Genomic DNA, 48142 nt, shown 5'->3' with positions numbered 1-48142 from the left:
TCCTCCGACCCCCTCCCCGGCTTCCGCCACCCCTCGACGATCGCCTTCCACACCTGGCCCTCTGCCGGGTCCGCCGGCTGCCCCGGCTCCCCCCGTACGCCCAGCACCGCCCGAATCGGCTCAGACTGCCGCGCCACCTGATTCCGCCCCGCCAGGATCACCGTCGGGGTCCCGTGCCCCGGGATGAACGCCCCTGAGGTGTCCAGAACATGGGTGAGTTCCACCCCCGGGTAGTCGCGCCTGCGCCGCGTCTCGGGGTCCTTGTACGGGCCGCCGTGGAAGTACGACTGGATGAGCATCGCCCCGAACTCCCGCTTCATGAAGGAGTTCGCGGTGATCTGCCCGGTGAAGCCGCCGCCCCGATAGTTTTCCCCGTCGCGGATGGCGAGTTCGAAGATGCGTTGCGCGAAAGGCACGGACAGGGCGTACTTGCCGGAGCAGGCCCAGTAGATCTTGCGGTAGTTCTCGTTCTCCTGCTTGTCCTTGACGGTGATGTACGGGGGGTTCGCCACGACCACGTGGTACGAGCCGCGCCCCAGCAGGTCGACTTCCTTGATGTACCCGCCGACGTCTTCCGTCCGGTAGGTGAAGGCCCCGGCCTCTTCCCTCTCGGCGTCGTCCAGCGTCCGGTCGTTCTCCCGGCCCGCGTCCCGCCCATGCAGCAGCGAGTCCGCGACCGCGATGCGGATGGGCATCGAGGGCGCCGCCGACAACCGCGTCACCCTGCACTCCTGCACCATCGCGACCAGCAGCCGGAACCGGGCGATGGAGACGGCGAAGGGGTTCTTGTCCGCGCCGTGCACGGACTCCAGGGCGCGGCGGACCAGCAGCCAGTTCTCCGTGCCGGGTTCCGCCTCGCGCCAGTGCGCGAGGATGCGGCGGAAGAGGCCCAGCAGAAAGTGGCCCGAGCCGCAGGCCGGGTCGATGCAGCGCAGGCCCCGTACCGCCGGAAGGCCGTCGGGGCCGGTCTCGCCGTACGTCTCGCCGACCCAGTTGGGCGGGCGGACCTGCCACACCGGGTCCAGGCCGAACTCCTTCAGCGCCGGGTCCAGGGTCAGGTCGAGGATGAACTCCTCGACGAACTCCGGGGTCTGGAGCAGGGCGTAAGTCTTGCGGGCGTGCTCGGACAGGTCCTGGTAGAGGTCGCCGAGGAAGCGGGTGTCGAGGCCGCGGTCCGTGAAGTCGTAGCGGATCTTCCCGTCCGCGCCGCGCTCGCGCCAGAAGGCGAGGAGGTGGGCGGCCGCCCCGTAGGAGGGGTCGAGTTCCCAGAGCGGGTTGTGCGCCGGGTCGAAGAGGCCGGCGGCGATGGTGTGCTCCGTGCCGAGCCTGCGGAAGGTCTCCTGGAGCCAGTCGCGGTCGTTGTGCGAGGGGTGCAGGCGGAAGTACGCCTCGTGGTGGTCCTGCGCCTCGGGCAGCCGCTCGCCGGGGCCGGACAGCAGGGCGTCGGGGATCAGACCGTTGTCCTCGCTGAAGCGGACGAAGACACAGGCCAGGACCCAGGCGGCGGCGATCTGCACCAGGCGCTCGTCCAGCCAGGTCTCGTACATGACAGAGGTACGGTCCTGGGCTAGCGCCCGGTCGTACTCGGCGCGCAGGGCGGCGGCCTGGGCGTTGTCGTCCTCCTGGGCGCGCTCGCGCAGGTCCGCCTCCAGGAGGCCGACCTGTTTCTGCAGGTCCTTGACGAGCTGCTCGTTGCGGTCTTCGGCAGCGGGAGTCACGTCCGTCGTGTCCGGTGTGGGTGCTTCCTGGGGGGACACGGGCGGCGCCTCTCTTCATTCGGCCGGGGACCGGTCCATCCTGCCAGTTCAGAAGGGGAAACGGGACGGCGCGGGGCCGTCAGCGGCTGCTGCGCGGGATGCCGCCGCGCCGACCCAGGTCGAAGGCGATGCGGTAGATGTCGGGCAGATCGAGCAGGGAGTGCTCGTCGGAGTGGGCGTCGCGGCGGCGCATCACTCCGAGGGCGATCAGCTCCTCCACGAGACGTACCAGGTCGTCCGGGTGGCGGGGGCCGGTGTGGACAAGCTCGGGTCGGTCGGTCTGGGTGTAACGGGCAGAGGTCTCGGCCAGGTCCCGGGGCAGCCCGTTCTCCTCCCAGATCCGTACGACCGTCCCCTGGGCGATCGGCACCTGGCAGCCGGCCAACGGCTCTATGGCCAGCTTCACCCACGGGGTGTCCTCGCTGACCTGCTCCACCCGCACCTTTGACGCCTCCCGGACGCCGCTGCGGATCGCGTCGTAGTGCAGGGCACGGTCATGATCGGGGTAGGCGCGCCGGGTGGTCTCGGCGGCCACGGACAGGGCCTTGAGGAAGCCGCGAGGGCTGACCCGGTCCCTGCTGTCCTTGAGGTGGTTGGGCAGCCAGGTGTAGGTCTTGCCCTTGCGGAAGTTGCTGCCCATGAAGGGGCCGGCGATCTGCTCGAGCAGTTCGGTCTGTGCCCTGGGGTCGTTGCGCAGGGCGATCGGGGGGACATACCGGTCGGCCGGACCGAGCCGGTCCTGGTCCTGGCCCGGCTCCCAGCCACCGGTGATCCGGCGGAAGCGGCGGGAGGAGTCATCGTCCTCGTTGCCCAGATGGTGGAAGAGCAGACCGTAGAGATCAGTGGGGTACCACTCCAGCCGTGCCGCGTTCCCAGACAGCTTCGATGCATCGGGGAAGAGCTGCTTGGCCGCGTCGAACATGTCGGGGCGCAGGAACACCTTGAAACGGATGTTGCGTGTACCGAAGCGCATCCTCAGGGCGACCCGGAGCAGGCCCGCGATGAGGGCGTCCACCGTCGCCCCGTCGTGGTGCAGATGTTCCAGGCCGTCGAAGACCAGCAGATGCACCATGTCCTTGGCAGAGGCGGCCGCGTCCGCGTCCGCCAGCGCGCGTTCGGCAGGACCGGGATTGGCGCGCAGCCAGGCCACGCGCTGCGACCACTCGGCGTGCTCGCTCATCTCCGGAAGGCCCAGAGCGGTGAGCAGGACCGCGTACCAGATCTCCTCGGGCAGGGCCTTCTCCGCCACCAGGCTGTTGAGGGTCAGCGGACCCGGATAGTGGGGTGAGCCGATGTCCATGCCGTGGCCGGGGTGGACGTACAGCCGGTGGAGCCGGGAGATGCGGTACTCCTTCGCGGCGGCCTCACGCAGTACCGGGTCGAGGAGCGAGCGCGCCCAGAAGGTTTTGCCGTCGCCCCGGCCGCCCTGCACCACCGTGCTGTCCACATACAGCGCGGTCCGGTGGAGGTCCGGCATGTACAGGGTGTGCGGGGTCGGCGGACGGGTGTCCGCGTCCACGGTGCCCTCCAGCGCACGCGACAGCAGATCGCGGTACTCGCCGGGGGTCAGCGGCTCGGTCATGGGGCTCCGTACTCTTCGGGGTCCTCCGGTCCGGCCAGGACCAGCTCTACGGCGGTGGCCAGGAATTCAAGGTACGCGGCCCGGACGAAGGGGCGCTCCTGCCAGCGCGGGGAGTTGGGGACGTTCATCCCGACCAGGCCGGGCTCGAAGAGGATCGGGATCGGATCGTGGGGCGCGGAGTCGTCCTCCAGGCCGGGGGAGTACGCGTCGGGGCCTGACTGCTCGCCCGGTGCGATGGTGTCGTAGAGAGCGCTGAAACAGCGGTAGGCACTCGTACGGAAAGACTCCAGGTAGGTGTCCATCGAGTGGTGGACGGAGTCCGGCACCATCGAGGCCACCATGCGGAGCCTCTTGCGGATGCGGGGCGCCTGGCCGGAGGCCGCCCAGGCCTCGAACAGGTCTCCGTAGCCCGCCCAGGTCTGGTCGTTGTCCGCACCGAACAGTAGCGCCAGGTCGCAGAGTTGGGAGATGGTCACGGCGGCGACGTCGTGGATACCGGCCCGGCTGTCGAGCAGCACCACATCGGGCCTGCGTCCGCTCTCGCTCCGCTCCACCGCGTCCTCGCAGGCGCGCAGGGTTGCGGCCAGGCGGTCGGCGAAACGTGCGCCCGCCGTGTCGGCGTAGACCCGGTTGAGCTTGTCCACGTACCCGTTGGGGACACCTTCCTCTCCGGCGCCGCGGGCGGGGGCGATCCACAGTTCGCCCAGGTTGGCCGGCTCATAGCCAGAGCGCGTCACCAGTTCCAGGTCCTCGGTGTTCCCCACCGCGGACTCCACCAGGTGGTCCACCACACCGTGCCGGCACAGCCTGCCGTCGCCCAGGAGCAGCGGGCCGACGCCGGGCGACTCCAGGTCCAGGTCGACCACCAGGACGACCTTGCCGATGTCCGCGAGGTCGCGGGCGAGCAGGGCTGTCGCCGTCGTACGGCCGACCCCGCCCTTGAAGCCGTATACGGCGGTGCGGCGCACGGGAGTTGTGCCGGTCTGGTCCGGGGTGGAGACCCGGGACCAGTCCTCGCCGACGACCGTGTTGTCCAGGAAGCGGACCCGCTCGGTGGGGTCTTCGGGATCAGGGATCGTGCGGGTGGAGGCCAGCAGAGTCCGCGCCACGGGCATGGCCGAGGCCAGGACCAGCGGGCGTTCACCGGCGTACGGGCCGAGCCGGTCCGTGAGCAACGAACGCCAGCTTGTGGCCTGTTCGGAGGTCACCCTGCTGGTGCCGTCCTCGCCGTGGTCGTCGATCACCAGCGAGAAGCGGCCGAGAACATCGCGTACCAGCAGGGACTCGAAACCCTCGCCGGCCACCTCGCGGGCGACGTCGAAGGCGGCAGGGCGGGCGCTGTCGAAGCGGACGGTCCTGCGGGCGGATGAGGTCATGGCAGCATTCCTGTGAGTTCGACATGCGCCTGCAGATCCAGCAGGCATTCGGCGGCCAGGCGGCGTTCCGCGACGAGGGACGGTGCGATGAGCGGGAGCCCGTCCGGACCGACTTCGTCTTCATAGCGGTGGCTGAGATTCCACCCGTCAAAGGCCGAGATCTTGTCTTCGGCCTCCATCAGCTTGGGTCCGGAGCGGCCGTGGGAGAGAAGCGGGAAGGCACCGAGGACGGCCCCGATGTGCCCCAGCATCTGGGGATTCTCGTCATCGGCGGACTTCCGGATCCAAGGCCTATCCGAGGGCTTGTCTTCCTTCTTCTTCATGGTTACTTCGTAGGTGGTGAAGCGGAGCAGCAGGCTCTTGGCCGCACACTCCGCGGCGAACCCGAAGAGATGGTCCGCTGTGTGCCTGCGCTCGTCGTCGTGGAGATACTGGGCGTCCCTGAGATGCCGCGATGCGGCGCAGGCGAAATGTCGTATGGCATCTCTTTCGGCATCCGTCACAGAGCTGATCTTATGCCGAAGTGTTGCTCTGGAAGGGTGAGAGGGCCGTATGCAGGCCGGGCCGAAGCGGCATCAACCCTCAGTTCTCGCCCGGCAGTTCCCGAAAAAGCAGCCCCTCCAGCACCTCCCACTCGCTGACCCGGTCCACCACGTCCACCGTCTGGCCGTCCAGGGCCGGGGTGGCCTGCGGGTCCTCCATGGGGGCGAGCAGCCACAGACCGTGCGGGACGTCGGCCGGGCGGCGGGCCGCCTCCTGCAGGGACACCAGGAGTTCCCGGCCGCCGGCCTCCCAGTAGCGGGCTGTAAGACCGGCCTGGTGCAGAAGCAGGACGGTGCGCGGGCCGGCCTTCCCGGCGAGTTCCGTCACCTGTGCTGTGACGCGTTCGGCGGCGAGGCGCGTGTACGAGCCGAGTGCCGCCCCGACCAGTCCCGAGGACGTGAACGTGGCGTCTGCCTTCAACAGCGCCTTCCAGCGGATCTGTTGCTCCTCGGCCAGCTGGTGCAGTGCGGTGAGGAAGAGTTCGTCCAGGGCGACGGGCAGCACGCCGAAACGGGCAGCAAGCTGTTGCGCCGTGCCGGGCAGCCTTGAGCCCTTGACAGTCAGCGCGAGGAAACCGCCCCGGCGCACGGTGCTCTCCAGCCGCAGTGCCTGGAGACGGCCCGGGTTGTGTCCTTGAGCGAACGCGCTCTGCGCGGCATCGATCAGCTCGCCGGTGTTGGTCAGCACCGAGCCGCTGACCCGGGTCCGTGTCAGGTCCGGATCCCGCTCAGGAGGGTAGAAGCGGCTGAGCGCCCGGTCATGGACGAGCGGGAATCCCGCATCGGCGAGCGCCTCTTCCAGCTCCACATAAGTGGGGTCGGTAAGTACGACAAGGCCGGGGAAACGGGACCGCAGACGGGTCAGGAGTTCGACGTCACCGATCCCGATGCCGGGCCGTACGCCGGCAGCCGCCTGGGAGATCCGCAGCGCAGGCGCAAACCCCAACGTGAGCGGGAACAGCTCGAAGCGCGGTGATACGCCGACACCGCCTGCCATGGAGGCGGCAAGCGCCACCAGGCGGGTGTCGGCCAGCGGAGTCATGCCCTCCGGCGGCTTCTCGGCGCGGAGCTCGCGCAGTACCGTCGCCCGGCCGGGCAGTGGATCGCGTCCAGCCACCCCTTGGGCGATCTGACCGAGGCGCACGGCGTAGTCGGCGAGTGTCGCCGGGGCCGGTTCCTCGCTGCCGGGGACGTCTTCCAGCGCCAGCAGGACGGAGCCGCCCCGCCGGAGCACGCAGAGTCGCGCCGGACCCTCGGTGGCGCCGTCGGCAGGGGCAGCTCCGCGCTTACGGGTCTCGGCTTCTGCCGCGGCCCGCACCACAGCCAACGCCTGGACCTGGAGCGCCGCGGTGTCGCGAGCCGCAAGGTCGCCGGCCTCGTCGGTGTCGTAGGCGGAGTGCCCGGCACGCAGAGCTGCGGCCAGCTCCCACGCCGTCATCACCCTGCCCTGCTCGGACAGTATGGTCACCAGTTCGTCGCGTACCCGGCGGAGCCAGGGCAGTGTGGCCCACTGCTCGATTTCGGCGCTCTGGTAACCCGATACGGTCGTCTGGCTGATGTCCAGAGCCTTGGCGATGGCAGTCTGGGCGGGCCAGGGGGTGGTGAGCGCGGCGCCCGGCAGGCCAAGTGTCGCAAGGACGACATCAGGTCGGCGGGAGCGCTGGTTGTTCTGGACCGGAGTGAGCCGGTCCGCCAGAATCGATACCGACACCAGCTCCGGGGGGCCGGCGAGGGCTCCCGAGAGTGCTTCCTCCACAAGCCCCTGTGGGCCGGTGGCCGGCGCAGGCAGGGGCTGCTTGGGTGCAGGACGGCGGCGCAGCTCCTGGGTCCACTGACGGTGGCGCCGGTTGAGTTCCTTGCGGATCACATTGCCGGAGCCCCGGGCCCGCGAGATCGTGTGCGGCGGAATGTCGAGGAGGGCGCCTACCGTGACCGCCCCCAGACCGGCCGCCACCGAGACAGCCCGGGGCGAGAGCCCGGCCGCCTCCAGCGAAGTCTCCAGGCCTGCGGCGGCCGCCGCCTGGTCGCGGGCGTCCTGCACGTCCTCGGCCTGGGAGTCCACCGTGGCGGGGGTGGTCGCGGGACGAGTCGCGTCCGCCTTCCGGAAGACCTGACGCCAGGCCTCCTGGATCTGGCGCAGGCTGTCGTAGCGCTGCTCGACATCGCGATGCAGAGAACGCTCGAAGAACTCGGTCAGGCCCTCGCTCAGCGCCGACTCGAACAGCTCGCGGGCCACATAGAGCTCAGCTGTCTGGACGGTGAGCGGATCACCCTGGCCGTCCCCCCATACCGGGCGCACACCCGAGGCCATCTCGTGCAGGGTGACCGCCGCGGCGTACCACTCGGCGTGGTCGTCGAAACGCGAACGGCGGCTGCCCCCCAGGAAGGGATCGAGATAGCCGCGGGTGCCTGCACGCAGGTCCTGGTCCGGTGCGTCGGCCAGGGAGAAGTCGAACAGCATCAGCTGCCAGGAGCCGTCGTTGCGCTTGAAGAGCCCCAGATTGTCCGGCTTGATGTCCCGGTGGCGGACCCCGCGGGCGGCGAGGCTGTCGAGAGCGTCGAACAAGTCATTGCCGAATCGCTCCAACTGGCCGTAGCCGAGCCGGCCTTCGCCGCGAAGCCGGGAGCCGAGGCTGACAGGATCCCGGTCGCCGGAGGGCCGGTAGCCACCCGCGTACTCGATCTCCAGAACGGTGTGGCCACCCAACTCGCGTGCGGCTGCGAGCAGTTTGACGATGCGCCCGCCGCCCACTTCGCGCAGAGCTTTCGCCTCCGCGTACAGCCGGGCGTCCTTCTCGCGGTCGAGTGCCACCTTGAACACTCGCAGGGAGGCGGGGACATCGGCCGACTCGTCGTCCTGCGCCCTGGTGACCAGAAGCGCGCGGGCGGTGGCGCCGGTGCCCAGGACGCGCACGACCCGCCAGTCCTCGTCGAGCCGGTCACCGGGCTGTGCGGTCAGCGGATCCGCTGTCACGGCCGGGGCGCGCCCGGCCCGTGCGCGTTCCGCTTCCGCCTCGTCGAGCAGCCGCAGGAAGTCGTCCGCGGACGAAAGCCGGTTCTGTACGTCGGAGGCGGTGGCCCGGAAGATCAGGTCGTCGAGGGCAGCGGAGACGCTGTCCGAGACCGCGTACGGGTGCAGACCGCCGTCGGAGGCCAGCCGGTCCACCAGTGCGCCCCGTACATCGGCCGGCGGCTTTCCCGTCAGCAGAAGGTAGGCGAGGCTGCCGAGGCCGAAGATGTCGAGGTCCACCGGATCGGCGAACTCTCGGTGGGTCTCGGGGGCGAGATACACCTGGGCGATGTCCGCGACCAGGCCGGAGTCCAGGGGCGTATCGCCGAGCGAGAGATGGGCGGTGGTCTCGAAGTCGCGGGCCGCGGTCTGCCAGTCGACGATCCGCAGTACCGGATCGGAACCGTCGTCGCGCGCGGCGACGTACACCGAACGAGCCGACAGGGCCCGGTGGTAGAGCGAACGGTTGTGGGCGTAGCGCACCGCTTCGGCCAGCTGGCGGACCATGTCCAGGCACTGTCCAGGGGTGAGACCTGCGCCGTACGCGTCCAAGTAGGCGTCCAGGCGAAGATCCTGCTCACTGTGCCGGAACAGGATCGCAGGACCGCCCTGGTGCTCGCGGATCTGCACGGCCTGGACGATGCCGCGGTGATTGATGCCCTGCAGCACCTGGTACTCGCGGCGGGCTGCGCGATCGATCCGGCTGCGCTGCTCCGTGGCCGCACCCTGGCCCGCCAAATAGATGCGAACACGACCGCCCTCCTTGACCAGGCCGTCGTCGCGTACCGCGAGCCGGTCCTCCCAGCCCGGGCCCGCATCGAGGGCCCGCGGTTCCAGCTGCCAGTCGTCCCCGAACCGCAGATGGGCGGTCGAGTGGCTGATGCCGATGGACCGCATCAGCTCCTCAAGCCGTCGGCTGTCGCGCGCGGTGATGCGCCAGCTCTCCCGCTCGGGCGGCATCCCCAGCAGACCGTCCCAGATGCCGGGAAGGCCGCTCGTGCCGTCGTTGCGCCCGTAGACGCCGGTGCGCTGGAACTGATCGAGCTCACTCACCAGGCCGGGGTCGTGGAGGAATACCGCCGGCTTGATGAAGGGGACCCTCCAGGAGGGATCCCCCGAGGCACGCGCCGCCCGCTCCAGCTGGGCCTTGAGTTCCTTCGCCTTGAGATCGGTCAGATGCAGCGGGTTGCGCAGGGTGCGGACCCGCTCCTCGTGGAACTGCCAGGTGTCGCCGTGGTTCACCACGCGGCCCGGATGGCCCTTGAGCTCCAGCAGGTAGACGCCGCCGGGTACGGCGATCAGCAGATCGCATTCGTTGACCCGGCCGGTGACGCCGGTGAAACGGAACGTGGCCCAGGCCCGGTAGGGCTCGACCCGCGGCATCAACTCCCTTACATGATCCAGCCCTTCCTGCTCCCAGCGGAAATCGGACCGACGCGGCTGGAACCAGTGCTCCTGGTGGGTGGGAGGGCCCGGCTTCGGAACGGGCCGCGCGGTCGGTGTCACCTGAGGACCTCCGGAAGAAACGGGCACGGAACATGGGTGGAGCGGTCCGTGAACCGGCTCAGGAGCGGTCCGTGGAGCTGCTCGGACGGAGACTGCCCTCGTACCCGCTCGGCATCTTAATAGCTGCACTGCGGGCAGCATCGTCGAGCACGGTTGTCCTGAATATCGGTTTTGCAGGGTCGCTGCCCCCAGGCCCAAGCGTCCGGGCTGACCGGAAGAGAAGGCGTTCCCGGCGGGACATCATCGTGGATTCGGTGCAACCGGGTTCGAGCCCTGCCGATGGATGCGCTCTGGTAGCTCGGGTCCTGATGGGGCGAAGGCGCCGACGGTTGCTGGATCTGTGCTGGATTGAGCCGCACAGCTCAGCGTTTCCGCAGGTGGCAGCCCTGCGCTTAACGTTCCACTTCAGTGGGACCGGCTCCTTCTGCCCTCATGCGACGTTGGTGAGCGTCCGGGTACCCATTGTTACTTTCATTGGGCGCTTGATATGCTGCGCCCAATGAAAGTGTCCCCTAGTCTGCTCCCCATCCTCCGGTCGCGTATGCAGGGTGAGCTTCTTGCTCTCGTACTGCTGCACCCGGAGCGCGAATACAGCATCACTGAGCTCGCCGGCGACGTCGGGGTGACGCCCACAGCTGTCCTGCGTGAGGTTGACCGGTTGACCGGCGGCGGGATCCTGACCGATCGGCGAGTGGGGCGCAGTCGCCTCGTGAAGGCTCGTACGGATACCCCGCTGTACCGTCCGTTGAGCGATCTCATGGCCGTCTCCTTCGGTCCCATGCCATTGCTCACGGACGTGCTGGCGGGACTTGAAGGCGTGCAGCGGGCGTATATCTACGGCTCCTGGGCCGCTAGGTACAACGGCGAGCCGGGGCCGCCGCCGGCTGATGTCGATGTCCTCGTTGTGGGCGATCCCGATGCCGACGCGCTCTTCGACCTTGCCGAGGAGGCGTCCCGACGGCTGGGTCGTGAGGTCAACGTCCATCGGGCTTCCGTTGAGGCGTGGGAGGCCCGCACGGGTGATCCGTTCCTCATCAGTGTGCGTGAACGCCCGCTGGTTCAGCTGAACCTTGACCAGGAGACTCCGTGACACGCTGGAATCAAGGGCGTGCGACGGTCGACGCCCTCATCGACAGTGGTGGGCTTGAACGCGCGCCCGCTTCCCAGCAGGCCGCCGAGGCGGAACTGGTCCGGGCGCGTACGCATGTCGGATCTGCGCGACAGTTGGCAGCGACGGATCCGGAGGGCGCGTACACACTGGCCTATGACGCCGCGCGCAGAGCGCTGGCCGCGGTATTGCAGAACCAGGGGCTGCGCGCGACCAGTCGCGGTGGCCATACCGTCATCTACGAGGCCGTGCGTGCGCAGCTCGACCCGCCGCTCGGGTCCATGCTGCGCCCCTTCAATCGCATGCGAGCCCGGCGCAACGAAGTCGAGTAACGGTCCTCGGCGGCCCCTGCGGTGACGTCGGAGGAGGTTGAGACCGACCTGGTAAAGGTGGAGGCGCTCATCGAGCTCGCGGAGAAGGCGATCCCCAACATGCCGCGCTACTGAGGCTGACGCCCTGAAATCCGCGTTTCCGCAGGTGACATCCCTGTACTCGGCCCGCTTGCCGGTGCCGGATTTTCAGACGTGCCGTTATCTGAGAATCGGCTGGAAGGCGCCGTCCTCATCGCCCGCAACGTACGGGAGAAAGCCGTCGGGGACGGTGCGGGCGGCGGTGGCCAGGAGGCGGTCCAGTACTTCCTGCTCGGTGGCCGGGGGAAGCCGAAGCATGGTGAGGAGGCTGTCGCGGACCACAGGGTGGTCCGGGTGGTCGGCGGGCGTCAGTACTTCACCGTGGGCAGCCTGGAGGACGACCGGACGTACCGGCTCAAGACGAACGAGGACAATCCGGCCGCCAGCGGTTACGACGACCTCGCCACTCTCGTCCGAACCGTCAACGGAGTCCAACTGGCGGGCGGGGATGACCGGTTCGCGTCCGACGCCTTCCGTGATGCGGCCGAGCAGGTCCTGAACGTGCCTGCCTTCCTGCGCTGGGCGGGCGCCAAGGTCCTCCTGGGCAGCTGGGACAACTACTTCGCGACGCGAGGGCCCGCTCAGTCCTCGGTGTGGTGCCAGGGCGGGGTGGTGAATGTGCCGCCCTCGTACATCGGGAGCTTGATCCGGCCCCCGTAGCGGGCCAGTTGGGACCAGGGGCGGTTGATGCCCGCCGTGCCGTAGCGGCGGACCCGGGTCACGGTGTCCAGGTCCAGGACGTCCACCAGGACCTCCTCGCCAGGGCCCGCCTGCTGACGAACTATGCCCTCCGGGTCGACAATCACGCTCGCGCCCACACCGCACGGGTCGGAGGCGTTGACGTTGACCACGTAGACCTGGTTGGTCCAGGCGTTGGCGCGGGCGCAGACCAGTTCCATCTCGCGGTCGCGGGTGGTCGTCAGGGTGGGCTGGATGATGATCTCGGCGCCCAGCCAGGCGAGTTGGCGGATTGTCTCGGGGAAGGAGCCGTCGTAGCAGATGGCCAGGCCGACGCGGCCCGCGCCGGGGATGTCGAAGACGATGAACTCGTCGCCGGGGGCGGCTTGTTCGTACGGCTGCCAGGGGAAGATCTTGCGGTAGCGGGCGGTGATCTCGCCCTCGGGGGAGATCGCGAGCGCGGTGTTGTGGATGCGGCCGTCCTCGGCGCGCTCGAAGACGCTGCCGGGGATCAGCCAGAGGCCTGTCTCGACGGCCAGGGCGCAGAGGCGGTCGGTGAGCGGGCCCGGTATCGGAACGGCCAGCTGGTGCATTTCGTGCGCGGGGAGTTCGAGCAGCGGGCCCTCGGCGGCGAGGAGCAGTTCGGGGACCACGACCAGCTGGACATGGGGGAAGAGGTCTCGTACGGACAGGACCTGGGTCCGGAAGCGGTCGAAGGAGGCGTCGGGATCGCCTGCGACGGGGCGGGTCTGGATCGCGGCGATGGCGAGGGTACGCATGGGGGTCAGTCCTCTGTGACGAGCTGGTCAGTGACGGTGCTGCGGCCGTGCCGGAAGAAGTCGGGGAAGCGGATGCGGATGAGGGCGGTGACGGGGAGGCCCAGGGCCATCGAGCCGATGCCCAGCAGGAAGACGCCGCCGAAGCCGCCGAACGAGGTGGATCCGTAGGACGGTTCGATCATGTCCACGGCGCTGCGGGCGAACGCGGCCAGCATCATCAGGCCGCCCGCCACGGGGAGGATTCCCTTGAAGACCAGCGCCCTGGGGGAGTCGCGCAGTTCATGGCGGAAGTGCCAGGTGCAGGCGAAGGCCGTGGCGCCGTAGTACGCGCAGACCAGCAGGCCGATGGAGAGCACCGCGTCGCCCAGGAACGAGGGCACGGTCGCCGTCAGCGCGGTGAGCAGGAGTATCGCGAGCGCGCCGGTGAAGACGGTGGCGACGGTGGGGGTACGGAAGCGGGGGTGCACGCGGGCGAAGGCGCGGGGCAGCGCTCCGTGCACGGCGACCGAGACGTTGGGGCGGGAGGTGGAGACCACGCAGGTCAGCAGGGCCGCGACCGCCGACAGGGCCACGGCGAGCTGGACCACCTTGGCGAGCGGGCCGCCCAGCGCGGCGGGGGAGAGGGCGGCGAGGACGTCGGTGACGTTGTCCTCGTTGCGCAGGCCGATGCCCGTCGTTCCCGTACCGGCGAAGCTGAGGGCGGCGACCGCGGTGAAGAGGTAGCTGCTGAGGAGGACGAGGGTGGAGATGACGGCCGCCCTGCCCGGCGCCCGGGTGCGGTCGCGGGCCTCCTCGTTGACGGTCAGGGCCGCGTCCCAGCCCCAGTAGATGAACAGGCAGAGCAGGACCGATTCGGCGAACGGTCCGCTGCCGTCGAATCGGAACGGGTTGAACCAGGACAGGGACGGGGCTGTCGCGCCGTGGTGGGCGAGGGCGGCGATACCGAAGCCGAGAAGTGCGACTAGTTGCAGTGTGACCATTGCGGTCTGAACTAGTGCGGAAAGCTGGATGCCACGGTAGGCGACGGCGGTGACGAGGGCGATCAGGGCGACGCCGAGACAGGTCACCGGGAGCGTCCGGTCGGCGTAACGCTGCAGGCCGATCAGCGAGAGGAGGTTGACGGCGCCGACCTGGGCCAGGGCGGTCATGGCGATGGTCGTGGCGATCTGCGGTATCCAGTTGCCGAAGATCCAGCCGGGCCAGGGGCCGAACGCCTTGGTGATCCACACGAAGTTGGTCCCGCAGTCCGGCATGGTGCGGTTGAGCTCACGGAACGCGTAGGCGGTGCACAGGATCGGGACGAAGCCGACCAGCAGCGCGGCCGGTGCGAGATGGCCGACGGCGAGGATCACCAGGCCGAGCGTGACGGTGATGCTGTAGGCCGGTGCGGTGGAGGCCAGGCCCAGGGAGACCATCGAGAGCAGGCCCACGGAGTCGGCGGCGAATCCCTTGCCTGGCGGCGACGGAGGCGCCTGCGTTGCGGTGTGCGGGAGGGTCACCGGGGGCTCCAGGGGTAGGCCGGTATTTGTTAAACGCAGATTTAATGACTGTGAAGCTGGCCCGTCAAGGGATGTTCGGGCATATTTAAAAATGAAGTTAATGAGTGGCTGAGGCGGAGGGGGCAGTTGCGGTGGCACGTGGCAAGGGCAAGGAGGCCCGTCGGGCGGAGCTCGGCGAGGCCGTGCAGCGCGCGCTGCTGGTGCGCGGGCTCGAGGGGCTGCGGCTGCGCGACGTCGCGGAGGAGGCCGGGGTCACGCCCGCCGCGGTTCTCTACTACGGCGATCTCGACGCCCTCGTCTACGAGACGTACCAGCAGGCCATCGAGCGCTACAGCAACGAGCGCGAGCAGACGGCGGACCGGTTCGACGATGCCCGTGACCGGCTCGACGCGTGCATCGAGAGCGGCGTCGCCAGTGGTCCCGACGACGCCCTGACCCGGCTCCTCTTCGAGTACTGGCCGCGCTGTCTGCGTGACGCCAGGGCCGCCGCGCTGGACAGCGCGCTGACCGAACGTCAGATCGCGGTCTACTCCGGGATTCTGACGCTGGGGCAGGCGCAGGAGCACTTCGTTCTGAGCGACCCGCCCCGGCTGCTTGCCGCCAACTTCGTGGCGATGGAGGACGGTTACCAGATGGAGATCCTGGCCGGCCGCCGGACCCGTACCGAGGTGATCACGGCCCTGCACTCCTACGCCCGCGCCGTCACCGGTCACGACCCGGGGGCCTCGCGAGTGGCTTGATTCCGGCGGGCGTTGACGGCGCGGCGTTCATTGGATGACGGCGCGGGCGGCGAGTAACCGGGCCGTGCTCCAACTCTTGACAGGTTCACGCCCTGGCGACACTGTGGGAGCGCTCCCAAGGCCTCAAGGCCTCAAGGCCTCAAGGCCTCAAGGTCCCAAGGCAACAGCACTTGCACCACCCCCCACCCGAGCCGCGTGGAGGGGCCGGAGCCCCACGCACGTGTGCCCCTCCCACGCACGGAGAACGGAGAGAGGATCCCAGCGATGACGCCGGCGCCCTTACCCCCGTACGGAAACAACCGGCACCGGAGCATCCGGCGCCGTCTGAGCATCACGATGGCCACCGTCGCCGCAGCGCTGCTGGCGGTCCCGGCCGCCGCCGCGGCACTGCCCGTGCCGCACGAGGCAGCGGCCTCGGTCACCGCCGCCGCGCCTCCCACGCTGAACCAACTCGCCGCCGCCAAGGGCCGGTACTTCGCCTCCGCCACCGACAACCCGGAGCTGTCCGACGCGCCGTACACGGCCGTCCTGGGCAGCGAGTTCGGGGTGATCACACCCGGCAACTCGATGAAGTGGGACACCACCGAGCCCACGCGCGGCCAGTTCAGCTTCGCCAAGGGCGACGCGGTCGTGAGCTTCGCCCAGGCGCACGGTGAGGACGTACGCGGCCACACCCTGGTCTGGCACAGCCAGCTTCCCGGCTGGGTCTCGGCGCTGCCCGCGAGCGAGGTGCGGTCCGCCATGGAGAGCCACATCGCCGGTGAGGCAGGTCACTACAAGGGCCAGGTGAAGGCCTGGGACGTGGTCAACGAGCCGTTCAACGACGACGGTACGTACCGCACTTCGCCGTTCTACAACGCGATGGGCAAGGACTTCATCACCTACGCGCTGCAGGCCGCCCGCGCCGCCGACCCGGCCGCGAAGCTCTACATCAACGACTACAACACCGATGGCACGGGCGCGAAGAGCGACGCCATGTACAACCTGGTCAGAGACCTCAAGGCGGCGGGCGTCCCGATCGACGGCGTGGGGTTCCAGGCCCATCTCGCCACCCAGTACGGCTTTCCCTCGCAGATGCAGCAGAACCTCCAGCGCTTCGCCGACCTCGGTGTGGACGTGGCGATCACCGAGCTCGACGTACGGATGGTGCTGCCCGCCGACGCCACCAAACTGGCGGCACAGTCCACGTACTACCGCCAGGTCACCGAGGCGTGCCTGGCCGTCTCCCGCTGTGTCGGGATCACGATCTGGGACTACACGGACAAGTACTCCTGGGTTCCCGGCGCCTTCTCCGGCCAGGGGTCGGCCTGCCTCTGGGACTCCAACCTGCAACCCAAAGCGGTGCTCGACGTGGTGCGCACGGCCCTCGGATACACGGGCGGCGGCGGCACCGGTGACACACAGGCGCCGACCGTCCCGGCCGGTCTGACGGTCACGGGCGCCACCTCGTCGTCGGTCTCGCTGTCGTGGACGGCCGCGACGGACAACACCGGGGTGACGGGGTACGACGTCTTCCGCGGCGGTACGCAGGTGGGCTCGTCCACCGCCACCACCTTCACCAGCACCGGTCTGACGGCGTCGACCGCGTACAGCTTCACCGTGCGGGCCAAGGACGCGGCCGGCAACGTCTCCGCGCAGTCGACCGCGGTCACCGGCACCACACAGGCGGGCGGCGGGACCGGCGGAGGCACGCTGAAGGTCCAGTACAAGAACAACGACTCGTCGGCAGGCGACAACCAGATCAGGCCGTGGCTCCAACTGGTCAACACGGGCAGCGGCGCGGTCGGCCTGTCCTCGGTGAAGGTCCGCTACTGGTTCAGCGGCGAGGCCGGAGCCTCCACGTACTCCACCGCGTGCGACTACGCGGTGATCGGCTGCGGCTCGGTCACCCAGTCCGTCAGCGCATCGGGTTCGAGCACGCCGGGCGCCGACCACTACCTGGAGGTCGGCTTCTCCAGCGGCAGCCTGGCGGCGGGCGCATCGACCGGCGAGCTGCAGCTGCGCTTCAACAAGACCGACTGGTCGAACTTCAGCGAGACGGACGACTACAGCCGCGGTACGAACACCACGTTCGCGGACGCCGCGAAGATCGCGGTCTACGTCGGCGGAACGCTGGTCTGGGGTACCGCTCCGTAGCCCTGTACCCGGTCTCTCACGTACGTCGCCCAGCCCCGGTGCGGGCCTCTCCCAGCGGCAACTGCCGCGCTCCGCACCGGGGTTTCCCCTGTCCCTTCACCGTCCCCGAAGGCTTTTCACCCATGGACAGAAGACGCTTCATCGGCCTGGCCGTCGCCACCGCCGCGGCCGCCACCCCCGTCCTCGCTCGCGCCCCGCTCGCGCACGCCGCCACCGCACCCGTAGACACCCTCGCCGCCGCGCCGGCCTGGAAGAACGTGGCGATCTACGGCGGCGGCTTCATCCCCGGCATCATCTTCAGCCGGACCCGCAAGGACCTCATCTACGCCCGCACCGACATCGGCGGCGCCTACCGCTGGAACGCGGCCACCAGCTCCTGGATCCCGCTCCTCGACTTCGTCGGCTACGACCACTGGGGCTGGAACGGCGTGGTCAGCATGGCCATCGACGAGTCGGCCCCGGACAAGGTGTACGCGGCCGTGGGCATGTACACCAACAGCTGGGACCCGGGCAACGGCGCGGTCCTGCGCTCCGCCGACCTCGGCGCCACCTGGCAGGCGGCCCCACTCCCGTTCAAGCTGGGCGGGAACATGCCGGGACGCGGCATGGGCGAGCGCCTCGCCGTCGACCCCAACCTCGGCAGCGTCCTCTACCTCGGCACACCCAGCGGCAACGGCCTCTGGCGCTCCACGGACTCCGGCGTCACCTGGGCCAAGGTGACGAGCTTCGCCAACGCCGGTACGTACCGCGCCGACCCGAACGACACCAGCGGCTACAACTCCGACCTCCAGGGCGTCGTCTGGGTGACGTTCGACCCTTCCACCGGCACCGCGGGCACCCGCAGCCAGCACATCTACGTCGGCGTCGCCGACAAGGACAACACCGTCTACCGCTCCACCGACGCGGGCGCCACCTGGTCACGCCTCGCGGGCCAGCCCACCGGCTACATCGCCCACAAAGGCGTGCTCGACCACGTCAACCACCGTCTCTATCTGTCCACTTCGGACACCGGCGGCCCCTACGACGGCGCCAAGGGCGACGTCTGGCGCTACGACATCACCGCCGCGACCTGGACCCGTATCAGCCCCGTCCCCTCCGACAGCGCGGACGACTACTTCGGCTACTCGGGCCTGTCCATCGACCGTACGAACCCGAACACCCTCATGGTCGCCACCCAGATCTCCTGGTGGCCGGACGACATCATCTACCGCTCCACGGACGCGGGCGCGACCTGGACCAGGATCTGGGATTTCGCCGCCTACCCCGCACGCTCCTTCCGCTACACCATGGACATCTCCGCCGTCCCCTGGCTGACCTTCGGCGCAAGCCCCGCCCTGCCCGAAGTCACCCCCAAACTCGGCTGGATGACCGAGGCCCTGGAGATCGACCCGCACAACCCCGACCGCCTCCTGTACGGCACGGGCGCCACCCTCTATGCCTCCAACAACCTCACCAACTGGGATAAAAGTTCCCAGATCACGATCAAGCCCATGGTCGCGGGTCTGGAAGAGACCGCCGTACTCGACCTCGTCAGCCCGCCCACCGGAACCGTCCTGTTCTCCGCGCTCGGCGACATCGGCGGTTTCGCCCATACGGACCTCACCAAGGTCCCGGCGCTGATGTACACCCAGCCCAATCTCACCAGCACCACCAGTATCGACTTCGCGGAGCTCAAGCCCGCGGTCCTTGCCCGCGTGGGCAACTCCGACAAGACCGCGCTCCCGAACGTCAACCGGGCCGGGTTCTCCACCGACGGCGGGTCGAACTGGTTCCAGGCGAGCAGCGAGCCCAGCGGGGTGACGGGCGGCGGCACCGTCGCGGTCGCGGCCGACGGCTCGGCGGTCGTATGGAGCCCGCAGGGTGCGGCGGTGCAGCGCACCACCACCAACGGAAGCTCCTGGAACGCTGGTTCAGGTGTCCCGCAGGGTGCGCTCGTACGGGCCGACCGGGTCAACCCCAAGAAGTTCTACGGCAGTTCGGGCGGCGGCTTCTACGTCTCCACGGACGGCGGCGCCACCTTCTCCGCCACGGCGGCGACCGGACTGCCCGCCACCGACGCCGCGTTCAAGCCCGTACCAGGAAAGGAGGGCGAGATCTGGCTGACCGGCACCGGAGGTCTCTGGCACTCGATGGACAGCGGCGCGAGCTTCACCAAGGCCACGGGCATCACCTCGGGTGTGAACCTCGGCTACGGCAAGGCCGCCCCCGGCCGCACCAACCCCGCGCTCTATCTGGCGGGCACCGTGGGCGGGGTGACAGGGGTCCACGCCTCCGACGACTCCGGCGCCACCTGGCGGCGTATCAACGACGACCAGCACAGTTACGGAAACATGGGCACGGCGATCACCGGCGACCCACGCACCTACGGCCGCGTCTACCTCGGCACCAACGGCCGCGGAATCCTCTTCGCGGACGCCCCGGCAAGCGGCGGCGGCACCGGCGACACCCAGGCGCCGACCGTGCCGGCGGGTCTCACGGTGGCGTCCACGACGAGCAGCACGGTCGCCCTGTCGTGGACCGCTTCGACCGACAACACCGGGGTGACGGCCTACGAAGTGCTGCGCGCCGGCACGGTGGTGGGCAGCCCCGCGGGCACGGCGTACACGGACACCGGACTGAGCCCGTCCACCCCCTACGCCTACCAGGTGCGCGCACGGGACGCGGCGGGCAACACCTCCGCGCTCTCGGCGGCGGTGACGGCCACGACAGCGGCGGGCAGTGGTGGCGGGGGCGCGGCGAAGGCCCAGTACAAGAACAACGACTCCAGCGCCACGGACAACGCGATCCGCCCCGGCCTGCAGGTCGTCAACACCGGCACGGGTCCGCTGGTTCTGTCGCAGGTCAAGCTCCGCTACTGGTTCAGCGGCGAGGCGGGCTCGACGGCGTACCAGACCTGGTGCGACTGGGCGGCCGTCGGCGCCTCGAACGTCACCGCACAGGTCGTCGCGGCAGCCACTCCCAAGACCGGGGCGGACCGCTACCTGGAGGTGGGCTTCACCTCCGGCGCGGGCAGTCTGGCCGCGGGGGCGTCGACGGGTGAGATGCAGCTGCGGCTCAACAAGTCCGACTGGTCGGCGTTCAGTGAGGCGGACGACTACAGCCGCGGTACGAACACATCGTTCGCGGACGCCGCGAAGGTGGCGGTGTACGTCGGCGGAGCGCTGGTCTGGGGCACCGCCCCGTAGTCCCGGGTCAGCGGGTGGACAGGTCCGGCCGGGCCGGCACGTCGCCGGATCGGCCGGACTTGCGGGCCGCCGCCTGCAGGGCGTGCAGAGCCAGCAGGAGTACGCCTATGTCGTCGAGGTAGACCGGGTCGGGGATCAGGTCGACCGGACTGATCGTGTAGATCAGGGCGCCCCAGAAGGCCAGCTTGTTCCCTACGGGGATACCGGCGTCGCGCAGCAGGCGGCGCGCCCGGAACAGGCGGACGACCAGGACGGCCGCGAAAACCAGCGTCGCCACGCAGAGCAGCGCCGCGAGCACCAGGAGCACTTGGGTGGAGGTGTCCATGCGCTACGGGTACCCGATGTCCGCCGCGCCACGCTGAGCCGTGGCTTTCGGCAGCGAAACTTGCAAGGCTGCCTGTTCATCTCGTACGGTAAGTGGTATGACCACGGATTCTTCGGCGCCGGACGCCGGGCAGGTCGCCGCAGAGCTGACCGTCGTCCTCGGGCGGGTCGCGAGGCGGCTGCGGAGCGCGTCCCCGGACAATCTGCTGACCCCCTCGCAGCGGTCCGTGCTCTCGCGCCTCGACCGCGGAGGCCCCGCGACCACCGCCGAGCTGGCGCGCCTGGAACTGGTACGGCCGCAGTCGATGCGGCTGACGGTGGGCGCGCTGGAGGAGCACGGGCTGGTGGAGCGTACGCCCGACCCGAGCGACGGACGGCAGGTCGTGGTGTCGGTCACCGGACAGGGGCGACGGGTCCTCGCCGACGTACGGGCCGAGAAGCAGGGGTGGCTGACCGGGGCCATCCAGGAGGAGCTGGACGCGGGGGAGCTGCGGACGCTCAGTGAGGCCGTGGAGCTCCTGGAGCGTCTGGTGCAGAGGTGAGGGCAGTGCCGCCCTCTGCCTCGTGGCGCCTGATGGCTGACGTGTCCGTATTCGCATCCCTCATTCACAAAACGTAGGAAAGTGAGCAACCCCCATGACCGCAACGACACTTGACGCCAGCACCGCGCTGGTCCTCGTCGACCTCCAGAAGGGGATCGTCGGGCTGCCGCTCGTGCACCCCGCCGGTGAGATCGTCGAGCGTGCCGCGTTCCTCGCCGCCGCCTTCCGTGAGCGCGGGCTGCCCGTCGTTCTCGTACGGGTGACCGGTGGCGCCCCCGGCCGCAACGAGGGCGCCGCGTCCCAGGGGCAGCCGCCGGCCGACTGGGCCGAGCTCGTGCCCGAGCTCGACCGCCAGGACAGCGACATCGTCGTCACCAAGCAGACCTGGGGCGCCTTCTACGGCACCGACCTCGACATGCAGCTGCGCCGCCGCGGCGTGACCCAGGTCGTCGTCGCCGGCATCGCGACGAGCATCGGCGTCGAGTCGACGGCACGGTCGGCGTACGAGCACGGTTACCACGTGACCATCGCCACCGACGCCGTCACCGACCTCGCGCCCGAGACGCACGCCAACTCCGTCGCGAACATCTTCCCGCGGCTCGGCGAGACCGACACCGCCGACGCGATCGTCAAGCTCCTCGGCTGACCTCCAACTCCCTGAGAACGGCCGGTCCGTGCACCGTGAGGTGGACGTACCGGCCGTTCTGCGTGGCGGTGAAGGAGGTGGGGCGGGTCTCCCAGTCCGGGGTGATCTTCGCCTTGTCGCGGGCGCCCGGGCCCAGATCCACCGTGAGCGTGGCCGTCTTCGCCGTGGACTCCGGCGACCAGGTGGTGGCGGGGTCGCCGTCCACCGCCGCGGCGGCGTAGAGGCCGGGCTGTTCGGAGGTGGCCGTCGCGGGGCGGCAGCGGGCGGTGTTTCCGGTCGCGGTCAAGTCCGGGCGCCTGGTGGGAAGTTCAATGGTCGTGGTGAGCCTGCGGTCGCCCTGCGGGGTGTGGAGTGTGAAGGGCGCGCCCTGGGTGAGGGTGACCCGGGTCGTCTTCGGGCCGATGGCGACGGAGTACGTACGGCCCTGCCAGCGCAGTCCGTGGAGTGTGACGCCCCGGGGCAGTTGGGGAGGCAGCATCGGGTCGAGGCGTACGCCGTCCTCCTGGAGGCGCATCCCCGTCAGGCCGTGCGTGAAGGTCTGCAGGAACCCGCCCTTGCCGGTCAGGAAGTCCATCGCCGGATGCCCCGCGAGGGCGTCGTCGGCGCCCGCCTTGTCGCCCTTCGCCTCCGAGAAGAGGTCGAAGTCCCCCCGTACATAAGGGCGGATGGCGCGCTGGAGGTAGGTGTACGTGGCGCAGCCGGGGCTGCCGATCGACGCCGACGCGACCGCGTGCACCGAGTCCGTCATGGCCGGGCCCGCCGGGTCGGTGCGCTGCGCGTAGTAGGCGAGCGTGCGCGATGCCTGAGCCTTGGTCATCTTCCAGTCGAGGGGGTAGAGGAGGAGGACGGTGTCGGCCTGCTTGATGAGCGAGCCCTTGTACCCGGCGTACTGCTCGAAGACGCCCGCCTTCGTGTCGTACGGGATACGCAGCCGGTCCGCGATCTCCGTCCACCGGGCCGGGGCTTCGGTGTCCAGGAGGGTGGCCGCGTGGGCCGCGTTGCGCAGGGCGGTGGCCGCGACCGCGTTGGTGTAGACGCCGTCGGTGACGCCGTTGCTGTACTCGTCGGGGCCCGCGACGAGCTTGATGGAGTACGAGCGGTCGTCGTTCGCGGTGACGCGCGACGTCCAGTAGTCGGCGATGCCCTTCAGCAGCGGCCAGCCGCGCTCCTTGAGCCACTTCCCGTCGCCGGTCGCCAGGTAGTACTGCCAGACGGCGAGGGAGATGTCGCCCTGGAGGTGGGTCTGCATGATGCAGTGCGGCGGGTTCCAGCTGTGGCACTCGGCCCAGTTGTCGCCCTTGCTGCCGCTGGTCCAGGGGAAGAACAGGCCCTTGAAGCCCAGCTTTTCGGCGTTGACCGCTGCTGCCGCGCGGGTGCGGTAGCGGTAGTCGACCACCGACTTGGCGAGCTCGGGGCTGGTGGCGAGGAGGCCGGGGAACATCCAGGTCTCGGCGTCCCAGAAGATCTCGCCCGCGTAGTTGTCGCTGGTCAGACCGGTGGGTGCGAGCGAATCCGCTGATCCTGCACGGGAGTTGGTGAAGAGTCCGTACTGCGCCGAGCGCACCCACGCCTGGAGATCGGGCTGCCCGGGGACGGTGATGCCGGACGCCCACAGTTTTGCCCAGGCCGCCGCGTTCGCGCCGTGGACCGTCTGCCAGCCGCGGGCGGCCGCGCGCCGGGAGGCTCCGGAGGCACGTTCGGGGGTGGAGTCGATGCCGATGTGCTTGGCGATCTCGTACGTGGTGCCGCTGCGGACCGGGAAGGTGAGGGCGTGTGCCGCGCTCAGGCCGGAGGCGGAGCGCTGATCCGTGGTGGCGTGAACACCCGTGCCGGTGACGAGGGTTGAGGCGACTGTGCCCGGGGTGCGGGTGCCGTCGGCGCGGAAGGAGACCGTGGTCGTACGGCCCGATGCGGACACTCCGGCCGCGGTGACGCGGCGCGCGCCGCGGCCGTCGATGCGGTCGGTGACCGTCGCGTCGCCGTCCCAGCGCGGGGTGAGGCGCAGGCGTACCGCGCCGGTATGTACGTCGCTGCGGTCGGCCAGTACCTCGTAGGAGAGGTCGGTCGCGCGGCCGTCCTTTCCCGTCCAGGTGTAGGAGGTGCGGATCACCCCGCAGGCCATGAAGAGGGTCTGGCGGTAGTGGGAGAGGGTGCCGGGGCCGAGGCCCGCTTCGAGTCCGGTCCAGGTGGGGAGGGCGGCGACGGCCTGGCGGTCGGCGTCGGTGCGGGAGTTGTGGGCGTAGAGGCCGGCGGCGAAGGCTCCGTCGTAACGGGGCGTGTAGAGCGGCCAGCCGCTCGGTTCGTCGGATCCCTGGTATCCGGTGCCGAGCGCGGGAACCCGGTGGCCCAGGTATCCGTTTGCGATATAGGGATGCTGACCGACGGTCGGATCGGGCCGGGTGGAGGTCAGCGACCAGCCGGCCGCGTCCTTTCCGCAGGCGGGGACGGGGACGGTCTGTGCGGCTGCGGCCGCGGTGGAGACGGGTGCGGACGAGGGGGGTACGACAGCGGCGATCAGTGTGCCGGTGAGCAGGGGTGCGGTGATCAGCGACATGCGGGTGCGGGTGCGTTTATGAAATGGGCGCAAAGGGCTCATCGCACGACCATGTAAGACCACGTAATGGGCGTCCGGCCCGTCGGGCAGGACGCGCCTGCACAGTCCCCTGGATGGGTGGATGGTGGAGTCATGACGGACGGCCAGGACAACGGGACGAACCCTTATCTGAGCGGCCTCTTCGCCCCTGTACGGGAAGAGGTCACGGCGCACGGGCTGGATGTCACCGGGCGTATACCGGACAGCCTGAACGGCCGCTATCTGCGCAACGGGCCGAACCCGCTGGGGGTCGACGACCCGGCGGTGCACCACTGGTTCAGCGGCGCCGGAATGGTGCACGGGGTGCGGCTGCGGGACGGGCGTGCCGAGTGGTACCGCAACCGGTGGGTGCGCAGCGACGCGGTCGCCGAGAAGCTCGGCGAGAAGCCGTTCAACGGACCGCACCACCAGAACATGGACTTCGCGGCCAACACGCACATCCTGCGTTTCGCTGGGCGCCATCTCGCCACGGTCGAGGGCGGGACGCTGCCCTACGAACTGGACGAGGAGCTCAACACCCTCGGCCCGTACGACTTCCAGGGCACCCTGCCGGGCGGCTTCGCCGCGCACACGGTTCTCGACCCGGCGAGCGGGGAGCTGCACGCGGTGGCGTACTGCTGGGCGTACCCGTACGTCCAGTACCTGGTGGCAGGGGTGGACGGCCGGATCAAGCGGCGCATCGACATACCCGTCGAGGGCGGCCCGATGATGCACGACTTCTCCCTGACGGAGCGGTACGTGCTGCTGTACGACCTGCCGGTGGGCTTCTCCATGGAGGCGGCCACCTCAGGGTCGACCTTCCCGTACGCCTGGGACGACCGGAAGCAGGCGCGGATCGGGGTGCTGCCCAGGGAGGGCCAGGCCCAGGACGTGCTGTGGCTGGACATCGACCCGTGCTTCGTCTTCCACCCGATGAACGCGTACGAGACGGACGGCGGGCAGCGGATCGTCGTCGACCTCGTGCGGTACGAGAAGCTCTTCTCCAAGGGGCCCGGGGGCGCGCAGGGCCCTGGTGACCACCCGCCGCGGCTGGAGCGGTGGACGGTCGACCTGGCTGCGGGCAGCGTCCGCACGGAGACGCTCGACGACCGGCCGATCGAATTCCCGCGCGTCGACCCGCGCCGGGCCACGGGACAGCACCGGTTCGGGTACGGAGTGCTGGAGCCGCGAGACGGATACGCGGGGCAGCGGCATGCGGTGCGGGAGGGCGGCTATCAGCAGGTCGGGGTCGGACTGATCAAGTACGACCTGGCCTCGGGCGGAGCCGAGATCCACCGCTTCCACCCGGACGGGGACGTGGGCGAAGGGGTCTTCGTCCCGGCGTCGCCCGACGCGGCGGAGGACGACGGATGGGTGCTGACGTACGCCTTCGACCCCGAGCGGCAGGCGACGGACCTGGTGGTCCTCGCCGCCGGCGACTTCACGGCCGAACCGGTGGCGCGCATCCATCTGCCGGTGCGGGTGCCGGTGGGATTCCACGGGAACTGGATACCGGACGAGGTGTAGCGGACACCCTCCAGGTCTCCAGGTCTCCAGGTCTCTAGGTTTCGCGCAGGGTCCTGGCGCGGGTCTCGATCGCGGAGATCAGCGCCTCGACCCTGATGTGGAAGATCTGCTCGTCCGTCACCTCGGGGAGTTCGGCGCTCAGGCGGGTGATGTTCGGGAACTGCTCCGGGTCGACCAGACGGTACTCGCGGCTCCAGGAGGACTCGTCGGCCGCGCGGACGTCCGGGGTGAACAGGAGGTAGGCCGCCTGCTGGCCGACGAAGGCCAGGAGTGAGTCGCCGACCATCCGGTAGTGGACGGCCGCGTCGCGCCCCGTGAGTCCGGCCTCCATGACGGCGCCGAGGATGAGCTCCACGACCCGGAACTCATGGGGGCGCCGGGTGGTCCGGCTGGCCATGGCCGAGCCCACCACCGGGTATTTCAGGGCGACTTCGAGCGATCCCGCGGCGAGCGCACGGATGCGGTCCTTCCAGTCGAGCCCCTCGGGGATGCTGTCGAGGACCTCGCCGAGCGTGCGGTCCGCCACGGAGAGCAGCAGCTCGTCCTTGTCGCGGAAGTGCCGGTAGATCGCGGTCGGATCGGCGCCGAGCTCTTCGCCGAGGCGTCGCACGGTGAACGCGTCCTGGCTTCCGCGAGCCGCGATGCGCAGGCTCGCCTCGATGATCGCGTCGGGCGTCAGCTGGCTGCCCGCGCGCTTGCTCCGGGCAGTGGTGGAGGGTGTCGTCGGCATGGTGCGGCCAGTGTATCGATCGAATACCGTCGCAGCGCAACACCGTTGACAACAGTGTTGCGCTGTCGTTCACTCCTCCTCAACACAAGCCAGCGGGCCCGCCCCGCCGAGCCGGAGGATGCGTCGATGGCGAACACCAGCCAGCAGGCCGACACCGTTTTCGTGGGAGGGCGGGTCTTCACAGGGACCGGGCCCACGCCGGTGGACGCGGCCGTCGCCGTCCGGGACGGGCGGATCCTCGCCGTCTCCGACGCGGCCACGGTGCGGTCGCTCGCCGGCTCCCGTACGGACGTCGTGGATCTCGCGGGCGGGCTGCTGGTGCCCGGGTTCCAGGACGCCCATGTCCACCCCGCGGTGGCCGGGGTCCAGATGCTCGGCTGCGACCTGAGCGGGCAGTCCGCCGCCGACGGCTGTCTGGCGGTGGTAGGCCGGTACGCGAAGGATCACCCGGACGCGGTCTGGATCCGCGGCGGCGGCTGGTCGATGGACAGCTTCCCCGGGGGTACGCCGACCCGCGCCATGCTCGACGCGGTGGTGCCCGACCGGCCCGTCCTGCTCACCAACCGCGACGGCCACGGCGCCTGGGTCAACACCCGCGCCCTGGAGCTGGCCGGCGTCGACCGCCACACCCCCGACCCGGTGGACGGGCGGATCGAGCGGGAGCCCGACGGCACCCCCGCCGGCACCCTCCAAGAGGGCGCCGTGGATCTGGTCGCCCGGCACATGCCCCTCGCGACGCCCGACGAAGCGCACGCAGGGCTGCTCGCCGCGCAGGAGCACCTGTTCTCCCTCGGGGTGACCGGCTGGCAGGACGCCATGATCGGCGCCTTCCCCGGCAACCCCGACAACTTCGGCGTCTATCTGCGCGCGGCCCGCGAGGGCTCGCTGCGCGCCCGGGTCGTCGGCGCCCTGTGGTGGGACCGCGAACGCGGCCTCGAACAGCTCCCGGAGCTGGAGGAGCGTCGCCGCACCGGGCAGGTGGGCCGCTTCAACGCCACCTCCGTGAAGATCATGCAGGACGGCATCGCGGAGAACTTCACCGCCGGAATGCTGGAGCCGTACCTCGACAACTGCGGCTGCCCGACCGGCAACTCGGGGCTGAGCTTCATCGAACCCGCCCTGCTCGCCGAAGCGGTGTGCGCACTCGACCGCTCGGGCTTCCAGGTGCACTTCCACGCTCTCGGGGACCGCGCCGTACGCGAGGCGCTCGACGCGCTCGCCGCGGCCCGGGCGGCCAACGGGGCGGGCGACAACCGCCACCACATGGCCCACCTCCAGATCGTCCACCCCGACGACATCAAACGCTTCGCGGAGCTCGAAGTCGCCGCGAACATCCAGGCCCTGTGGGCCGCGCACGAACCGCAGATGGACGAGCTCACGATTCCGTTCCTGGGGGCCGACCGCGCCGCCCTGCAGTACCCGTTCGGGGATCTGGCACGCGCCGGCACCCGGCTGGTCGCCGGCAGCGACTGGTCGGTCAGCAGCCCCAACCCGCTGTGGGGCATCCATGTCGCGGTCAACCGGGCCGTACCCCGGGAGGAGAGCCCCGGCCGGGAGTACCCGCCGTTCTTCCCGGAACAGGCCCTGACCCTGGCCCAGGCGCTGACCGCCTACACCGTGGGCAGCGCCTGGGCCAACCATCTCGACGACGTGACCGGCACCGTCGAGACCGGCAAGTACGCGGACCTCGCCGTCCTCGACCGCGACCCCTTCGCGCACCCCGCCCGGGAGATCGCCGAGACGCGCGTCAGCCGCACCTATGTCGAGGGACAGCTCGTCTTCGCCGCCACGGACTGATCCCGCCCGACCGTGTACTCCACCCCGCCGCCCCGGACAGAGGTAGACGATGCCCTCAACACCAGCAACAGCAGGATCCCGCACAGCAGTCAGACCCCTCCGCCGCTTCGCGGGGGCCGTCCTCGCGGCGTCCGCCCTGCTCGTCACCGCCGCGTGCAGCGGCACGGCGCACCCGGCCAAGGGCTCCGGTGCGGCCGCCGCGTACCGCCTCACCGACAAGACCCCGGCGGCGGCCGGCGCCATCGACTCCTTCACCTGGTCGATCTACGCCGAACCGACCTCGATCGACTACGCCTACGCCTTCGACTTCCCGCCCAACCAGATCCTCTCCAACGTCTGTGAGAGTCTCCTGCGCTGGAACCCGGACCTGACCACATCGCCGAACCTGGCGACCTCGTACGCCAATCCGACCCCCACCACCTGGGTCTACAAGATCCGCCCCGGCGTGCACTTCCACGACGGGACGGTCCTCACCGCGAACGACGTCGTGGCCTCGCTCCGCCGCCACCCCGACCCCGCCGTGGGCAGCGCCTGGGTCAACTCCTTCCGTAATGTGAAGTCGATCGACACGACCGGCCCGCTCGAAGTCACCGTCAAGCTGAAGAAGCCCGACTCGACCTTCAACAAGTCGATGGCCGCAAGCCCCGGCACCGTCGAATCCGCCGCCACCCTGGCCAAGGCGGGCAAGAACTACGGCAGCCCCAAGGGCGGTGTGAACTGCACCGGGCCCTTCTCCTTCGCCTCCTGGACGCCGGGCCAGTCCCTCGTGCTCAAGAAGTACGACGGCTACTGGAACCCGAAGCTCAAGGCCAGGTCAGGCCAGATCAAGTTCGTGTTCCTGAGCGACGCGACGACCCGCGTCAACGCCTTCCAGAGCGGTGAGGTGGACGGCGGCTGGATGGTCCCGGCCAGCGCGTACGGCCAACTCCGCTCCTCCCAGGCCGGAAAGCTCTACTTCGGCCGCAACACCACGGTCGCCGACGAGGTGGTCAGCAACCTCAAGGGCCCGCTCAAAGAGGCGCGGGTGCGGGCTGCCCTGCTCATGGCCATCGACCGCAAGGGCATCGTCAAGGCCGGCGCCGGCGGGATCGGCGAGGTCGCCGACTCGCTGGTCACCGACAACATGTGGAGCGAGGCGCCCGCCGCGACCCGCAAGGCCCTGACCAAGGAGATGACGCGCTACCCGTACGATCCCGCCCAGGCGAAGAAGATCGCCGCGCAGTCCGGAGTGCAGGGCCGGCAGGTCGTCATCGCGACCAGCCCGCTGGATTCCCAGACGACGATCATCACGCAGGCCGTCGCCCAGGCGGCCACGGCCATCGGGCTCAAGCCGAAGATCGAGACCCTCTCCGCGGAGAAGTACGGGACGCTCTTCACCGACCCGGCCGCCCGTAAGGGCATCGATCTCTTCCTCACCTTCTGGTACACGTCGATCACCGATCCGCTGGACATGTACTCCTCCCTGGAAACCGGCGCGTTCACCAACTACGGCGGCTGGTCCGACAAGGAGTACGACAAGGCCGTCGAGCAGGCCGTCGGCACGTACGAGCCGGCCGCGCACGCCGAAGCCAATGCGAAGGCCCAGAAGATCGCCCTGAAGGAACTGCCCTGGCTGCCCCTCTACACCCAGCCTGTCAGCGTCTTCCTCGGCAAGCGGATCACCGGCGTCCAGCCGTCGATCGCCTACCTCTACTACCCGTGGGCGGCCGAGATCGGGGCGAAGAGTTGAGCCGCGCGGCGAACCGGGCGCTCGGGGGCCTGCGCAGACTGGCCGGGATGGCCGCGACCCTCCTGGTCACCTCGTTCCTGGTGTTCTCCTCGCTGTACCTGGCGCCCGGCGACCCGGCGAGCTTCCTGGTGCGCGGCCGCAGCGCGGGGCCGGCCGAACTCGCCCAGATCCGGCGGCAGTACGGCTTCGACCAGCCCTTCTTCGTCCGGTACGGGCACTGGCTCGACGGCGTCCTGCACGGTGACTTCGGCCGGTCGTACATCTTCCACCAGGACGTCAGCTCCGTCATCGCCTCCCGCCTTCCGGCCACCCTGCTCCTGGTCGGGATCTCGGCGCTGATGATCGCGGTGGTGGGCGTCGCGGCCGGCATGGTGGGCGCGCTGCGGCGCGGCACCCGTACCGACTCTGCGCTCATGCTCCTTGTGACGGTGGGGGCCGCCGCCCCCGCCTTTGTCGCGGCCCTGCTGCTGCGGTCGGTGTTCGGGGTGAAGCTCGGCTGGTTCCCCACCATCGGCAACGGCACCGGCGTACTCGACCGGCTGCACCACGTCGTGCTGCCCGCCCTCGCCCTGTCCGTGACCTTCATGGCACTGGTGACCCGGGTGACGCGTACGTCGATGCTCGACGAACTCCGTCGCGAACACGTCGAAGTCGCGCTCAGCCGCGGCACACCGCGCCGCACCGTGATCCGCCGTCATGTCCTGCGCAACGCGCTCGGACCGATCGTCACGGTGTCGGCTCTGCTCATCTCCGGGATGCTGGTGAGCACCTCCATCGTGGAGACCGCGTTCGGGATGTCGGGCATCGGATCGCTGCTCGTCCAGTCGGTCAACCAGCTGGACTTCCAGGTGGTGCAGGCGATCGTGCTGCTCGTGGTGGCCGCGTTCGTCGTGGTCAACGCCCTGGTGGACCTGGTGCATCCGCTGATCGACCCGCGGGTCGCGGCAGCGGGGAGCGCACGATGAGCGCACAGATCGCGGGGCTGACCGCTGCCCCCGGCGCCCGGCTGAGGGCACTGGGCGGCGACTGGCTGCAACGCCTGTGCCTGCTGTTCCTGGTGGTGTTCGTGCTCGTCGCGGCGTTCGCGCCCTGGCTGGCGCCGCAGGACCCGACCTTCGGGGACCTCGGCGCGGGGCTCGTGGGACCGGGCGCCGGGCACTTGCTGGGCACCGACCAGGGCGGGCACGACACCTTCTCGGCGCTGCTCGAAGGGTCCCGCACCAGCCTCGTCGGGCCGCTCGCGGTGGTGCTGTTCTCCACGGCCACGGGCATCGCCGTCGGCCTGTTCAGCGCTTGGCGTGGCGGCTGGACCGACACCGTGCTCGGCCGGCTGCTCGACGTCCTGTTCGCCTTCCCCGCACTGCTCGTCGCGATCCTCGCGGTGGCGGTCTTCGGGAAGGGCATGACGGCGCCGGTGATCGCCATGTCCATCGCGTACATGCCGTACACCGCCCGTCTGGTACGCGGCCTCGCCCTCCAGGAGCAGGCCAGGCCGTACGTCGCCGCCTACCAAGTCCAGGGCCACTCGGGTCTGTTCATCGCCGTCCGCAGGCTGCTCCCGAACATCGGCCCGACCGTGCTCGCACAGTCCACGGTCAACTTCGGTTACGCGCTCCTCGACCTCGCCGCCCTGTCCTTCCTGGGGCTCGGCGTACAGCCGCCGACACCCGACTGGGGCGCGATGATCAACCAGAGCCAGGACGCCGTACTGCAGGGACAGCCGCTGTCCGCGATCGTGCCCGCGGTCGCCGTCGTGCTGGTCGTCGTCGCCTTCAACGTCGTCGGGGAGAACCTCGGCGACCGGCTCGCGGGGAGGGACTCCTGATGGCACTGCTCGAGTACGAGGCCCTGAGCATCTCCCTTCCCGGGACGGCCAGGCCGGTCCTCGACGGGATCGACCTGACCGTCCGCGCGGGCGAAGTCGTCGCCCTGGTAGGCGAGTCGGGCTCGGGGAAGTCCGTCACGGCGCGGGCCGCCCTGGGCCTCTTCCCTGCGGGCGCCACGGTCGGGGGGCGGGTCCGGGTCGAGGGGACCGACCTGGTCGGCGCCGACGCCGCGGAGCTGCGTACCGTACGCACCGGCACGGCATCGATGATCTTCCAGGACCCCCGGGCGGGCATCAACCCGGTGCGCCGCATCGGGGATTTCCTCACCGAGCCGCTGCGCCTGGTCCACCGCTGGTCCCGGGAGCGCGCGAACGCCCGGGCGCTCGAACTGCTCGCCGCGGTGGGCCTGCCGGACCCCGTACGGCATCTGCGCCAGTTCCCGCACGAGCTCTCCGGCGGCATGCTCCAGCGCGTCATGATCGCCGGCGCGCTCACCGTCGAACCCCGGCTGCTGCTGTGCGACGAACCGACCACCGCCCTCGACGTCTCCACGCAGGCCGAGATCATGGCCGTCCTGGGACGGCTGCAGCGCGAACGCGACCTGGGACTGCTCCTGATCACCCACGACATCGATCTCGCGGCCGCCGCCTGCGACCGGATCTACGTCATGTACGCGGGCCGGATCGTCGAGACCGCGACCACGGCCGAGCTCTTCGCGGCCCCCCGCCACCCCTACACCGCGGGCCTGCTCGGCTCGACCCCGCCGCTGACAGCGCCGGAAGGACCGCCCGCCCGCCTCATCCCGATCCCCGGCGCCCCGATGGGCCTGCTGGACTCGGCGCCCGGCTGTGCTTTCGCGGCCCGCTGCCGCTTCGCCGCACCCGGGCTCTGCGACCAGTCGCCGCCACCCCTCGAACTCCACGGCACGGCCCTGGTCGCCTGCCACCGCGCCGATGAACTCGTCGACGCACAGCCGAACACCCTGATGAGGGAGGACAGTTGACCACCCCTGGCGCCCCTGAGGCGCGCACCCTGCTCCAGGTGAGCGGACTGCGCAAGACCTACCGGAGCGGAGCGTCGGAGCTCGTCGCGGTCGACGACCTGTCGTTCACCCTCACGGCCGGCGGTGCACTCGGCATCGTCGGGGAGTCCGGCTCGGGCAAGACCACCACGGCCCGGATGCTGATCGGCCTGGAGCGACCCGACGCGGGACAGATCCTGGTGCAGGGCGAGCCGCTGGCCGCGACCGTACGCGGAAAGGCGGCCCGTCTCGCGCGGGCCAAGGCGGTCCAGATCGTCTTCCAGGACCCGTACCTCTCGCTCGACGGACGGATCAGCATCGGCGCGACCCTCGACGGGGTCCTGCGCCTGCACGGGCACCGCGACCCGGCGGCCAGGGCCGCCCGGTCGCGGGAGCTCCTCGCCCAGGTCGGCCTCGGCGAGCGCGAGTCGGCCTCGCTGCCCCGCAAGCTCTCCGGCGGTCAGCGTCAACGCGCCGCCATAGCAAGGGCGTTGGCGGTGGAGCCCGCCGTACTCGTACTCGACGAAGCGGTGTCGGCGCTGGATGTTTCGGTGCAGGCCCAGGTGCTCAACCTGCTGACGGACATCCGCCGCTCCACCGGCATCGGCCTGGTCTTCGTCAGTCACGACCTGGCCGTCGTCCGGTACGTCTGCGACGAGGCGCTCGTCCTGTACCGGGGCCGGACCATGGAACACCGTCCCGTCGCCGACCTCCTCAACAGTCCCGGACACCCCTACACCCAGCTCCTGCTGGCGTCCGTACCCCGGCCGGGCTGGGACCCCGACTCGATCAGCTCCCGGCGCCGGGAGCTCGCTGGGCCGCGCTAGACGGACGCGTCGCCTGATCCGTCGCCCGATCCGCCGGAGGTGTTCGGGGCCGGCGGTGTGGTGTCGAGCCCGAGCACCTTCCGTACGTCGAGGCCCATGCCCGCCCCGAGCACCTTGTCCGCCTCGTCCAACTCCGCCCAGAACGCGTCCTCGTCGGTCGCGTCGGCCGCCTTCACCCAGTGCGTCCTGGCCGCCTGGATGTCCCGTGTCAGCGCGGCGACCGGCGCGTCGGCCTGCGCGTTCCATGAGGACGACCGCAGCCCCTCGCCCTCCCTGAACAGGATCGACGCCACGTCCCTCGCCCAGGCCTTGTTGGCCGGGAGGTCCTCGTCGGCGTCCTCGTCCGGGCTCTGCCACAGCGCGCGGTCGATCGAGTCCGCCGCGGTGAGGAAGGTCACCTGGTCCTCGTCCAGGCTCCTGGCGTCGTTGCGCAGCGAGCCGTGGAACGTGCCGTCCTCGATGACGTACGCGCAGCTGACCGTGCGGTCACCGTGCCGCCAGCTGCTCGCGGTCGGCGGGTAGTAGAACATCTCCGCCCCATCGGGAACGGCCCAGATGTCCATGGCGTACGCGTCGTTCACCACCCAGCACTGCTTCTCCGCCTCCACCGCGATGGCAGCTTTGCCAGGGAATGTGGCGGTATCGGCGACCTTGAACTCACCGGTCACCTCGCCGTCGTGCGATCCCGCGCACGACACGTCACGGAAGCGCCCCGACGTGGACTTCCCCACACCGCCGGGGACGTCGAAGCAGTCCCCCGGGACGAGTCCGGACGTGGACCCGGCCGAAGCGATGCCGCCCTTCAGCCCGCCCAGGATCTCGCCGGACGCGCCGGCGATCACCAGCAGCAGTGCCAGGCCTGTGGAGAGCGAGGAGAGGACAACGCCCGCGACGGCCAGTCCCTTGCCCCCCTCGCCGCGCTTCTTGATCTGTACGAGGGCCACGATGCCCAGGACCAGGCCGAGGGGAGGCAGCACACACACGATGCCGAGGACGAGCGAGGCGATGGCCAGGCCATTGATCGCGGGCCGCTTGGGGGCGTAGGGGTACGGATACGGTCCGTAATAGGGCTGCGACGGGGGTATGTCCACGGGTTACCGTGCTCCTGCTTCTTGGTCATCGAACGGCCGCACGAATCTTATGCGGCAGGGGTGGGGACGGCATGGGTGTTTCGACGGCGGCCGCGATCGGCGCGACCCGGCCGGACCCGGCGGACCCGGATGCCCCTGAACGCCGGAGTGCGGCCCGGTACGTGTGGTGGCTGGTGATCGCCCAGTGGCGGCGGACCTCCCTCGCCGTGGTGCTCGGCAGCACCTGGATGGTCGGGCTCGCCCTGCCGCCGTATCTCCTCTCGCGCGCCATCGACGACGGCCTGCAGAAAGGGAACATGCGAACCCTGGCCGGGTGGACCGCCGCCCTGTTCGCCGTCGGCCTGGTGAGCGCCTGGCTGAGCATCATGCGGCACCGGACCATGACCCGGGCGCGGATGGACGCGCAGTACAGGACCGTGCGGGCGGTGGTGCGCCAGACCGTGCGGCTGGGGGCCGTCCTGCGGCGGCGCGTCTCGGCGGGGGAAGTGGTCACGATCGGGATCCGCGATGTGCAGACCGTGGCCAACATCATGACCATCACAGGACCCGGAGTCGGCGCCGTCGTCGCGTACATCGTGGTCGCCGGACTGCTGCTCTCGGTGTCGGTGCTCCTCGCCGTGGTCGTGCTGGTGGGGGTGCCGGTGCTCGCGGTGCTTGTGGGGCCGCTGATGGGGCGGCTGCAAGGGGCCGAGTCCGCGTACCGCGAGAAGGAGGGGCGGCTGTCGGGGCGATTCGTCGACATGGCGGGAGGCCTGCGGGTGCTCAGCGGCCTCGGCGGGAAAGAGGTGTACCTGCGCCGCTACCGGCTGGGTTCGCAGGCCCTGCGGGCCGAGGGCTACCGCGTCGGCGCGGTGCTCAGCTGGATCCAGGCCCTCGCCGTCGGACTGCCCGCGCTCTTCCTCGCCGCCGTGACCTGGCTCGCCGCCCGCCTGGCCGCCGAAGACACCATCACCGTCGGGCAGTTGACCGCCATCTACGGGTACGTGGCCGTGCTGGTCATCCCCGTCACCTTCTTCATCGAGGGTGGGTACGACCTCACCCGCGGGCTGGTGGCGGCACGCCGCATCGTCCGGTTCCTGCAGATGGAGCCCGCCCCCGCGGACGGTGCGGCGCAGGGGCCGCCCGCTCATTCCGTACTGCACGATCCGGCGTCCGGTGTGCGCGTCGCACCCCATGAACTGACCGCGCTGGCCGGCGCAGTACCCGGTGCATCGGCCGCGGTGGTCGACCGGCTCGGACGCTTCGGCGATACGGACGCGACCTGGGGCGGGCTGCGCATCGACACGGTGGCGCAGACCGAGGTCCGGACGCGGATCGTGGTGGCGGACAACGAGGCGCACCTCTTCTCCGGGCCGCTGCGCGAGGTCGTCGGCGGGCACGCCCCGCGCGACGAGGACGCCATGGAACGGGCGCTGCACGCGGCACTGGCCGAGGACATCGTGCAGGGGCTGCCCGAGGGGCTCGACTCCGGCGTCGACGCGCAGGGGCTCAACCTCTCCGGCGGGCAGCGGCAGCGCGTCCGGCTGGTGCGGGCGCTGCTCGCCGACCCCGAGGTGCTGCTCGCCGTCGAGCCGACCTCGGCCGTCGACGCGCACACCGAGGCGGCGGTCGCGGTCCGGCTGCGGACCGCGCGCGCCGGGCGCACGGCGCTGGTGACGAGCACGTCGCCGCTGCTCCTCGACCAGGCGCACACCGTGTACTACCTGGTGGCGGGACGGGTGGCAGCCGCCGGCAGCCACCGCGAACTGCTGGCGGGCGAACCCGGCTACCGGGCGCTCGTCTCGCGGGGCGCGGAAGAAGACGCGGAAGAAGACGCGGAAGAAGACGCGGAAGAAGTCGCAGAAGAAGACGCGGAAGAAGCGGATGTACGGGAGGCGACCCGATGAGCGCCCTGCCGGTCGCCTCCGCGCGCACAGTGCGCCGGGCCGCGTACGACCTGATCCGCATCGACCGGCGCGCCTTCGCCGCCGTCCTCGCACTCAACTCGGCCGCCGCCGCTGCCGGTCTTGTCGCCCCGTGGCTGCTGGGCCGGATCATCGACACCATCAGGTCGGGCGGCACCGGCGCCCACGCGCTCTCCGAGGTGGACCGGCTTGCGGCGGTCGCCGTCGTCTTCGCGCTGGTCCAGACGCTCCTCGCGCGGTACGCCCGCTATCTCGCCCACCGCTTCGGCGAGCGGACCTCGGCGCGGGTGCGCGAGCGCTACACCGACCGGGCGCTCGCCCTGCCCGCCGCCGTCGTGGAGCGCGCGGGCACCGGCGATCTCACGACGCGCGGCACGAGCGACGTGACCGCCGTCGGCACGACGATGCGCGACGCCGCCCCCGATGTCTTCGTCGCGGCCATCCAGGCGCTCTTCATCCTGGCCGCCGTCCTGTTCATCGACCCGCTGCTCGGCATGTGCGGACTGGTGGGTCTGGTCGGGGTCGGGTGCGCGGCCCGCTGGTATCTGCGCCGGGCGCGCGCCGCGTATCTCGCCGAGGGTGAGGCCAACTCGGCACTCACGGAGGTGCTGGCCACCACCGCGGCCGGGGCGCGCACGGTCGAGGCGCTGAGCCTCCAGGAGCGGCGGATCGCCGCGTGCGAGGCGGCGGTGGAGCGCCACAGGCGCACCCGGCACCGGACCCTGGCCCTGCGCAGTGTGCTCTTCCCCGCGCTGGACGTGTCGTACGTCGTCCCCGTGGTGGGTGTCCTGCTGCTCGGTGGCGTACTGCACCAGCACGGGGTGGTGTCGCTCGGGGCCGTCGTGGCCTCCGCGGTCTATCTCCAGCAGCTGTCGCACCCGCTCAACGCGATCCTCTTCGTGATCGACCAGATGCAGAGCAGCGGGGCGGCGTTCGCGCGCGTGGAAGGGCTGGGCGAGGTGCCCACGGTGGAGCCCGGCTCGTCGGCCGCCCCGGCGGACGATCAGATCGAGGTGGCGGGCGCGCGGTACGCGTACGGCGGCGGGCGCGATGTGCTGCACGGGGTGGATCTGACCGTACGGCCGGGGGAGCGGCTCGCGGTCGTCGGTCCCTCCGGGGCCGGGAAGTCCACGCTGGGGCGGCTGTTGGCGGGCATCGACGCGCCGCGAGAGGGGAGCGTGACGGTCGGCGGGACCCCGGTGGCCGGGCTCGATCCGGAGCAGCTGCGGCGGCAGGTGGTGCTGGTGACGCAGGAGCACCACGTCTTCCTCGGCACCGTACGGGACAACCTGGTGATCGCCGCCCCGGACGCGGGCGACGAGAAGCTGCGGGCGGCGCTCGCGGCCGTCGGCGCGGAGTGGGCGGACGACCTGGACGCCGAGCTCGGCGGCCCCGGCGGCAGACACCTCGACGGCGCGCAGGCGCAGCAACTTGCGCTCGCCCGCGTCGTGTTGGCGGACCCGCACACGCTGATACTCGACGAGGCGACCGCGCTCCTCGACCCGACGACGGCACGGCACACGGAGCGTGCGCTGGCCGCCGTACTGGAAGGACGTACGGTCATCGCCATCGCGCACCGGCTGCACACCGCGCACGACGCGGACCGGGTGGCGGTGATGGCGGACGGGCGGATCGCGGAGCTGGGCACGCACGACGAGCTGGTGGCCGACGGGGGAGCGTACGCGGCGCTCTGGGAGTCGTGGCACGGCGCCTGACCTGCGGCGGCAACCCTAGGCTGCGGGGTATGACGACGACGCCCCGCTATCGCTGCCCTGTCGATTCCGAGACCGTCGCGGTGGACGCGTCCGCGCCCTGGTGCTGCCCACGGTGCGGCGGCCCGTGGGACCTGGAGTGGGCGACGGCCCCCGTACCCCTCAACTCCCTCCGCACGCGCGTCAATTCGCTCTGGCGGTACGAAGAAGCCCTCCCGCTCTCCGCCCCCACCGTCTCGCTCGGCGAGGGCCGCACCCCGCTCGTCGCGCTCACCGCCACGGTCTCCGCCAAGCTCGACTTCCTGATGCCCACGCTCTCCTTCAAGGACCGGGGCGCGGTGATGCTCGCCGAACTGGCCCGCCGCCTGGCCCCGCGGCGAGTGATCGCCGACAGCAGTGGCAACGCGGGCACGGCGGTCGCCGCGTACTGCGCGCGGGCAGGCCTGCCCTGCTCGGTGTACGTACCCGGAGCGACGTCCCCGAAGAAGATCGAGCAGATCAGGGCGCACGGCGCCGACCTCGAACTGGTCGAAGGCGACCGTGAGGCCACGGCGCGGGCGGCCCGCAAGGCGGCGGACCGCCCCGGCGTCTTCTACGCCTCGCACGTCCACAACCCGTACTTCCTGCACGGCACCAAGACGTACGTCTACGAGCTGTGGGAGGAGCACGGCGGCTCCCTTCCCGAGGTGATCGTGGTCCCGGTCGGCAACGGCACGCTGCTCCTCGGAGCATCCCTGGCGATCGAGGAGCTGTACGCACACGGCCTGATCCCCGAACGCCCGGCGCTGTACGCGGTCCAGGCGGCGGCGGTGTCGCCCCTCGCGGCGGCGTTCCACGCGGGCGCGGCCGACCTGCTGCCCGAGACGCCGACGGCACCCACCCTGGCGGAGGGCATCGCGATCCCGAGGCCGCCGCGCGCCCGCCAGATCCTGGCAGCGGTACGGGCGTCGGGCGGCAGCTTCCTGACGGTGACGGAGGATGAGATCAGGGAGGCCCAGCGGGACCTGGCGGCACGCGGCCTGTTCGTGGAGTCGACAGGCGTGGCGTGCTGGGCGGCGGTCCGGGCAGGTGCCCTGGGCGACCGCACGGCCGTGGTCCCGCTGTGCGGGGCGGGGGCCAAGACGGGAATGGCCCGCTGAAGCCCGTCCGGCGATTGAGGACCGGCGTCGTGGGGGCGGATCCCCCACGACGCCGCCCGGGGCGAACCCCCGGCCCGCCCCGGAAGGGGCTCAGCGTCCGCCGAGTCCCCGGTCCACCGCCGCCGTCAGTTCGCCGTCAGCCGTGTCGCCGTCCATCGACCAGAACATCGCCCCGCCCAGGCCGCGATGGCGCACGTACTCCGCCTTCGTGCGCAGCACCTGCGGGTCGTCGTACGTCCACAGCGTCGTCCCGTCGAAGAGCCACGCGCTGCCGCCCTTCCGGTCCCGGTAGAGCTTGTACGTGCCCGAGTCGGCGAGGGTCTTCAGCGCCTTGTAGTCCTCGGTGCCGTTCGCCCAGGTCGCCGGGGCCGGTCCTGCCGCGGGCTGGTTCAGGCCGTCTCCGGCGCCCGTGACGCCGGTCCAGCCCTGTCCGTAGAAGGGCATACCGACCACCAGCTTGCGGGCGGGCGCGCCGCGTCGCAGCCAGGAGTCGACCGTGCCGTCGACGCTGAAGTCGTTCTTCGCGTACAGCGCGGACTGCTGGGCCGTCGTGGTCTCGCCGGAGACGTGGAAGTCGTAACCCTGCAGGTTCACGAAGTCGAAGTCCCGCATCACCTTGCGGACTTCGTACCCCGCGTCGATCTTCGCGGGGGCCGTCGGCACGAAGGCGGAGAGGTCGTAGTGGGTGCGCTTGGTGCGGCCGTAGGCGTCCAGCTGCGTACGGAACTCGTGCACCAGTGCCGTCAGGTTCTGCTTGTCCTCGGGGCGGTGCACCGTGCCGGCGTCGGCCTCCGAGCCCGGCCACTCCCAGTCGAGGTCGATCCCGTCGAAGAGCCCGGCCGCGGTGCCCGCTCCGCCGCGTGCCCCGTCCACCGGGAGGTTGCCCTTGATGAAGAGGTCGATGCACGAGGAGACGAACGCCTTGCGGGAGGCGGGGGTGAGCGCCGCGTCCGAGAGGTGGGCCGAGCCGGTCCAGCCGCCCAGGGAGAGGAGCACCTTCAACCCCGGGTGCTTGGCCTTCAGTTCGCGCAGCTGGTTGAAGTTCCCGGCGAGCGGCTGCTCGGCGGTGTCCGCCGTGCCGTCCACGGAGGTCGCCGCGTCGAGCGGTCGGCTGTAGTCCGCCCAGGAGTCGGCGGAGGCGCAGAGACCTGCCGAATTCACGCCCCCGAAGGCGTAGTTGATGTGCGTGAGGTTCGCGGCCTGACCGCTGGTGTCGAGGTCCTTGACCTGGTAGTTCCGTCCGTAGACGCCCCACTGGGTGAAGTAGCCGACACGCTTGTACGAGGCCCTGTGGTCCCCGCCGTGGGCCTGCGCGGCGGGCGACAGGGTGGCGAGCAGGGAGAGGGAGCAGGCGGCAACAGCCGCTCCGAGAAGGGTTCTTCGACGGTTTCGTGGCATGCGCGGAACGTATTGGTCTGGACCAGAGGAGGTCAAGAGCTGCGGAGGATCCATACCCACGAAGAGCCCCTGCGTAAAGGCCTGTCATCACTTCGAGTGAAACTCTGGCCTCCGCTTGCGGTCAACGACCCACGGTTGTCACGCTGTTGCAGTACGTCAACTTTCGGGGAGTGGTCTGTGACATTCGGTGAGCAGCCGGCCTATCTGCGCGTCGCCAGTGACCTCCGGCAGAAGATCGTCGACGGTTCACTGCCACCGCACACGCGCCTGCCCTCCCAGGCCCGCATCCGGGAGGAGTACGGGGTCTCCGACACCGTGGCCCTGGAGGCGCGCAAGGTCCTGATGGCCGAGGGCCTCGTCGAGGGACGCTCCGGATCGGGTACGTACGTACGCGAGCGCCTCGTCCCGCGCCGCATCGCCCGCTCCGGATACCGCCTGGCCGCGGGAGCCACCCCCTTTCGCCAGGAGCAGGCGGAAGAGGGTGCGCGCGGCACCTGGGAGTCCAGCAGTGAGCAGGACGAGGCGAGTGTGGACATCGCGCTGCGCCTCGGGGTGAAGGAGGGCGACCGCGTGATGCGCACGCGGTACGTCTTCAGGGACGCGGGCGAGACGGTGATGCTCTCCACCTCCTTCGAGCCCCTCGCCGTCACCGGGCGCACCCCGGTGATGCTGCCCGAGGAGGGTCCGCTCGGCGGCTGCGGGGTCGTCGAGCGGATGGCGGCCATCGACCTCGTGGTGGACAACGTGGTGGAGGAGGTCGGCGCCCGCCCCGGTCTCGCGGAGGAGCTGATGTCGCTCGGCGGAGTGCCAGGACATGTGGTCCTGGTGATCTCCCGTACGTACTACGCCTCAGGGCGAGCGGTGGAGACCGCGGACATCGTTGTCCCGGCCGACCGGTACCGGATCGCATACCACCTGCCCGTGAAGTGACGGCGGCACGGCCGGGAGAGCACCGCAGTACGGACACTCTGTCCGTGCTGCGTGATCGCGAGTTAACTTCCGGCCGGGTCCCGTAACTCCGGGGCAATCACCGCTTGCAACAAATTGTCATGTCCGGCTCCTACCGTCGCGTCCGAACCCGCACCCCGGACCGACGACGAACGGGAAGCCGCAGATGACGGACACCGCGACGCCCAGCAGCGCCACCACCGCACCGGCCGAAGAGCCGCCCACCAAACGCAGTTACGCCAAGCTCGCCGCCGACGAGAGCCGCGAGGACTACTCGCTCCGCTATGCGCCGCACTCCTTCAGGCGCTGGTCCCCGACGATGGTCGCCTCCACCGCGCTCGGCGGCATCGCCTATCTCGCGGACTTCGCGATCGGCGCCTCGATCGTCTTCACGTACGGCTTCACCAGCGGTCTCGCCTCGATCCTCTGTGCCGCGACGATCATCTTCCTCACCGGGATACCGATCGCCCGCGCCTGCGCCAAGTACGGCGTCGACATGGACCTGCTCACCCGCGGCGCCGGCTTCGGCTACTTCGGCTCCACCCTCACCTCGCTCATCTACGCGTCCTTCACCTTCATCTTCTTCGCCCTCGAAGGCTCGATCATGGCGCAGGCCATGCACCAGGCCGTCGGACTCCCGGTCCAGCTCGGGTACTTGATCACCACGCTGATCGTGATCCCCATCGTCTTCCGCGGTATGGGCGCGCTCGCCAAGGTGCAGGCCTGGACCCAGCCCATCTGGCTGATCGGCATGGTCCTGCCCTTCCTGGTCATCGCCTTCCACTCGCCCGACACCTTCTCCGCCTTCACCTCCTTCGGCGGCACGGAGGGCGCGGGATCGGGCTTCAACTGGATCGGCTTCGGGCTCGGTACGGGCGTCGCGCTCTCCCTCATCGCCCAGATCGGCGAGCAGGCCGACTACCTCCGCTTCATGCCCGCCAAGACCGAGAGCAACAAGCGCAAATGGAACCTGGCGGTGCTCGCCGCGGGACCGGGCTGGGTGATCATCGGCGCGGCCAAGCAGCTGGGCGGCGCACTGCTCGCCTTCGCCGCGCTCGAAGCCGTGGGCAAGACCCACGCGCTGGAGCCGATCGCCCCGCAGATCGAAGCCCTCAAGCCCTGGCTGGGCTCCTTCGGGCTCCCGGCCGCCGCGATCTTCGTCATCGTCTCGCAGGTCAAGATCAACGTGACCAACGCCTACAGCGGCTCGCTCTCCTGGTCGAACTTCTTCTCCCGCCTCACGCACAAGCACCCGGGCCGGGTCTGGTACATCTTCCTCAACCTCGCCATCGCGCTGACGCTGATGGAGATGAACATGTTCGCGGCCCTCAACAAGCTGCTCGGCTTCTACTCCAACGTCGGCATCGCCTGGATCGCGGCCGTCGCGGCCGATCTGGTCATCAACAAGCGGGCGGGCTGGAGCCCCAAGTACATCGAATTCAAGCGGGCTTACCTCTACGCCGTGAACCCGGCGGGATTCGGCGCGATGGTCATCGCGTCGACCGTCTCGATCATCGCCTTCTTCGGGGTCTTCGGCGAGTACCCCGAGGCCTTCTCCACCTTCATCGCCGCAGGTCTGGCCGTCACGCTCTGCCCGCTGATCGCCTGGGCGACCAAGGGCAAGTACTACCTGGCCCGGCCCAACCCGGTGAACGGTCCTGACGTGGAGGTCGATGACATCACCGCGACCCACACCTGCACGGTCTGCGACACCGACTACGAGCTCCCCGACGTCGCCGACTGCCCCGTCCAGTCAGGTCCGATCTGCTCGCTCTGCTGCTCACTGGACGCGACCTGCGGCGATGTCTGCCGTACGGATCCGTCCGCGGGTCCGGTGCTGATGCCGGTGCCGACGATTCCGGTACGCACGGCCTGAGCGGCCCCATGGCCGGATGCGTACCTCATTGTGAAAAGACGTATCCGCTCAGTAAAGGTCAGGCGTACGCTCGGGCATATGCGTAGTGAGGTTTCCTGGGGATCATTACTGACCTGCACTCCGGTGGACAGGGGCGCTCGATGAACGACAGTGACGTCCTTCTGCCCTGGCTGGTGATACGGCAGGACGACAACGGCAATCGCTACCGCGTCGGCCGTTACGCGACCAAGACCGAGGCCGACAAGATCGTGGGCGAACTCGACGGCCGGGGCCACAAGCAGCTGTACTCGGTCGAGCGCATCGGCCAGACCACGCACTAGCACTCCGTGCCCAGCACTTCAGTAGGCTCCGTCCATGACTGATCGCGTCGTCGTGGGCGGAGCTCTTTTCGACCGGGGGCGGCTACTGGCCGCGCGCCGTAGTGCGCCCCCCGAGCTGGCCGGCGGCTGGGAGCTGCCCGGCGGGAAAGTGGAGCCGGGAGAGAGCCCCGAGCAGGCGCTCGTGAGGGAACTGCGCGAGGAGCTCGGCATCGAGTCCGAGCTCCTGGAGCGCATCCCCGGCACCTGGCCGCTCAAGCCGGGTTACGTACTCCAGGTGTGGACCGCACGGCTGCTGGCCGGGGAACCGCAGCCCCTGGAGGACCACGACGAGCTGCGCTGGCTCGCCCCGCACGAGATCGACTCCGTGGACTGGCTGGAGCTGGACAGGCCCGCCGTACGGGAGGCCGCGCGGAGGCTCGCGGCGGGGGCGCACGACTGACGTAATGCGCTGTTCGTGACACTGTGCGCCATATGGCCCGATACCTTGGCGTCAATATCGGGTATCTGCTGATTAACCCCCTGAAATTGGACGCAGGTCCATTGCTGGTCTTGGGAAGTGGTCGGCGTGATCGACACCGGAGGCGACTGCGCCGAGTGGACCTTTCCTGCTGAGCCTGATGCCGTACGCGTCGCACGCCATGCGGTGGGCGACGCCCTGGGCGAATGGGGACTCTTTCCGGCCTTCGGCGATGTCGCGGTACTGCTGGTGAGCGAGCTGGTCACCAATGCGCTGCGGTACGCGTCGGGCCCGATCGGAGTGCGTCTCGTACGGCTGGATCAAGGCGATCTCCTGGTGGAAGTCTCCGATCCGCTTCCGGATCCGCCCCGCGAACGCACCTCCGGACCCGAGGACGAAGGAGGCCGGGGACTGCAGCTGGTGGCCTGTTCGGCACAGCGCTGGGGGACCCGCTGCGGCAGAACGGGCAAGACGGTGTGGTTCGAGCTGGCCCAGCCTGGTTAGTAGACGGGTGGGATGAGTGCGGATCACGGCGCAGGGCTGTCCGAAAGGGACTGAGACCGTGCTGTGATCGTGAACACCGTGCCTGCCGGGGCCGTAGTGCTGAATACTGCGGTCCAAGGCCGGTCCGGTGTGCTTGAGCTGGAGGGGACGGTCGCGTGAGCGAGATACCTGGGACTACTGGGACGCCGGACACGGCGGGCGACGTCGTGTGGCAGAGCAGCCCGCCCGGCTCGATCTACGACTACATCAGAGTCGCCTCCTTCTCGATCGGGGCAGACGGACTGGTGGAGCAGTGGAGCCGCCGGGCCGAGGAGCTCTTCGGCGTGGCCGCGCGCGATGCCGTAGGCAAGGACCCGGTGGATGCCTTCATGCCCGCCGAGCTGCACGGACGCGGGCGCGGCAGGGTCGCGGAGATCCTCGACGGCAAGGAGTGGACGGGCCTCGTCCCGTTCCGGATGCCGGGCGAGGAGCACGCGCACGGCATCGCCGAGCTGTACGTCATGCCGAGCGAGACGCCCAGTGGGCAGCGCGGCGCCGTATGCATCGTCGTGGACGTCCGGGTGCTCCGGCAGATCGAGACCGACCTCGCCTCCTCGCAGGCGATTTTCGGCCAATCTCCCTTTGGCTTCCTGCTGTTCGGTACGGACCTCACGGTGCAGCGCGCCAACAAGCGCTTCGCCGCGCTCTTCGGCGGCGACGTCGACGCGCACCGAGGCCGTACCGTCCACGACTATCTCGCGCCCGCCGAGGCCGAGCGGATGACCGCCGCACTGCGGCGCGTGCTGGATACGGGCGAGTCCGTCACCGACCTCCAGGTGGTGGGTACGGCCCCCGGATCCGCCGACCGCAGACACTGGTCGGTCAACCTCTACCGCGTGCACAGCGGGGCCGGCCGTCCCATCGGGGTCGCCGGACTCGGTACGGACGTTACCCGCCGCCATGTCGCGGCGCGCGAAGCCGCCAATGCGCGGCGCAACCTCGCCCTGCTGAACGAGGCGAGCGCCCGCATCGGCAACTCCCTCGACCTGGAGACCACCGCCCGCGAACTCCTCGACGTCGCCGTCCCCGGCTTCTGCGACCTCGCCGCCGTCGACCTGTACCAAGGGCTCCTGGCGGGAGACGAGGCCGGTCCCGGCCACGCCGACGGCTCCGCCGAACTGCGCAGGGTCGCCTTCGCCAGCGCCGTCTCGGACGGTCCGCTGGAGAACGGCAACGGTGACGAGGGCGCGGCGCCCGCGCTCGGTGCCGTACACCGCTATGGGTTCACCTCGCCCTACGCGAAGGCGCTGCGGGAGTCGCAACTGCAGTCCGTGCCCGGTGCGGACGGCAGCCTGGTGCAGTCGACGCTCGCCGTGCCGATGGTCGCGCACGACACGGTGGTGGGGCTGGTGCAGTTCGCCCGCACCAAGGGGAGCGAGCCCTTCGGGGAGCGCGACCGGGCACTCGCGGTGGAGCTGGCCGCGCGCGCCGCCGTCTGTATCGACAACGCCCGGCTCTACCGGCGTGAGCACGAACGCGCCCTGATACTGCAACGGTCGCTGCTGCCGCCCGGCGACCCGGAGGCGGCGGGGCTCACCATCGCCTGCCGCTATCTGCCGGGCAACATGGAGACCGAGGTCGGCGGCGACTGGTTCGACGTCATCGAACTGCCCGGGCACCGTACGGCGCTCGTGGTGGGCGACGTGATGGGGCGCGGGCTGCGGGCGGCCGTCGCGATGGGCGAACTGCGCACGGCGGTAAGGACGCTGGCACTGCTCGACCTGGAACCGGCCGAGGTGCTCTCCGCACTGGACGAGATCGCCCGGGGCCTCGGAGCGCCCGGCGGCACCCAGCAGGCGTCGCGGGCCGCGCACAAGTCGCGGGAGGCGGACCTCTCGGAGGTCTATCTGGCGACGTGCGTGTACGCGGTCTACGACCCGGTCACCCGCCGGTGCACGTTCGCCAACGCGGGGCATCTGCCGCCGCTGGTCGTCGAGCCGGGGGAGGAGCCGCTGCTCCTCGACGTACCGCCGGGCATGCCGCTGGGAGTCGGCGGCGAACCCTTCGAGGAGGTCGAGGTCGAACTCCCCGAGGGCGCGCTGCTCGCGCTCTACACGGACGGGCTCGTGGAGTCCCGCGAACACCCGCTGGACGAGGGCCTGTCACAGCTGCGGCGCGCGCTGGTGAATCCCGTACCGGCGCTGGAGGACGTCTGCGACCACATACTGACCACGCTCGACACCGGACACGGCGAGGACGACATCGCGCTGCTGATGGCCCGCATCCAGGGCCTGCCCGCCGAGGCGGTGGGCGACTGGACGCTGCCGAGGGAGCCGAAGTCGGTGGGCCGGGCGCGGACGCTGGCGCGGCGGCAGCTGGAGAGCTGGGGCCTGGAGTCGCTGGTCGACACGGTGGAACTGCTGGTGAGCGAGCTGGCCACCAATGCGCTGCGGTACGGGGAGGGCGACATCCGGCTGCGGCTGCTGCGGGACCGGACGCTGGTCTGCGAGGTCTGGGACGCGGGGCTGGTGCAGCCGCGGCGGCGCAGGGCGCGGGACACGGACGAGGGAGGCCGGGGGCTGCAGCTCGTGGGTCTGCTGAGCGCGGCCTGGGGGTCGCGGCGTACCCCTCGGGGCAAGACGGTCTGGTTCGAACTGGCGCTGCCGGACGGGGGGCCGGTGGCGGAACTGACGGAGGACCAACTGCTGAGCATGTACTAGGGGGCACGCGACCTCCGGCCGCGTCGTCCTCAATCTCCCCCAAGCTCTCGGCTTCGCTCGAGCAGGGGGGACCCCCTCGACGGGCTTGATAAATCAAGCCCGTCCGGCGATTGAGGACGTCTTTTAAGCCCCTCCGGCGATTGAGGAGCGGGGGTCCCGGGGGCGGAGCCCCCAGGGGAGGAGTCGCGCCTACTCCGCCCCGGACTTGAGCGCGGCCAGCCTCGCCTCGACCTCCGCCCCGTCCC

Annotated in this window: 36 protein-coding genes; 24 read left to right on the top strand and 12 right to left on the bottom strand. The window is 70.2% G+C overall.

Annotation, left to right across the window (positions count from 1 at the left end; all coding sequences use genetic code 11):
- The 5 genes from pglX to pglW form a co-directional block, all read right to left on the bottom strand.
- On the bottom strand, positions 1-1757 hold a 1757-nt coding region (gene pglX, locus J0695_RS01760), incomplete at its 3' end, for a BREX-2 system adenine-specific DNA-methyltransferase PglX (RefSeq protein WP_206959433.1).
- Positions 1758-1836: 79 nt separating this feature from the next.
- A complete protein-coding gene (locus tag J0695_RS01755) occupies positions 1837-3339 on the bottom strand; it encodes a hypothetical protein (RefSeq protein ID WP_206959424.1) in 1503 nt (500 codons plus the stop codon).
- A complete protein-coding gene (locus J0695_RS01750) occupies positions 3336-4715 on the bottom strand; it encodes a KGGVGR-motif variant AAA ATPase (RefSeq protein ID WP_206959423.1) in 1380 nt (459 codons plus the stop codon). The genes J0695_RS01755 and J0695_RS01750 overlap by 4 nt, the downstream gene beginning before the upstream one ends.
- Complete coding sequence (locus tag J0695_RS01745; RefSeq protein ID WP_206959421.1) at positions 4712-5038, bottom strand: hypothetical protein; 327 nt, start codon at positions 5036-5038, stop codon at positions 4712-4714. The genes J0695_RS01750 and J0695_RS01745 overlap by 4 nt, the downstream gene beginning before the upstream one ends.
- Before the next feature lie 259 nt (positions 5039-5297).
- The gene (gene pglW / locus J0695_RS01740; protein ID WP_206959419.1) at positions 5298-9773 is read right to left on the bottom strand and encodes a BREX system serine/threonine kinase PglW; all 4476 of its coding nucleotides are present in this window, start codon (positions 9771-9773) and stop codon (positions 5298-5300) included.
- A 541-nt stretch (positions 9774-10314) separates the two neighbouring features.
- On the opposite strand from pglW, the gene J0695_RS01735 reads away from it, so the two are divergent.
- From J0695_RS01735 to J0695_RS01725, 3 genes are all read left to right on the top strand, one after another.
- On the top strand, positions 10315-10863 hold the full coding sequence (locus J0695_RS01735; protein ID WP_242552081.1) for an ArsR family transcriptional regulator: 549 nt from the start codon (positions 10315-10317) through the stop codon (positions 10861-10863).
- On the top strand, positions 10860-11213 hold the full coding sequence (locus tag J0695_RS01730; protein ID WP_206959409.1) for a hypothetical protein: 354 nt from the start codon (positions 10860-10862) through the stop codon (positions 11211-11213). The genes J0695_RS01735 and J0695_RS01730 overlap by 4 nt, the downstream gene beginning before the upstream one ends.
- 192 nt (positions 11214-11405) lie before the next feature.
- A complete protein-coding gene (locus tag J0695_RS01725; RefSeq protein ID WP_206959407.1) occupies positions 11406-11951 on the top strand; it encodes a hypothetical protein in 546 nt (181 codons plus the stop codon).
- Here J0695_RS01725 and J0695_RS01720 read toward each other — a convergent pair.
- Entirely contained in the window at positions 11873-12748 is an 876-nt protein-coding gene (locus tag J0695_RS01720; protein ID WP_206959406.1) for a carbon-nitrogen hydrolase family protein, read from the bottom strand. The genes J0695_RS01725 and J0695_RS01720 overlap by 79 nt on opposite strands.
- Before the next feature lie 5 nt (positions 12749-12753).
- Complete coding sequence (locus J0695_RS01715; protein ID WP_307798358.1) at positions 12754-14247, bottom strand: APC family permease; 1494 nt, start codon at positions 14245-14247, stop codon at positions 12754-12756.
- 131 nt (positions 14248-14378) lie between these two features.
- Between J0695_RS01715 and J0695_RS01710 the strand changes: the two genes are divergently transcribed.
- From J0695_RS01710 to J0695_RS01700, 3 genes are all read left to right on the top strand, one after another.
- Positions 14379-14987: a TetR/AcrR family transcriptional regulator gene (locus tag J0695_RS01710; protein WP_206959403.1), complete on the top strand. Its 609-nt coding sequence runs from the start codon at positions 14379-14381 to the stop codon at positions 14985-14987.
- Positions 14988-15251: 264 nt separating this feature from the next.
- A complete protein-coding gene (locus J0695_RS01705; RefSeq protein ID WP_206959402.1) occupies positions 15252-17123 on the top strand; it encodes an endo-1,4-beta-xylanase in 1872 nt (623 codons plus the stop codon).
- A gap of 122 nt (positions 17124-17245) precedes the next feature.
- Positions 17246-20308: a cellulose binding domain-containing protein gene (locus J0695_RS01700; RefSeq protein ID WP_206959400.1), complete on the top strand. Its 3063-nt coding sequence runs from the start codon at positions 17246-17248 to the stop codon at positions 20306-20308.
- A 7-nt stretch (positions 20309-20315) separates the two neighbouring features.
- Here J0695_RS01700 and J0695_RS01695 read toward each other — a convergent pair whose 3' ends face one another.
- Positions 20316-20633, bottom strand: a complete 318-nt coding sequence (locus tag J0695_RS01695) for a YkvA family protein (RefSeq protein WP_206959399.1) — start codon at positions 20631-20633, stop codon at positions 20316-20318.
- A gap of 97 nt (positions 20634-20730) precedes the next feature.
- On the opposite strand from J0695_RS01695, the gene J0695_RS01690 reads away from it, so the two are divergent.
- Entirely contained in the window at positions 20731-21174 is a 444-nt protein-coding gene (locus tag J0695_RS01690) for a MarR family winged helix-turn-helix transcriptional regulator (protein WP_206959398.1), read from the top strand.
- Positions 21175-21268: 94 nt separating this feature from the next.
- On the top strand, positions 21269-21820 hold the full coding sequence (locus J0695_RS01685) for an isochorismatase family protein (protein ID WP_206959392.1): 552 nt from the start codon (positions 21269-21271) through the stop codon (positions 21818-21820).
- Here J0695_RS01685 and J0695_RS01680 read toward each other — a convergent pair.
- On the bottom strand, positions 21804-24374 hold the full coding sequence (locus J0695_RS01680; protein WP_206959390.1) for a glycosyl hydrolase family 65 domain-containing protein: 2571 nt from the start codon (positions 24372-24374) through the stop codon (positions 21804-21806). The genes J0695_RS01685 and J0695_RS01680 overlap by 17 nt on opposite strands.
- Positions 24375-24506: 132 nt before the next feature.
- Between J0695_RS01680 and J0695_RS01675 the strand changes: the two genes are divergently transcribed.
- Positions 24507-25919, top strand: a complete 1413-nt coding sequence (locus tag J0695_RS01675) for a carotenoid oxygenase family protein (protein ID WP_206959388.1) — start codon at positions 24507-24509, stop codon at positions 25917-25919.
- Positions 25920-25953: 34 nt separating this feature from the next.
- Here the strand turns inward: J0695_RS01675 and J0695_RS01670 are convergent, their stop codons facing one another.
- Positions 25954-26649 (bottom strand): TetR/AcrR family transcriptional regulator, encoded by a 696-nt coding sequence (locus J0695_RS01670; protein ID WP_206959384.1) that lies wholly within the window; start codon positions 26647-26649, stop codon positions 25954-25956.
- Between the two features lie 126 nt (positions 26650-26775).
- On the opposite strand from J0695_RS01670, the gene J0695_RS01665 reads away from it, so the two are divergent.
- From J0695_RS01665 to J0695_RS01640, 6 genes are read left to right on the top strand one after another with little or no spacing between them, the layout of a single operon-like run.
- Positions 26776-28446 carry an amidohydrolase gene (locus J0695_RS01665; protein WP_206959383.1) on the top strand — a complete coding sequence of 557 codons (1671 nt, stop codon included), beginning with the start codon at positions 26776-26778 and terminating at the stop codon, positions 28444-28446.
- Between the two features lie 49 nt (positions 28447-28495).
- Positions 28496-30175, top strand: a complete 1680-nt coding sequence (locus tag J0695_RS01660) for an ABC transporter substrate-binding protein (protein WP_206959382.1) — start codon at positions 28496-28498, stop codon at positions 30173-30175.
- A gap of 29 nt (positions 30176-30204) precedes the next feature.
- Positions 30205-31140: an ABC transporter permease gene (locus J0695_RS01655; RefSeq protein ID WP_277989926.1), complete on the top strand. Its 936-nt coding sequence runs from the start codon at positions 30205-30207 to the stop codon at positions 31138-31140.
- A complete protein-coding gene (locus tag J0695_RS01650) occupies positions 31137-32000 on the top strand; it encodes an ABC transporter permease (RefSeq protein WP_206959379.1) in 864 nt (287 codons plus the stop codon). The genes J0695_RS01655 and J0695_RS01650 overlap by 4 nt, the downstream gene beginning before the upstream one ends.
- Positions 32000-33004, top strand: a complete 1005-nt coding sequence (locus J0695_RS01645) for an ABC transporter ATP-binding protein (RefSeq protein ID WP_206959378.1) — start codon at positions 32000-32002, stop codon at positions 33002-33004. Before J0695_RS01650 ends, J0695_RS01645 begins: the two co-directional genes overlap by 1 nt.
- On the top strand, positions 33001-33849 hold the full coding sequence (locus J0695_RS01640) for an ABC transporter ATP-binding protein (protein WP_206959377.1): 849 nt from the start codon (positions 33001-33003) through the stop codon (positions 33847-33849). Before J0695_RS01645 ends, J0695_RS01640 begins: the two co-directional genes overlap by 4 nt.
- Here J0695_RS01640 and J0695_RS01635 read toward each other — a convergent pair.
- Positions 33846-34940: a DUF4190 domain-containing protein gene (locus tag J0695_RS01635; RefSeq protein ID WP_206959376.1), complete on the bottom strand. Its 1095-nt coding sequence runs from the start codon at positions 34938-34940 to the stop codon at positions 33846-33848. The genes J0695_RS01640 and J0695_RS01635 overlap by 4 nt on opposite strands.
- 71 nt (positions 34941-35011) lie before the next feature.
- Here J0695_RS01635 and J0695_RS01630 point away from each other — a divergent pair, with 71 nt between their 5' ends.
- From J0695_RS01630 to J0695_RS01620, 3 genes are read left to right on the top strand one after another with little or no spacing between them, the layout of a single operon-like run.
- Positions 35012-36826, top strand: a complete 1815-nt coding sequence (locus J0695_RS01630; protein ID WP_206959375.1) for an ABC transporter transmembrane domain-containing protein — start codon at positions 35012-35014, stop codon at positions 36824-36826.
- Positions 36823-38559, top strand: coding sequence for an ABC transporter ATP-binding protein (locus J0695_RS01625; RefSeq protein WP_206959374.1), 1737 nt, complete (start codon positions 36823-36825; stop codon positions 38557-38559). Before J0695_RS01630 ends, J0695_RS01625 begins: the two co-directional genes overlap by 4 nt.
- A gap of 29 nt (positions 38560-38588) precedes the next feature.
- Positions 38589-39695 (top strand): pyridoxal-phosphate dependent enzyme, encoded by a 1107-nt coding sequence (locus J0695_RS01620; RefSeq protein ID WP_206959373.1) that lies wholly within the window; start codon positions 38589-38591, stop codon positions 39693-39695.
- A gap of 90 nt (positions 39696-39785) precedes the next feature.
- Here J0695_RS01620 and J0695_RS01615 read toward each other — a convergent pair whose 3' ends face one another.
- Complete coding sequence (locus J0695_RS01615; protein WP_206959372.1) at positions 39786-41093, bottom strand: glycoside hydrolase family 18 protein; 1308 nt, start codon at positions 41091-41093, stop codon at positions 39786-39788.
- A gap of 177 nt (positions 41094-41270) precedes the next feature.
- On the opposite strand from J0695_RS01615, the gene J0695_RS01610 reads away from it, so the two are divergent.
- From J0695_RS01610 to J0695_RS01585, 6 genes are all read left to right on the top strand, one after another.
- Complete coding sequence (locus J0695_RS01610; protein ID WP_206959371.1) at positions 41271-42023, top strand: GntR family transcriptional regulator; 753 nt, start codon at positions 41271-41273, stop codon at positions 42021-42023.
- A gap of 184 nt (positions 42024-42207) precedes the next feature.
- Positions 42208-43917 carry a purine-cytosine permease family protein gene (locus J0695_RS01605; protein WP_206959369.1) on the top strand — a complete coding sequence of 570 codons (1710 nt, stop codon included), beginning with the start codon at positions 42208-42210 and terminating at the stop codon, positions 43915-43917.
- 140 nt (positions 43918-44057) lie between these two features.
- A complete protein-coding gene (locus J0695_RS01600; RefSeq protein WP_206959367.1) occupies positions 44058-44237 on the top strand; it encodes an SPOR domain-containing protein in 180 nt (59 codons plus the stop codon).
- Positions 44238-44271: 34 nt separating this feature from the next.
- Complete coding sequence (locus J0695_RS01595; protein WP_206959364.1) at positions 44272-44676, top strand: (deoxy)nucleoside triphosphate pyrophosphohydrolase; 405 nt, start codon at positions 44272-44274, stop codon at positions 44674-44676.
- Positions 44677-44793: 117 nt separating this feature from the next.
- Positions 44794-45198 carry an ATP-binding protein gene (locus J0695_RS01590; RefSeq protein ID WP_206959363.1) on the top strand — a complete coding sequence of 135 codons (405 nt, stop codon included), beginning with the start codon at positions 44794-44796 and terminating at the stop codon, positions 45196-45198.
- A 155-nt stretch (positions 45199-45353) separates the two neighbouring features.
- Entirely contained in the window at positions 45354-47897 is a 2544-nt protein-coding gene (locus tag J0695_RS01585) for a SpoIIE family protein phosphatase (RefSeq protein ID WP_206959362.1), read from the top strand.
- Positions 47898-48142 lie beyond the last annotated feature (245 nt).

This window comes from Streptomyces beijiangensis, assembly GCF_017315755.1.
Taxonomy (GTDB): Bacteria; Actinomycetota; Actinomycetes; order Streptomycetales; family Streptomycetaceae; genus Streptomyces; species Streptomyces beijiangensis.
This window is presented reverse-complemented; position numbering and strand designations above follow the sequence as displayed.

Bases quoted from the DNA above. Each gene is read 5' to 3' on its own strand.
- J0695_RS01735 (WP_242552081.1), top strand. From the start codon at position 10,315: ATGCAGGGTGAGCTTCTTGCTCTCGTACTGCTGCACCCGGAGCGCGAA.
- J0695_RS01595 (WP_206959364.1), top strand. From the start codon at position 44,272: ATGACTGATCGCGTCGTCGTGGGCGGAGCTCTTTTCGACCGGGGGCGG.
- J0695_RS01745 (WP_206959421.1), bottom strand. From the start codon at position 5,038: ATGAAGAAGAAGGAAGACAAGCCCTCGGATAGGCCTTGGATCCGGAAG.
- J0695_RS01620 (WP_206959373.1), top strand. From the start codon at position 38,589: ATGACGACGACGCCCCGCTATCGCTGCCCTGTCGATTCCGAGACCGTC.
- J0695_RS01690 (WP_206959398.1), top strand. From the start codon at position 20,731: ATGACCACGGATTCTTCGGCGCCGGACGCCGGGCAGGTCGCCGCAGAG.
- J0695_RS01665 (WP_206959383.1), top strand. From the start codon at position 26,776: ATGGCGAACACCAGCCAGCAGGCCGACACCGTTTTCGTGGGAGGGCGG.
- J0695_RS01705 (WP_206959402.1), top strand. From the start codon at position 15,252: ATGACGCCGGCGCCCTTACCCCCGTACGGAAACAACCGGCACCGGAGC.
- J0695_RS01750 (WP_206959423.1), bottom strand. From the start codon at position 4,715: ATGACCTCATCCGCCCGCAGGACCGTCCGCTTCGACAGCGCCCGCCCT.
- J0695_RS01660 (WP_206959382.1), top strand. From the start codon at position 28,496: ATGCCCTCAACACCAGCAACAGCAGGATCCCGCACAGCAGTCAGACCC.
- J0695_RS01670 (WP_206959384.1), bottom strand. From the start codon at position 26,649: ATGCCGACGACACCCTCCACCACTGCCCGGAGCAAGCGCGCGGGCAGC.
- J0695_RS01755 (WP_206959424.1), bottom strand. From the start codon at position 3,339: ATGACCGAGCCGCTGACCCCCGGCGAGTACCGCGATCTGCTGTCGCGT.
- J0695_RS01615 (WP_206959372.1), bottom strand. From the start codon at position 41,093: ATGCCACGAAACCGTCGAAGAACCCTTCTCGGAGCGGCTGTTGCCGCC.
- J0695_RS01605 (WP_206959369.1), top strand. From the start codon at position 42,208: ATGACGGACACCGCGACGCCCAGCAGCGCCACCACCGCACCGGCCGAA.
- J0695_RS01675 (WP_206959388.1), top strand. From the start codon at position 24,507: ATGACGGACGGCCAGGACAACGGGACGAACCCTTATCTGAGCGGCCTC.
- J0695_RS01600 (WP_206959367.1), top strand. From the start codon at position 44,058: ATGAACGACAGTGACGTCCTTCTGCCCTGGCTGGTGATACGGCAGGAC.
- J0695_RS01685 (WP_206959392.1), top strand. From the start codon at position 21,269: ATGACCGCAACGACACTTGACGCCAGCACCGCGCTGGTCCTCGTCGAC.
- J0695_RS01695 (WP_206959399.1), bottom strand. From the start codon at position 20,633: ATGGACACCTCCACCCAAGTGCTCCTGGTGCTCGCGGCGCTGCTCTGC.
- J0695_RS01630 (WP_206959375.1), top strand. From the start codon at position 35,012: ATGGGTGTTTCGACGGCGGCCGCGATCGGCGCGACCCGGCCGGACCCG.
- J0695_RS01625 (WP_206959374.1), top strand. From the start codon at position 36,823: ATGAGCGCCCTGCCGGTCGCCTCCGCGCGCACAGTGCGCCGGGCCGCG.
- J0695_RS01720 (WP_206959406.1), bottom strand. From the start codon at position 12,748: ATGCGTACCCTCGCCATCGCCGCGATCCAGACCCGCCCCGTCGCAGGC.
- J0695_RS01680 (WP_206959390.1), bottom strand. From the start codon at position 24,374: ATGTCGCTGATCACCGCACCCCTGCTCACCGGCACACTGATCGCCGCT.
- J0695_RS01645 (WP_206959378.1), top strand. From the start codon at position 32,000: ATGGCACTGCTCGAGTACGAGGCCCTGAGCATCTCCCTTCCCGGGACG.
- J0695_RS01700 (WP_206959400.1), top strand. From the start codon at position 17,246: ATGGACAGAAGACGCTTCATCGGCCTGGCCGTCGCCACCGCCGCGGCC.
- J0695_RS01650 (WP_206959379.1), top strand. From the start codon at position 31,137: ATGAGCGCACAGATCGCGGGGCTGACCGCTGCCCCCGGCGCCCGGCTG.